At 66.0% G+C, this 56,495-nt stretch carries 57 protein-coding genes, 1 tRNA gene and 1 riboswitch (1 of these 59 cut by a window edge); of the genes, 22 read left to right on the forward strand and 36 right to left on the reverse strand.

All coding sequences use genetic code 11. From position 1 onward, the window contains the following. Positions 1-44: 44 nt before the first annotated feature. Complete coding sequence (locus ACWEO2_RS08825; RefSeq protein WP_452404785.1) at positions 45-491, reverse strand: RpiB/LacA/LacB family sugar-phosphate isomerase; 447 nt, start codon at positions 489-491, stop codon at positions 45-47. A gap of 138 nt (positions 492-629) precedes the next feature. On the opposite strand from ACWEO2_RS08825, the gene ACWEO2_RS08830 reads away from it, so the two are divergent. Next, positions 630-758 carry a hypothetical protein gene (locus tag ACWEO2_RS08830; RefSeq protein WP_354957429.1) on the forward strand — a complete coding sequence of 43 codons (129 nt, stop codon included), beginning with the start codon at positions 630-632 and terminating at the stop codon, positions 756-758. Between the two features lie 102 nt (positions 759-860). Here ACWEO2_RS08830 and ACWEO2_RS08835 read toward each other — a convergent pair whose 3' ends face one another. Both ACWEO2_RS08835 and ACWEO2_RS08840 read right to left on the reverse strand, forming a co-directional pair. After that, a complete protein-coding gene (locus ACWEO2_RS08835; protein WP_452404786.1) occupies positions 861-1,973 on the reverse strand; it encodes a sensor histidine kinase in 1,113 nt (370 codons plus the stop codon). After that, positions 1,966-2,664, reverse strand: coding sequence for a response regulator transcription factor (locus tag ACWEO2_RS08840; RefSeq protein ID WP_354957431.1), 699 nt, complete (start codon positions 2,662-2,664; stop codon positions 1,966-1,968). The genes ACWEO2_RS08835 and ACWEO2_RS08840 overlap by 8 nt, the downstream gene beginning before the upstream one ends. Positions 2,665-2,958: 294 nt before the next feature. On the opposite strand from ACWEO2_RS08840, the gene ACWEO2_RS08845 reads away from it, so the two are divergent. Together ACWEO2_RS08845 and ACWEO2_RS08850 are read left to right on the forward strand one after the other, a co-directional pair. Then, positions 2,959-3,372: a D-alanyl-D-alanine carboxypeptidase family protein gene (locus ACWEO2_RS08845; RefSeq protein ID WP_452404787.1), complete on the forward strand. Its 414-nt coding sequence runs from the start codon at positions 2,959-2,961 to the stop codon at positions 3,370-3,372. Next, the gene (locus ACWEO2_RS08850) at positions 3,369-4,718 is read left to right on the forward strand and encodes a DoxX family protein (RefSeq protein WP_354957433.1); all 1,350 of its coding nucleotides are present in this window, start codon (positions 3,369-3,371) and stop codon (positions 4,716-4,718) included. The genes ACWEO2_RS08845 and ACWEO2_RS08850 overlap by 4 nt, the downstream gene beginning before the upstream one ends. Before the next feature lie 517 nt (positions 4,719-5,235). Here the strand turns inward: ACWEO2_RS08850 and ACWEO2_RS08855 are convergent. From ACWEO2_RS08855 to ACWEO2_RS08865, 3 genes are all read right to left on the reverse strand, one after another. Beyond that, entirely contained in the window at positions 5,236-6,450 is a 1,215-nt protein-coding gene (locus tag ACWEO2_RS08855; protein ID WP_354957434.1) for an O-succinylhomoserine sulfhydrylase, read from the reverse strand. After that, positions 6,447-6,863, reverse strand: a complete 417-nt coding sequence (locus ACWEO2_RS08860) for a rhodanese-like domain-containing protein (RefSeq protein ID WP_355189726.1) — start codon at positions 6,861-6,863, stop codon at positions 6,447-6,449. Before ACWEO2_RS08860 ends, ACWEO2_RS08855 begins: the two co-directional genes overlap by 4 nt. A gap of 14 nt (positions 6,864-6,877) precedes the next feature. Then, positions 6,878-6,994: riboswitch (SAM riboswitch) on the reverse strand. 64 nt (positions 6,995-7,058) lie between these two features. Further along, positions 7,059-7,514 carry an Rv0361 family membrane protein gene (locus tag ACWEO2_RS08865; protein ID WP_355189727.1) on the reverse strand — a complete coding sequence of 152 codons (456 nt, stop codon included), beginning with the start codon at positions 7,512-7,514 and terminating at the stop codon, positions 7,059-7,061. A 469-nt stretch (positions 7,515-7,983) separates the two neighbouring features. Between ACWEO2_RS08865 and ACWEO2_RS08870 the strand changes: the two genes are divergently transcribed. The 3 genes from ACWEO2_RS08870 (at position 7,984) to ACWEO2_RS08880 (ending at position 10,729) form a co-directional block, all read left to right on the forward strand. Next, complete coding sequence (locus ACWEO2_RS08870) at positions 7,984-9,336, forward strand: FAD-dependent oxidoreductase (RefSeq protein WP_452404848.1); 1,353 nt, start codon at positions 7,984-7,986, stop codon at positions 9,334-9,336. A 124-nt stretch (positions 9,337-9,460) separates the two neighbouring features. After that, positions 9,461-10,333: an amidohydrolase family protein gene (locus ACWEO2_RS08875; protein ID WP_452404788.1), complete on the forward strand. Its 873-nt coding sequence runs from the start codon at positions 9,461-9,463 to the stop codon at positions 10,331-10,333. Between the two features lie 84 nt (positions 10,334-10,417). Then, the gene (locus ACWEO2_RS08880; protein WP_355189730.1) at positions 10,418-10,729 is read left to right on the forward strand and encodes a DUF4190 domain-containing protein; all 312 of its coding nucleotides are present in this window, start codon (positions 10,418-10,420) and stop codon (positions 10,727-10,729) included. 85 nt (positions 10,730-10,814) lie between these two features. Here the strand turns inward: ACWEO2_RS08880 and ACWEO2_RS08885 are convergent, their stop codons facing one another. Continuing rightward, positions 10,815-11,312 (reverse strand): DUF456 domain-containing protein, encoded by a 498-nt coding sequence (locus ACWEO2_RS08885; protein ID WP_452404789.1) that lies wholly within the window; start codon positions 11,310-11,312, stop codon positions 10,815-10,817. A 123-nt stretch (positions 11,313-11,435) separates the two neighbouring features. Between ACWEO2_RS08885 and ACWEO2_RS08890 the strand changes: the two genes are divergently transcribed. After that, positions 11,436-12,239, forward strand: a complete 804-nt coding sequence (locus tag ACWEO2_RS08890; protein ID WP_452404790.1) for an SAM-dependent methyltransferase — start codon at positions 11,436-11,438, stop codon at positions 12,237-12,239. A 352-nt stretch (positions 12,240-12,591) separates the two neighbouring features. Here ACWEO2_RS08890 and ACWEO2_RS08895 read toward each other — a convergent pair whose 3' ends face one another. Further along, positions 12,592-13,179, reverse strand: a complete 588-nt coding sequence (locus tag ACWEO2_RS08895) for a TetR/AcrR family transcriptional regulator (protein WP_452404791.1) — start codon at positions 13,177-13,179, stop codon at positions 12,592-12,594. Positions 13,180-13,311: 132 nt separating this feature from the next. On the opposite strand from ACWEO2_RS08895, the gene ACWEO2_RS08900 reads away from it, so the two are divergent. Together ACWEO2_RS08900 and ACWEO2_RS08905 are read left to right on the forward strand one after the other, a co-directional pair. Then, positions 13,312-14,133 carry an SDR family NAD(P)-dependent oxidoreductase gene (locus tag ACWEO2_RS08900; RefSeq protein ID WP_452404792.1) on the forward strand — a complete coding sequence of 274 codons (822 nt, stop codon included), beginning with the start codon at positions 13,312-13,314 and terminating at the stop codon, positions 14,131-14,133. Between the two features lie 78 nt (positions 14,134-14,211). Next, positions 14,212-14,904: an NUDIX hydrolase gene (locus ACWEO2_RS08905; RefSeq protein ID WP_452404793.1), complete on the forward strand. Its 693-nt coding sequence runs from the start codon at positions 14,212-14,214 to the stop codon at positions 14,902-14,904. Between the two features lie 545 nt (positions 14,905-15,449). Here the strand turns inward: ACWEO2_RS08905 and ACWEO2_RS08910 are convergent. Then, positions 15,450-16,550, reverse strand: a complete 1,101-nt coding sequence (locus ACWEO2_RS08910) for a CaiB/BaiF CoA transferase family protein (protein WP_452404794.1) — start codon at positions 16,548-16,550, stop codon at positions 15,450-15,452. A gap of 458 nt (positions 16,551-17,008) precedes the next feature. Further along, positions 17,009-18,511, reverse strand: a complete 1,503-nt coding sequence (gene yczR, locus ACWEO2_RS08915) for a MocR-like transcription factor YczR (RefSeq protein ID WP_452404795.1) — start codon at positions 18,509-18,511, stop codon at positions 17,009-17,011. A gap of 30 nt (positions 18,512-18,541) precedes the next feature. On the opposite strand from yczR, the gene ACWEO2_RS08920 reads away from it, so the two are divergent. The 5 genes from ACWEO2_RS08920 (at position 18,542) to ACWEO2_RS08940 (ending at position 20,641) form a co-directional block, all read left to right on the forward strand. Beyond that, positions 18,542-18,889 (forward strand): hypothetical protein, encoded by a 348-nt coding sequence (locus tag ACWEO2_RS08920; protein WP_452404796.1) that lies wholly within the window; start codon positions 18,542-18,544, stop codon positions 18,887-18,889. Between the two features lie 53 nt (positions 18,890-18,942). Beyond that, entirely contained in the window at positions 18,943-19,509 is a 567-nt protein-coding gene (locus ACWEO2_RS08925; RefSeq protein WP_452404797.1) for a methylated-DNA--[protein]-cysteine S-methyltransferase, read from the forward strand. A gap of 70 nt (positions 19,510-19,579) precedes the next feature. Then, positions 19,580-19,795 carry a type II toxin-antitoxin system VapB family antitoxin gene (locus ACWEO2_RS08930; protein WP_354957448.1) on the forward strand — a complete coding sequence of 72 codons (216 nt, stop codon included), beginning with the start codon at positions 19,580-19,582 and terminating at the stop codon, positions 19,793-19,795. Next, positions 19,792-20,223, forward strand: a complete 432-nt coding sequence (locus tag ACWEO2_RS08935) for a PIN domain-containing protein (protein ID WP_452404798.1) — start codon at positions 19,792-19,794, stop codon at positions 20,221-20,223. The genes ACWEO2_RS08930 and ACWEO2_RS08935 overlap by 4 nt, the downstream gene beginning before the upstream one ends. A 7-nt stretch (positions 20,224-20,230) precedes the next feature. After that, on the forward strand, positions 20,231-20,641 hold the full coding sequence (locus ACWEO2_RS08940) for a cupin domain-containing protein (protein ID WP_452404799.1): 411 nt from the start codon (positions 20,231-20,233) through the stop codon (positions 20,639-20,641). A gap of 1 nt (position 20,642) precedes the next feature. Here ACWEO2_RS08940 and ACWEO2_RS08945 read toward each other — a convergent pair whose 3' ends face one another. Then, complete coding sequence (locus ACWEO2_RS08945) at positions 20,643-20,972, reverse strand: hypothetical protein (protein ID WP_452404800.1); 330 nt, start codon at positions 20,970-20,972, stop codon at positions 20,643-20,645. Next, positions 20,972-22,162 (reverse strand): Rieske 2Fe-2S domain-containing protein, encoded by a 1,191-nt coding sequence (locus ACWEO2_RS08950; protein ID WP_452404801.1) that lies wholly within the window; start codon positions 22,160-22,162, stop codon positions 20,972-20,974. The genes ACWEO2_RS08945 and ACWEO2_RS08950 overlap by 1 nt, the downstream gene beginning before the upstream one ends. Positions 22,163-22,360: 198 nt before the next feature. On the opposite strand from ACWEO2_RS08950, the gene hsaA reads away from it, so the two are divergent. The 4 genes from hsaA (at position 22,361) to hsaB (ending at position 26,069) form a co-directional block, all read left to right on the forward strand. Next, positions 22,361-23,524: a 3-hydroxy-9,10-secoandrosta-1,3,5(10)-triene-9,17-dione monooxygenase oxygenase subunit gene (gene hsaA, locus ACWEO2_RS08955; RefSeq protein ID WP_452404802.1), complete on the forward strand. Its 1,164-nt coding sequence runs from the start codon at positions 22,361-22,363 to the stop codon at positions 23,522-23,524. Between the two features lie 147 nt (positions 23,525-23,671). Continuing rightward, complete coding sequence (gene hsaD / locus ACWEO2_RS08960; RefSeq protein ID WP_452404803.1) at positions 23,672-24,550, forward strand: 4,5:9,10-diseco-3-hydroxy-5,9,17-trioxoandrosta-1(10),2-diene-4-oate hydrolase; 879 nt, start codon at positions 23,672-23,674, stop codon at positions 24,548-24,550. Further along, positions 24,550-25,455 (forward strand): iron-dependent extradiol dioxygenase HsaC, encoded by a 906-nt coding sequence (gene hsaC, locus ACWEO2_RS08965; RefSeq protein ID WP_354958570.1) that lies wholly within the window; start codon positions 24,550-24,552, stop codon positions 25,453-25,455. Before hsaD ends, hsaC begins: the two co-directional genes overlap by 1 nt. A gap of 38 nt (positions 25,456-25,493) precedes the next feature. Beyond that, entirely contained in the window at positions 25,494-26,069 is a 576-nt protein-coding gene (hsaB, locus tag ACWEO2_RS08970) for a 3-hydroxy-9,10-secoandrosta-1,3,5(10)-triene-9,17-dione monooxygenase reductase subunit (protein ID WP_452404804.1), read from the forward strand. A 127-nt stretch (positions 26,070-26,196) separates the two neighbouring features. Here hsaB and ACWEO2_RS08975 read toward each other — a convergent pair whose 3' ends face one another. After that, positions 26,197-27,627, reverse strand: a complete 1,431-nt coding sequence (locus tag ACWEO2_RS08975; RefSeq protein ID WP_452404805.1) for an MFS transporter — start codon at positions 27,625-27,627, stop codon at positions 26,197-26,199. A gap of 126 nt (positions 27,628-27,753) precedes the next feature. Here ACWEO2_RS08975 and ACWEO2_RS08980 point away from each other — a divergent pair, with 126 nt between their 5' ends. After that, positions 27,754-28,323 carry a TetR/AcrR family transcriptional regulator gene (locus ACWEO2_RS08980; protein ID WP_354958567.1) on the forward strand — a complete coding sequence of 190 codons (570 nt, stop codon included), beginning with the start codon at positions 27,754-27,756 and terminating at the stop codon, positions 28,321-28,323. Between the two features lie 99 nt (positions 28,324-28,422). Here the strand turns inward: ACWEO2_RS08980 and ACWEO2_RS08985 are convergent. From ACWEO2_RS08985 to ACWEO2_RS09030, 10 genes are all read right to left on the reverse strand, one after another. Further along, positions 28,423-28,495 (reverse strand) — tRNA-Lys (locus tag ACWEO2_RS08985). Positions 28,496-28,555: 60 nt separating this feature from the next. Then, entirely contained in the window at positions 28,556-29,311 is a 756-nt protein-coding gene (locus tag ACWEO2_RS08990; RefSeq protein WP_452404806.1) for a hypothetical protein, read from the reverse strand. A 37-nt stretch (positions 29,312-29,348) separates the two neighbouring features. After that, entirely contained in the window at positions 29,349-31,070 is a 1,722-nt protein-coding gene (locus tag ACWEO2_RS08995) for an asparagine synthetase B family protein (RefSeq protein ID WP_452404807.1), read from the reverse strand. Positions 31,071-31,078: 8 nt separating this feature from the next. After that, a complete protein-coding gene (locus tag ACWEO2_RS09000; protein WP_452404808.1) occupies positions 31,079-31,555 on the reverse strand; it encodes a hypothetical protein in 477 nt (158 codons plus the stop codon). 428 nt (positions 31,556-31,983) lie between these two features. Continuing rightward, positions 31,984-33,168, reverse strand: a complete 1,185-nt coding sequence (locus ACWEO2_RS09005; protein WP_452404809.1) for a hypothetical protein — start codon at positions 33,166-33,168, stop codon at positions 31,984-31,986. Then, positions 33,153-34,043 (reverse strand): hypothetical protein, encoded by an 891-nt coding sequence (locus ACWEO2_RS09010; protein ID WP_452404810.1) that lies wholly within the window; start codon positions 34,041-34,043, stop codon positions 33,153-33,155. The genes ACWEO2_RS09005 and ACWEO2_RS09010 overlap by 16 nt, the downstream gene beginning before the upstream one ends. 660 nt (positions 34,044-34,703) lie before the next feature. Further along, complete coding sequence (gene dmpG / locus ACWEO2_RS09015; protein ID WP_355185997.1) at positions 34,704-35,738, reverse strand: 4-hydroxy-2-oxovalerate aldolase; 1,035 nt, start codon at positions 35,736-35,738, stop codon at positions 34,704-34,706. Positions 35,739-35,751: 13 nt separating this feature from the next. Further along, positions 35,752-36,666: an acetaldehyde dehydrogenase (acetylating) gene (locus tag ACWEO2_RS09020; RefSeq protein WP_354958557.1), complete on the reverse strand. Its 915-nt coding sequence runs from the start codon at positions 36,664-36,666 to the stop codon at positions 35,752-35,754. A 10-nt stretch (positions 36,667-36,676) separates the two neighbouring features. Beyond that, complete coding sequence (locus ACWEO2_RS09025) at positions 36,677-37,462, reverse strand: 2-keto-4-pentenoate hydratase (RefSeq protein ID WP_452404811.1); 786 nt, start codon at positions 37,460-37,462, stop codon at positions 36,677-36,679. Between the two features lies 1 nt (position 37,463). Further along, positions 37,464-39,104: an FAD-binding protein gene (locus ACWEO2_RS09030; RefSeq protein WP_452404812.1), complete on the reverse strand. Its 1,641-nt coding sequence runs from the start codon at positions 39,102-39,104 to the stop codon at positions 37,464-37,466. Positions 39,105-39,209: 105 nt separating this feature from the next. Between ACWEO2_RS09030 and kstD the strand changes: the two genes are divergently transcribed. Together kstD and ACWEO2_RS09040 are read left to right on the forward strand one after the other, a co-directional pair. Next, the gene (kstD, locus tag ACWEO2_RS09035; RefSeq protein ID WP_452404813.1) at positions 39,210-40,934 is read left to right on the forward strand and encodes a 3-oxosteroid 1-dehydrogenase; all 1,725 of its coding nucleotides are present in this window, start codon (positions 39,210-39,212) and stop codon (positions 40,932-40,934) included. Positions 40,935-41,122: 188 nt separating this feature from the next. Continuing rightward, positions 41,123-41,983, forward strand: a complete 861-nt coding sequence (locus ACWEO2_RS09040) for a MaoC/PaaZ C-terminal domain-containing protein (protein WP_452404814.1) — start codon at positions 41,123-41,125, stop codon at positions 41,981-41,983. A 903-nt stretch (positions 41,984-42,886) separates the two neighbouring features. Here ACWEO2_RS09040 and ACWEO2_RS09045 read toward each other — a convergent pair. The 6 genes from ACWEO2_RS09045 to zapE form a co-directional block, all read right to left on the reverse strand. Then, positions 42,887-43,333 (reverse strand): hypothetical protein, encoded by a 447-nt coding sequence (locus ACWEO2_RS09045; RefSeq protein WP_452404815.1) that lies wholly within the window; start codon positions 43,331-43,333, stop codon positions 42,887-42,889. Further along, on the reverse strand, positions 43,330-44,616 hold the full coding sequence (locus ACWEO2_RS09050) for a DUF58 domain-containing protein (protein WP_452404849.1): 1,287 nt from the start codon (positions 44,614-44,616) through the stop codon (positions 43,330-43,332). The genes ACWEO2_RS09045 and ACWEO2_RS09050 overlap by 4 nt, the downstream gene beginning before the upstream one ends. A 169-nt stretch (positions 44,617-44,785) precedes the next feature. After that, positions 44,786-45,748 carry an AAA family ATPase gene (locus tag ACWEO2_RS09055; protein ID WP_452404816.1) on the reverse strand — a complete coding sequence of 321 codons (963 nt, stop codon included), beginning with the start codon at positions 45,746-45,748 and terminating at the stop codon, positions 44,786-44,788. A 100-nt stretch (positions 45,749-45,848) separates the two neighbouring features. Then, complete coding sequence (locus ACWEO2_RS09060) at positions 45,849-46,343, reverse strand: hypothetical protein (RefSeq protein ID WP_452404817.1); 495 nt, start codon at positions 46,341-46,343, stop codon at positions 45,849-45,851. After that, positions 46,340-47,257 carry a DUF4129 domain-containing protein gene (locus tag ACWEO2_RS09065; RefSeq protein WP_452404818.1) on the reverse strand — a complete coding sequence of 306 codons (918 nt, stop codon included), beginning with the start codon at positions 47,255-47,257 and terminating at the stop codon, positions 46,340-46,342. Before ACWEO2_RS09065 ends, ACWEO2_RS09060 begins: the two co-directional genes overlap by 4 nt. 165 nt (positions 47,258-47,422) lie before the next feature. Further along, entirely contained in the window at positions 47,423-48,460 is a 1,038-nt protein-coding gene (zapE, locus tag ACWEO2_RS09070; RefSeq protein WP_452404850.1) for a cell division protein ZapE, read from the reverse strand. A gap of 1 nt (position 48,461) precedes the next feature. Between zapE and ACWEO2_RS09075 the strand changes: the two genes are divergently transcribed. Continuing rightward, a complete protein-coding gene (locus ACWEO2_RS09075) occupies positions 48,462-49,040 on the forward strand; it encodes a TetR/AcrR family transcriptional regulator (protein WP_452404819.1) in 579 nt (192 codons plus the stop codon). Here the strand turns inward: ACWEO2_RS09075 and ACWEO2_RS09080 are convergent. The 7 genes from ACWEO2_RS09080 to ACWEO2_RS09110 all read right to left on the reverse strand — a co-directional run. Further along, positions 49,037-49,480 carry an NUDIX hydrolase gene (locus ACWEO2_RS09080; protein WP_355185974.1) on the reverse strand — a complete coding sequence of 148 codons (444 nt, stop codon included), beginning with the start codon at positions 49,478-49,480 and terminating at the stop codon, positions 49,037-49,039. The genes ACWEO2_RS09075 and ACWEO2_RS09080 overlap by 4 nt on opposite strands. A 77-nt stretch (positions 49,481-49,557) precedes the next feature. Next, a complete protein-coding gene (locus tag ACWEO2_RS09085; RefSeq protein WP_452404820.1) occupies positions 49,558-50,745 on the reverse strand; it encodes a lipid-transfer protein in 1,188 nt (395 codons plus the stop codon). Further along, positions 50,745-51,155, reverse strand: a complete 411-nt coding sequence (locus ACWEO2_RS09090; protein WP_354958539.1) for a MaoC family dehydratase — start codon at positions 51,153-51,155, stop codon at positions 50,745-50,747. The genes ACWEO2_RS09085 and ACWEO2_RS09090 overlap by 1 nt, the downstream gene beginning before the upstream one ends. Continuing rightward, positions 51,152-52,114 carry a bifunctional MaoC family dehydratase N-terminal/OB-fold nucleic acid binding domain-containing protein gene (locus ACWEO2_RS09095; protein ID WP_452404821.1) on the reverse strand — a complete coding sequence of 321 codons (963 nt, stop codon included), beginning with the start codon at positions 52,112-52,114 and terminating at the stop codon, positions 51,152-51,154. The genes ACWEO2_RS09090 and ACWEO2_RS09095 overlap by 4 nt, the downstream gene beginning before the upstream one ends. 10 nt (positions 52,115-52,124) lie before the next feature. After that, complete coding sequence (locus ACWEO2_RS09100; RefSeq protein ID WP_355185968.1) at positions 52,125-53,285, reverse strand: acyl-CoA dehydrogenase family protein; 1,161 nt, start codon at positions 53,283-53,285, stop codon at positions 52,125-52,127. Next, positions 53,270-54,334 carry an acyl-CoA dehydrogenase family protein gene (locus ACWEO2_RS09105; RefSeq protein ID WP_452404822.1) on the reverse strand — a complete coding sequence of 355 codons (1,065 nt, stop codon included), beginning with the start codon at positions 54,332-54,334 and terminating at the stop codon, positions 53,270-53,272. Before ACWEO2_RS09105 ends, ACWEO2_RS09100 begins: the two co-directional genes overlap by 16 nt. 73 nt (positions 54,335-54,407) lie before the next feature. Further along, positions 54,408-56,495, reverse strand: partial view of an acyl-CoA dehydrogenase family protein gene (locus tag ACWEO2_RS09110; protein ID WP_452404823.1) — the 3' portion only. It continues 84 nt past the right edge of the window; only the last 2,088 of its 2,172 coding nucleotides appear in the window; its start codon lies off the right edge, out of view; the stop codon is at positions 54,408-54,410.

Below are 56,495 nucleotides of genomic sequence, written 5' to 3' on the forward strand. Positions count from 1 at the left end.
CTCTGGACGGATCGTTACAAGCGGTGTAGGCGGACCAGGACCGATCAGTGACCGCGTTCGATCTTCGAGAGATGGGCGATATTGGCGCGGTCATCCGGATCCGTACTCGCCTCGCCGCTGAACCAGGCGTCCAGAATCTCCGTAAGCTCCGCGCTGGAAGTCGAACGCAGGCTCAACGCAAGCACATTCGCGTCATTCCATTTCCGCGCACCGGCCGCCGTCACGGCATCACCGCACAGCGCGGCCCTGATCCCCGCGACCTTATTGGCGGCGATCGACGCACCCGTTCCGGTCCAACAGCACACGATCGCCTGGTCGGCCCGCCCCTCGATCACATCCCGCGCCGCCGCCGCACTGGCCCAGGCCCAGTCGTTCCGCTCGATATCCGATAACGCCCCGTGCACCAGGGTCTCGAGCCCCCGCCTGTCCAGTTCCACAACGAGCTGCTCGGCCACACCCACCCGCTCGTCCGCCGCAACTGAAATTCGCATACCCCCAGCGTAGTGAGGCAGACCTCCGCATAACGACGTAAATCCTGACGGGTTGCCGGTAAGGATCGTGTCACCTGGTACATGAAGCCGTAGTAAAAGCGGCTCGGTGCTGGTCGGCGCGGGTGTAGCTTGCCGCGGGTGATAAGGGAGCTGGACCAGGACGAGCTGATCGACCGATGGACGCTGCTGGGCAAGGAACCGGAGCTGGTCGCTACCAAGCGGGGTGCGGCGAAGCTCGGGTTCGGGCATGGCGTAATCCACTGGTAGAGAACGGTTTTCGATCTTGCCTGTCGGTGGCGCGTGCTGGTCGGCTCAGAGGCACTGGGCGATCTCGGCCGGGTCGGAGCCGTGCGGCGTTCCCGCTGGTCGTCAGCTCCGGGTGTGCGGTGGCGCGGCGGGTAGTTGCACCGTGACACACAGCCCCCCAGCGGCCCGGGGGGTGAGGGTGAGGGTTCCGTCGTGTGCTCGGGTGATGCTTTTGACGATGGCCAGGCCGAGGCCGACACCTGCGTGGTCACTGCGGATGCGTTCGGTGCCACGCTGGAACGGTTCGGTGAGTGTCGAGACGAGATGTGGGGTGAGTTTGTCGCCGGTGTTTTCGACAGTGAGCATGACGGATTCGGGGCCGGTGGCGGTGTCGACCTGCACGGTGCCGTGTTCGGGGACGTTGTGGACGATGGCGTTGTGCAGGAGGTTCGTGGCCAGCTGAAGCAAGAGCGCGGGTGAGCCGACGGTGGGGCTGATGTCCCCGGAGGTTTCGATGGTGAGGCCGTGCTTCTCTGCGAGGGGAAGCAGTGTTTCGGTGGCTTCTTCGGCGATGAGGGACAGGTCGACGTGTTCGCGGGTGAAGGATCGCTGGTCGGCACGGCTGAACAGGAGCAATGCCTCGGTGAGTTCGATCGCTCGGGCGTTGACAGCGCGGAGACGTTCGGTGAGCTCGCCACTATCGCGGTTCGGATCGTTGCGGGCCACATCGAGGAGGGTCTGGGTGATCGCCAGCGGGGTCCGCAGTTCGTGGGAGGCGTTGGCGGCGAACCTCTGCTGTTCGGCGACATGTGCTTCGAGCTGTGCGAGCATGGCGTCGAAGCTGTCAGCAAGTTCGCGGAACTCATCTCTGCGGCCCGGTAGCCGGATTCGGTGGGAGAGCGATCCGTTCGCGGCCATGCGTGTGGCCTCTGTGAGGCGATTCAGCGGGGCGAGCATGCGGCCGGCGAGAATCCACCCGCCCAGCAGACCGAACACCAGCAGGAACGCCAGCACAACGGCTGCCGCTGGAACGAAGACGACTGGGCCGAAGTTGCTGCTTGGGTCGAAGACGCGCAGGAGATTGGAGAAGCTGGGAACGAGACTGCCGGCTGAGGTACGCCCCCGCAGCAGGAACACCCACACAGCAGCGAGCAGCAAGACGCCTGCGAGCATGAGGAACCCGGCGTAGCTGAGGGTGAGTTTGAGGCGAACGCTCAACCCGGGCGCCCTATCCACGAGCCACTCCCGCACGCCCGGTGCTGGGTGCTGTGTTGTCGATGCGGTAGCCGACGCCGGCGACGGTAGCGATGATCCAGGGTTCGCCGAGGCGTTTGCGCAGTGCCGAGACGGTGATGCGCACGGCGTTGGTGAACGGGTCGGCATTCTCATCCCACGCCCGCTCCAGGAGCTCTTCAGCGCTGACGACACCGCCTTCGGCGGTGACGAGGACTTCGAGTACGGCGAACTGTTTGCGGGTGAGCGCGATGTAGCGGCCGTCGCGGTAGACCTCGCGGCGGAACGGGTCCAGCCGCAGGCCCGCGATCTCGCGCACGGGCGGTCTGTTGTGTGCGCGCCTGCGGTCGAGTGCTCTGAGCCTGAGCACGAGCTCTCGGAGTGCGAACGGCTTGGTGAGGTAGTCGTCGGCGCCGAGTTCGAACCCAGTGGCCTTGTCATCCAGACGGTCGGCAGCAGTGAGCATGAGGATCGGCATGCCGCTGCCGGAAGCGACAACGCGTTGGGCGATCTCGTCGCCGGAGGGGCCGGGGATGTCGCGGTCGAGGACAGCGATGGTGTAGGCATTGGTGCTCAGCAGTTCCAGAGCGGTGTTGCCGTCACCGGCGATGTCGGCGGCGATCGCTTCCAGGCGCAGCCCATCGCGGATGGCTTCTGCCATATAGGGCTCGTCCTCGACGACCAGCACACGCATACTCCCGATGCTACGAACCCGCGCATATCGTCGGCATACCGAAAACCACATATGGGCTGGCAACATCACGCTGCCTTGACTGGCAGCATGAGTCGAACAACCGCCACGCGAACAAGGTCCCCCAGGACTCGCAGGCCCACCGGCGTCGGCCTGGGCGCCGTCACCGCCGCGATCGTCAAAACCCGCGTCCATCGATCAGCATGGTCATGGGTGCCCTCGTTCCGCGAAGTCCTTCGCGGCGGCCCCAGCGGCAGGGCTACCGAGGAGGACGGTGCCCTGCCCGGCGGCATAACAGTGTTCGATGACGAGTATCCCGGCATAGCCAACCTCGACTCCGCTCTGCTTCACGCCTTGCGCGAAGCGGCGGCGGCTGCCGCTGGCGAGGGCATCGAGTTCTATGTCAACAGCGGATGGCGTTCGCCGGCCTACCAGAATCAGCTTCGTCGTGAAGCGGTCTCGACGTACGGCTCGGAAGCCGAAGCGGTCCGATGGGTCGCCTCCGCGGACACCTCTGCGCACGTGTCCGGCAACGCGATCGACCTCGGCTTCGACGCCAGTATGTGGCTGTCCGGGCACGGCGCCGAATACGGACTGTGCCAGATCTACCGCAACGAGCCCTGGCATTACGAACTACGCTCCGAGGCGAACGAGCGTGGTTGCCCTCCCATGTATCCCGACCCCGCACACGATCCGAGAATGCAGCAGTGACCGGCGTCCTCGGGCGAACCGGTCCCGAGCCGGCGGGGTGGAAACCGCTCACCCGCATCGCGTTCCGGTTCTGCTTCCTGTACTTCGGCTTGTTCTGCTTACTGACTCCGCCGATCGTCTTCGTGCTGACCGGATGGTTCGGCCGCTGGCTGGGCTACGACGCGCAGTACTGGCATATCCAGAAAATGCAGCCCGCCCTGAACTGGGTGAGCCAGCACCTGTTCGGTACCACCGCACAGCTGTATCCGAACGGCGTCGGTGACCAGACCATTTTCTGGGTGCTGTTGTTCTGCATCCTGGCCGTCGCTGTGGCCGGGACGGCGGTGTGGTCGGTGCTGGACCGGCGCCGCACGCACTATCGCACGCTCGCAGGCTGGTATCTCCTCGTCATCCGGCTGTTGCTGGCCGGCCAGATGTTGAGCTTCGGCTTCGCCAAGGCGATTCCGACGCAGATGCCGCAGCCCTCGCTGACCACGCTGCTGACCAATTACGGTGACCTCACGCCGATGGCCGTGCTGTGGTCGCAGGTAGGTGTGTCGAGACCGTACGAGATGCTGCTCGGCGCCGCGGAACTCACTGCGGCGGTCTTGCTGTTCATTCCGCGGACCGCGCTGCTCGGCGCGCTGCTGACCCTGATCGACACACTGCAGATCGTCGTACTGAACATGACCTTCGATGTGCCGGAGAAGATTTCATCCACGCACTTTCTGCTGATGTCGCTGGTGCTGCTGACTCCCGAGGCGCCGCGGCTGATGCAAGCTTTGCTGCTCAACCGCACCACCGGCCCTTCCACCGTGCCGCATCCGTTCCACACCACGAGATCTCGCCGTATCGCGGCATTGGCGCAGGTCGCGCTCGGCATCTGGATTGCGGCGGCGCTGGTGCACGGTGGCTGGCACGCCTGGCGTGGTGGCGGGCCTGATCGACCCAAACCTCCGCTGTACGGCATCTGGTCGGTGTCGCAGTTCACCCGCGACGGCGAGGCGGTGCCGCCGCTGACCACCGACGAAACCCGTTGGAAAACGGTGGTGTTCGACTATCCCAATACGATTACCTACCAGCGGATGGACGACACCCTGGTGACCGTACCCGCCGACGTGGACGCCGCCGCCCATCGGATCCGGCTGACCGCCGGAACGCTGCAATCCGGATCGGCGGTGAAGCCCGGCCGCACTCGGAATCCGTTGGGCACACTCACCTTCCAGCAACCCGCCCCCGACAAAGCCGTGCTGACCGGCGAACTGGACGGCCACCAGGTAACAATCGCCCTCGACCGGATCGACCCGAACAACTTCCCGCAACGAAGCACGCCGTTTCACTGGGTGCAGAACCGTCCGAATCTGTGACAACACCGCAACGGCACTTGCTCGAGTCGGCGTTCGTAGATCTGACGCGTGATATTGGATCGAGTTGTGGCCGAGCTGAATTCGTCGATACCGGAGATCGGGAACAGGTTCGTGCGTGCCGAGCCACTAACCGATGGGCTCATGTACCAGGTGACACGATTCTTACCGGCACCCCCCGGACCGCGGCGCTCATCGTCGGCAGCGACATCTTCGGCACGACACCCGACGCAGGCCCGGCGGCGCAGCAAGCCGACAGCCGTCACCCGCACGAACGAAACCCGGAACGACTCATCGTCGACAGCCACACCTGCGACACGACACCCCACGCAGGCCCGGCCACGCAGCCAACCGTCAGCCATTCACCGGCACGAATGAGACCGGAACCGCTCATCGTCGCCAGCCACATCTAATGGCACGACACCCGACACTGCAGCGAGCCGACAGCGACTCACCGGCACGGTTGAGTCCGAACGCCAAGCGGGCGCACGATGCCACCGCGCCCCGTTTCGTCGGATTACTAGCTCAGCGCATGGTCCAAATCGGCCAGCAGATCCTCGACATCCTCGAGCCCAACCGAGATGCGCACGACACCGTCGGACAGGCCGATGGTGGCGCGGCCCTCGGGGCCCATGGCGCGGTGGGTGGTGGTGGCGGGGTGGGTGATCAGGGTCTTGGAGTCACCGAGGTTGTTGGAGATATCGATGATGCGCAACCGGTTGAGCACCTCGAAGGTGCGCTTCTTCGCCTCGTGTGCCGGCGCGTTCAGCTCGAAGGTGACCACCGTGCCGCCGCCGCTCATCTGACTGGTCGCCAGCTCGTGTTGCGGATGCGACTCCAGATACGGATAGCGCACCCAGGAGACGGACTTGTTGCCCTCGAGGAAGCGCGCGATGCGCAATGCGGATTCGGTCGAATGACGCACCCGCAGCGGCATGGTCTCCAAACCCTTGAGCAGGGTCCACGCATTGAACGGGCTCAGCGCCGGACCGGTATGGCGCATAAGATTCTTCACCGGACCGTCGATGTAGTCGTGCGGGCCGAGAATCGCGCCGCCGAGCACCCGGCCCTGACCGTCGATGTGCTTGGTACCGGAATACACCAGCACATCCGCGCCGAGTTCGAAACCGCGCTGCAGCAGCGGGGTGGCAAAGACATTGTCCAGCACCACCTTCGCGCCCGCGGCATGGGCGAGCTCGGTCACCCGGCGCACATCGACCAGCGTCTGCATCGGGTTGGCCGGCGTCTCGAAGAACACGGCCTGGGTCGGCACCGACAGCGCCTGCTCCCACTGGTCCAGATCATCGCCGTCGACGAAGACGGTCTCCACACCCCAGCGCGGCAGGATCTCATTGCACACCACGAAGCACGAGCCGAAGAGGCTGCGCGCGGCCACCAGTCGATCGCCCGCACCCAGCAGCGCGCCGAGCGCGGTGAATACCGCCGACATACCGCTCGCGGTCGCGAAACAGGCCTCGGCGCCATCGATCAGGCGCAGTCGCTCCTCGAACATGGCCACCGTCGGGTTGCCGTAGCGGGAGTAGACGAAATGCTCGATATCGCCGGTGAACGCGGCCTCGGCCGCCTCGGCGCTCTCATAGACGAAACCGGAGGACAGGTACAGCGCCTCGGCGGTCTCCTCGAATCCGGAGCGGCGCAGGCCGCCTCGGACGCCGAGCGTCGCGGGGCCGACCCCCTTGGGCAGCGGTTTGTCGAACGCACCCCCGGTGATCATGACTGCCGCCACGGCAGACCGAGTGCGCGCCAGCCGGAGCCGCCGCGGTGACCGAACTCGTCGATGGGGCCCTCGAAGCCCTCGAGCACGTTGTACGACGGTTCGATCCCGACACCGGTCGCGGCGACCGCGGCACCGATGGAACGCTGCCCGGAGCGACACAGAAAGACGACGGGCGCCGCCGGATCGCGACCCTCCAGCGCCGAGGTCAGCTGTGCGACGAACTCACCGTTGCGGGCGCCACTGGTGTCGACCCATTCGATCAGCACCGTCGGCCGATCGATCGAACTCGTATCGGGGACGCCGACGAAGCGCCATTCGGCCTCGGTGCGCACATCGACCAAGACGGCCTCGGGATTGTCGCGCAACAACTCCCACGCCTGCTGGGGGGTGATGTCACCGGCATATGTCATGCGATCCTCCTGTGAATCCACGCTTGCCGCACCTGGGTTTCGGTGCGCGGCCAGGTCGTCACCCGGAGCACCCCACCGCGGAGGAGGGTTGCCGACCAGCTAGCCGGGGCTTGACGCTGGTTCTCATGACCTGTGTCCGAGATTGCCTGGGCAGGGGCCGCCCTGTCAAACCCAGGTCAGCGCCACGCCGGGTAATCAGTTGCAGACGATCCAGCGGTCGCCGGAGCGAACCAGATTCCACGTCGCTGGCGTCTCCCGGCCGTCGACCGCGATGGTCACGTTCGCCTTCGCCCTATCGCCATCGACCATGGCGTTGTCAATGTTGGTGACCTTGATCGACTTTCCGGCCGCAGCGCCACCGAACTGGGCGGCCAGCGGCGACTTGCTCTCGTCGAATCCTTGGCAGGCCACCGCGGGTGGCGGTGTGTTGTCGGTGGTGCCCCTGGCCTCTGCATAGCGATGCACCGCGGCCGCGATCTTGTCCGATTCTGTGACATTTTTCTCAGCGGGCGAGAGCACCGCGCCCAGCACGATGGCGACCAGGACGACGGCCGCGAATACGGCTGCCGCGATGAACGGCGCCATCGTGCGCCGATCGGTCTGGTCGACCTCGATCACTGGTTCGTCATCGGTGCCCTGCTGCTCTGTCATGGGTCGATCATCCCTGGTGGGCAGCGGTATCCGACAGGCACCCCCGGACCGGGCGCGACCCCGCACGGCAGCGGCACAGCAATAATTCGATAGCCAACCGGACAGTGGGTACTCGGGTAAGTGAGCCCGGGTGGCAACCATCCGGTTCACGCACCGCCCGCAGGGTGCGCCATGCGCCACCGATAGAATCGCGAGACTGCGGCCTGCTGTCATAGCCATATGCCAGCTCACCGACGTAGCGACTGTGCAGCCGCGAGCCGCCCGTCCGCATCGTCAGGTGCAACCAAAAGGTGCGCCAAGTTAGCCTAAGCTAAGACTGACGCCATAATTGTTTCGACCATAAGGGTGCGCGTAAAAGATGACCGAAAACAGTGCAGAGTCGACTAGCGGTGCGCGCGAGCCCTCCGTGGTTACGCAAGCTGCCGCCTCCGGGCCTGACGCGCACACCGCCGGGACTCGCCCGCTTCGCATCGCGATCGTGGGCGCAGGACCGGCCGGTATCTACGCCGCCGACGCGTTGATGAAGTCCGATGCCGAGGTGAGCATCGACCTGTACGAGCGCATGCCGGCGCCGTTCGGTCTGATCCGCTACGGCGTCGCGCCGGACCACCCGCGCATCAAGGGCATCATCACCGCCCTGCACAAGGTGCTCGACAAGCCGCAGGTTCGCCTGCTCGGCAATATCGACTACGGCACCGACATCACCCTCGACGATCTGCGCACGTTCTATGACGCGGTGATCTTCTCCACCGGCGCCAACGCCGACCGCGCGCTGGACATCCCCGGCATCGGCCTGGACGGCAGCTACGGCGCCGCGGACTTCGTGTCCTGGTACGACGGACATCCGGATGTGCCGCGCACCTGGCCGCTGGAGGCCGAGAAGGTCGCCGTCCTCGGTGTCGGCAATGTCGCACTCGATGTCGCACGTGTGCTCGCCAAGACCGGTGACGAACTGCTGCCGACCGAGATACCACCAAACGTCCACGCCGGATTGAAAGCCAATAAGGCGGTCGAGGTGCACGTCTTCGGCCGCCGCGGCCCGGCGCAGGCCAAGTTCACCCCGCTCGAGCTGCGCGAACTCGACCACTCCCCGACCATCGAGGTCATCGTCGATCCCGAGGACATCGACTACGACGAGGGCTCCGAGGCCGCGCGTCGGCACTCCAAGCAGGTCGACATGATCGCGAATACGCTCGAGCAGTGGGCCATCCGCGATGTCGGCAACCGCCCGCACAAGCTGTTCCTGCACTTCTTCGAGTCCCCCGCGGAGATCATCGGCGAGGACGGCAGGGTCGTCGGCCTGCGCACCGAGCGCACCCAGCTCGACGGCACCGGCAATGTCAAGGGCACCGGTGTCTTCAAGGACTGGGACGTCCAGGCCATCTACCGCGCCGTCGGCTACCTGTCGCAGAACCTCACCAACCTGCCGTTCGACGATCAGGCCGGTGTGGTCCCGAACGAGGCCGGACGCGTCATCGCCGACGAGGACGCCGACGGTGCGCAGCGCTACCTGCCCGGCACCTACGTCACCGGCTGGATCAAGCGCGGTCCGGTCGGCCTCATCGGCCACACCAAGGGCGATGCCAACGAGACCGTGGCCTGCCTGCTCGACGACAGCGTGAACTTCACCCCGGCCGAGAAGCCGGAACTGGACGCCGTCATCGAATTCCTCGAGGGCAAGGGCATCCCGTTCACCACCTGGCAGGGCTGGTACCGCCTCGACGCGCATGAGCGCGCACTCGGTGAGCCGGAGGGCCGCGAGCGCGTCAAGGTCGTCGAGCGCGAGGACATGCTGCGCGCCAGCGAACCGCACAAGGTCTAGTGCCGGTGCCACAGGGGGTGCGCGTCACCCCCTGTGGCACTCGACAATCCGATACGGCCGCAGCAGTGCAAAATCTGTCGGGTCTACGGCAGCGGAAAATCCTTTACTGAGGCATTCTGTACAAGTGTTCGATGCCCATCTCCACATCTTCGACCCGGGGTTCCCGCTGGCCGAGAACGAGGGCTACCTGCCCGACCCGTTCACCATTGCCGATTACCGAAAGCGCATGTCTCGCTTCGATGTCGGCGGTGGGGCCGTGGTCAGCGGATCCTTCCAAGGCACCGATCAGACCTACCTGAAGGCGGCACTCGCGGAACTGGGCGAGGGCTGGGTCGGTGTCACCACATTGGACCCCGATGCCACCGATGCCGAGATCAGCGAACTCGACCGGATCGGCGTGCGGGCACTGCGGTTCAACGTAAAGCGCGCGGCCGCGGATATCACCGCGATGACCCGGCTGGCGCTGCGGGCGCACGAACTGGTCGGCTGGCATGTCGAGGTCTATATCGACGGCACCATGCTCACCTCGCTGCAACCGGTGATCTCGAAACTTCCGGTGCTCTCCATCGACCACCTCGGCATGTCCGAGGAGGGCCTGCCCTACCTGCTCGATCTGGTCGATGGCGGCGCGCGGGTGAAGGCGACCGGTTTCGGGCGGGTGCACATGAATGTGGCCGATACGCTGCGCCGCATCCACGCCGTCAATCCCGAGGCGCTCATGTTCGGCACCGATCTGCCCGGCACCAGGGCGGGACGGCCCTTCGTGGACTCCGACGTCGATCTGATCTGCGATGTGGTCGGCACCGATATGTTCAAGGTGCTCGAGGACAACGCGCGGGCGTTCTATCGACTGCCCGCCCGCGCACGCAAGATTCCGACCGATCCCGCACCCACCCTGCCGATCCCGCGCACCGAACAGCCGACCCTGCCGCTGCGACGCGATGAGATCCCGAAACTCGAAGCGGCGGATACGATTCCGTTCCCTGCCATCGAGTGAGTGCAACCCGGCCGTAGGCGGGTGGTCGCCGCGGAGCGACACAGATTCATCCCGCTTCACGGCGGTCTGTCATACGCTTCCTGCATGACCGAAACTCCAGCGGGGGCCGGTTACCCAAGTTATCCACACCCACCGGCGGATCATCCCCAGGCCGTGTTGATATTGATCCTCGGAATTCTGAGCCTGGTGCTGTGTACCCTGATCGGCCCGTTCGCCTGGTTCATGGGACGGCGCGCCCTGGCCGAGATCGATCGCTCCGACGGCACAATCGGCGGCCGAGGCTTGGTGATGGCAGGCTACATCTGCGGAATCATCTCCTCCGCATTCATCATCCTGGCGGCGGTAGGAGCCATCATCGTGCTGATCGTCGCCGTCATCGCCTACGTCACCTCCTAGCCGCGCCACCGATGCCGTCGCTGGCCCCGGTGTCGGGTTATGCAGTCGTAGGTGTAGGTCTTGCGCTGCCCCGACCGAGCCCGCCTCAGGTCACGATGGCGCCGATGACCCACACTCCGGTCGCCAGCAGTGCGCCGAAGAGTTCGATGAGCATCGACAGACCGACGCCCTTGAGCGCGTGAACCGTTGCCTGCCAGGCGGGTTGGTTCTCGCGGAGGCGGTGCAGTTCCGAAAGGTACACGCCAAGAACAAATCCCACGAACAACCCGACCACCGGGATGATGAAGAAGCCCACGATGCCCAGTACCGCCCCCACGAACAGCGCCCGGTTGGAAACCCCCGCATCCTTCATCTTCCGCCCCGGCCACGTGTACTTGATGATCCCGGAGAGCACCAGAAACGCGCTACTGACCGCGAATACGACCCAAGCCGTCGCCCCACCGGTCACAAACGCCCAGACCGCAATGGCCCCGAAGATCAGAATGACCCCGGGCAGGATCGGAATGATGATCCCCAGGAGTCCGACCAGAATTACCAGGCCGACAAGTACTAAAAACCACCCCTGGGTTGCGTGTGCTTCCACGGGTGAAGCCTAGAGGGCAAGGGGGGGCCGAAAGGCGCAAGCCCCACCAAGGTTGAAACGAAACGCCCGCATACCGCCCGCTTGCTACCTTGATGGCGCCTCGCCTCTGAAAGGACTCCGACCGTGGAACCTGCCTCTCCTGTCGACCTGCGGCAAAATCAGCCCCACACCGCCCGAATGTATGACTACTACCTCGGCGGCAAGGACCATTACAGCGCGGACGAGGAAGCGGCTGAACAGGTCGTGGCCATCTGGCCGGGAGTGCGGGAGGCCGCGCGGAAGAACAGGGCCTTCATACATCGCGTGACACGGTTCCTCGCAAACGCGGGCATTCGTCAATTCCTCGATATCGGAACCGGTATCCCGACCGAGCCGAATCTGCATCAGGTGGCCCAACAGGTTGCGCCTGACGCGCGAGTCGTCTACGTCGACAACGATCCGATCGTGCTCGTCCATGCCAAGGCATTGATGGTCAGCTCACAGCAGGGGCGTACCAACTACGTTTCCGCCGACGTCACCACACCAGAAAAGATCCTCAACGCCCCGGGATTGCGCGAGACACTGGACCTGACCCAACCGGTCGCACTCAGCCTCAACGCTCTGATGCATTTCGTCCCCGACGAGCAAGATCCCTACGGAATCGTCGATACGCTGATGGGCGAACTCGTTCCCGGCTCGTATTTAGTGATGACACACGTAACGCCGGACTTCGATCCGACGGCAATAGCCACCGTGGTCGACATCTACCGCCGAAGCGGCTTGCCATGCCAAGTCCGAAGCCGAGAGGAATTCATGCGGTTCTTCCAGGGACTAGAGCTGGTCGATCCTGGTGTAGAGGTGCCGCACCGCTGGCGTCCAGACGATATCGAGCCCTCGACGAAAATGGACGCGCAAGTGTCCGTCTACGCGGGCGTTGCACGTAAGTAATGACCCCCGGCGATCCTGGTCTGTGCTGGCGTGGAGAGGCTTCCGTATTACCGGGCCGACAACGACCTCACCCCAAGCTGACACTCCCGGTCCCTCCGCTCTCCGCGCCCAGTCACGCTGCCTGGATTCTCACCTACCGACCGGCTCACCGCACACGGGAGGCTCCGGCAGGGCGCACCCTACGGAAACCGCGCACAGCTCATCCAGCACAACAAGCCGCTTCGACTCCGGCCCGCTGCAACCTCCGCACTGCGCAGCACGCAAGTCAGCAACTACACCCTGGACGAGCGATCACCATGCGCTCATGCGGGTAAACGTCGAGAAGGCACCTGCACCAGCGCATTCTCGGCTGCTATTGGTGTTTGGGGGCGACGCCGGAGAGGAGGGTGGTGATGAGGCGGGTGGCTAGGGTGTCGGGGTTGGTGGTGCCGTCCAGTTCAGTACTGCCGTGGACGGTTTCGGTGATGAGGGCTAGGTAGACGCGGCGGACCCAGAGTAGGTCGGCGTCGGGGGCGATGATGCCGTTGGATTGGGCTCGGGACAGGGCGGCGTCGCATTTCTCGAAGACGCGGGTCTGAAGGTCGGCTACTTCGGGGTCGGTTTCGTCGACTCGGTCGAGTGCGTATGCGGTGCCGTATTTGATCTCGATGACGTTGGCAGTGGCCTGGTGTAGGGCGACCATCGGGGGTGCGGTCTGTGGGCGGGCGGCGTCTACGGCGGCGTCGATGCGGCGCCACGCGTTGACCGCCATGGTGCGCAGCAGCTCTTCGCGGCTGGCGAAGCGGCGGTGCACGGTGGTTCGGGCGACTCCCGCGGCTTCGGCGATCTGTTCCAGTGTCGCGTTGGGGTTTTCGCTCAGCACCCGTTCCGCGGCGTCGAGGATGGCGCGCATGGTGCGTTCGGCGTCGGCGCGCAGCGGGCGGGCGGATGTGGGCGGCATGAGCTCCTCTTCGCTGAGATCTTCTAGACATAGTACAGGCGAAGAGCAGTTTCTCTATTAATTGCAACATAGGTGTTGCAGTTCTAGAAAATATGGCTACTCTTGTGTTGCATCCGATCGAAGGAGTTAGATATGACCCACTCGGGAAGAACCGCCCTCGTCACCGGTGCCTCATCCGGTATCGGGGCCGAGTTCGCCGCCCAGCTCGCGGCGCGCGGTGACAGTCTGGTGCTGGTCGCCCGCTCGCTGGATCGCCTGGAATCCCTTGCCGCCGAACTGCGTAACCGGCACGGCGTCCGGGTAGATGTCATCGGGCAGGACCTGACCGATGTGGACGCGGCCAGCCGGATCGCGAACGAGCTCGCGGCCCGCGAACTTTCGATAGACGTACTGATCAACAATGCCGGATTCGGCAGCGCGGGCCGGTTCGAGGAACTCGCCGCCGATCGTGAGCAGGACCAGCTGATGGTCAATGTCGTTGCGCTGGCTGGTCTTACGCGCCGGTTGATCCCGGGCATGCTCGAGCGCGGCAGCGGCGAGATCGTCAATGTCGCCTCGATCGCTGCCTTCCAGCCCTCGCCGTACTTCGCCACCTATGCCGCGGGCAAGGCCTTCGTCCTCAACTTCAGCCTTTCCCTGTGGAGCGAATACCGCGATCGCGGCGTCAAGGTTCTGGCCTTGTGCCCGGGGCCGACGGAGACCCAGTTCTTCGATGTGGTCGGCACCCGCAAGGCCGCGATCGGCCCATCCATGGACAGCGCGGCGCACGTCGTCCGGTCGGCCCTGCGCGCCCTCGAACGCAACAGGGGCTATGTGGTCCCCGGTGCTGGAAACTTCGCTTCCGCGCACCTGATGCCCCGTCGCCCACGCACCCTCGTCGCCCGAATCGCCAAGCTGGTGACCCGCGGCGTGGCCGATGCGGCAAACCAGGGTGCGGCGCGCACCGCGGCGTGAGGTCGGCCGGAGCCGAGAGCGTGCCGATGTGTGAGAACCGACGTCCCCAAAGCCCGGCTGCTGGGGCAAGATCGAAGGATGGGCCCCACCACGGGACCTCGCGTCCCCACCAGCATCGCCGACTTCCGCGCAACGGCCAGCACCCGGCTCGGCGGGTTTCCACACACCGAGGTCCCGGACGCGCCGGACCTTCGTCGCGCCGCGGTCCTGCTCTGCGTGGTCGATGAACCGGACGGCCCGTTATCCGTGATCGTCATCAAACGGGCATATCGCGGGCGCAATGCCGGGCAGTGGGGGTTGCCTGGTGGGCGGGTCGATGCGGGCGAAACCACCGAACAGGCCGCGATTCGCGAGCTGCACGAAGAGCTCGGTCTGACCGCGACCCCGGCCGACATCCTCGGCAGACTCGACGACTTTCCCGCCACGTCCGGTTTCGTGATCACCCCGATTGTCGCGGCCCTCGACGATGCGGGCGAGCTGCGGCCCAATCCGGCGGAGGTCCACTCGGTCCATCTCGTGGATCTGGACAGGCTGGCCGCCGATGATGTCGCGCACTGGGTGTCCCCGAAGGACGTTGCTCTGCGCGCCGACGCGCCATCGACCACCCTCGAAGGCGCCGGCGTGCTGCAAATGCGCCTCGGCGAGAATATGACCATCCACGCCCCGACCGGTGCGATGCTCTGGCAGTTCCGCGAGGTCGTCCTACTCGGCCGGGACGCTACCGAAGCCCGCATTGCCCATTTCGCCCAACCGGAGTGGACCCGCCACTAGGGCACGTTTGCAGACCGGCGGCTCTCGGCATGCCGGTGGGCGCGATGCTGCTCGCCAGTTCGACACACTCGCAGGGACGCAGGATATGCGGCTGCGCAGGCGAATTCGGCCAGTACTGCTGGGTCCTGCTCCCGTGCGGTATGAAGAGCAGTTCCGGACCGAATCCGGGCTCGGATTCGGCCATACTGCGCCGCAGCCAGCGGCGGCCGCCTCGAAGTCGGAGCGCGCTCCAACGCGATCGTCGCGTCCTCGGCTACGCGGCCGAACTGCGACTGCCGCCGGACAGTTCGCTCGAGCGACTGTCGGCTGAATCAGCTCGCAGGCCAATGGCTCCGGAGCTGATCAGAACATCTGAAGCGATACAGGCCCCGGTAGAAACCGGGGCCTGTCGGCATCGCGACGCTTTGGGTCACAGGTGAATCATCAATCCGTCCAGACGGATTCGATCGGCGTCGCCTCGCTGGGCAGCGGGTCTGAAGCGACACAGGCCCCGGTAGAAACCAGGGCCTGTCGGCATCGCGACGCTTTGCGTCAGAGGTGAATCATCAATCCGCCCAGACGGATTCGATCGGCGTCGCCTCGCTGGGCGGCGGGGTGGGCGTGGCGGTTGAGGTGCGCGAGAAGCGCGGGGCCGGGGCGTGCTGGACGACGCCGTCGATCTCGATGAGTCCGGTACGGGCGACGATGTGCGGATTCTGTTCGGCCTCGGTGAAGGTCAGCACCGGTGTTGTGCAGGCGTCGGTGCCGTCGAAGATCGCGGCCCACTCGTCGCGGGTCTTGGTCTTGAACTTCTCCGAGAACAGTTTCTTGAGCTGATCCTGACCATTCGGGTCGAGCTGCATCGGCAGGCCCTCGGGGTCGATCTCCAAGCCCTGCAAGAGTTCCGCGTAGAACTGCGGTTCGATCGCGCCGACCGCCATGTACTTGCCGTCCGAGGTTTCGTAGGTGTCGTAGAAGGCCATACCGGTGTCGAGCAGGTTGGTGCCGCGCTCATCGGACCACAGGCCCATACCGCGCATGCCCCAGATCATGTGCGAAAGGGCAAGCGCCCCATCGATCATCGCCGAGTCGATGACCTGTCCCTTGCCGGAGCTCTGCCGTTCGACCAGCGCCGCGAGAATGCCGAAGACCAGGAACATCGAGCCGCCACCGAAGTCGCCGACCATATTCAGCGGCGGCACCGGCCGCTCCCCCTTGCGCCCGATCGCGTGCAGCACACCGGTCAGCGAGATGTAATTGATGTCGTGTCCGGCGCGATCGGCCAGCGGTCCGTCCTGCCCCCAGCCGGTCATCCGGCCGTAGACCAGACGCGGGTTGCGCGCGAGCACGACGTCCGGGCCCAGGCCCATGCGCTCGGTGACGCCCGGGCGAAACCCCTCGATCAGCACATCGGCCTTTTCGGCGAGTGCGAGCACCTTCTCGATATCCGCCGAATCCTTCAGATTCGCCTCGACAATGGTGCGCCCGCGCCACTGCGGCCGCTCCATGAAACCGGGCAGCATCCCCGGCCGCTGTACCCGAACCACATCGGCGCCGAGGTCGGCGAGCAGCAGTGCCGCATGCGGACCCGGCCCGATCCCGGCCAACTCGATGACCTTGATGCCCGCAAGCGGACCCTGCTTGGTGGCGGTGGATGGTGTACTCACGCCTTACCTCGGTTCGTCGTTGATCCAGCGCACCGCCGACGCGGCGCTCCCGGGAGCCACCCCCGGACTGTATTGACAGTACGACAACAAGTTGCGGATCGACCATACGGCCACCGAGGGCTCGCGCATATCCAGTTGTCATACCGCATACCCCACGGTGCCTGTTACCGAAGACGCCGAACGTGCAATCGTGCCACCACACCGCCGTCACGGCGACCGACCAAATCACCTAGCGGCGGGCATGATTGCACCTCAGCCGTCCACATAGGCACGTCACCTGTGCCACGGCCAAAAACCGCGCCAATTCGGCAACAAGACTCCACAACGTGTGCGAGGTAGACACTCGCTCTGCGGGAGCCCATCGGGGCCGATGAACTCGGCGGCGCCAGTGGACTGGGCACTGGACTGCTCAGGACCGGCGGACCTTGATGGGAGGCGGGGCGCGACCCGGACGGGCCTCAGTAGCAGGTGAGGGGTTGGAGGGGGTCGGCGGCACGGGGGGTGAGGGCTTCGTAGGCGGCGGCTATGGATTTGACTGCTAGGCGCAGTTCGGGTTCGGGGTGGGTGAAGGGGAGGCGGATGAAGCGTTCGAAGGCGCCCTGGACGCCGAATCTCGGTCCGGCGGCGAGTAATACGCCGTGGTTGGGGGCGGTGGCGGCGAGGGCGGTCGAGACGGGGGCCGGCAGTTGCGCCCATACGGACATGCCGCCGTCGCCGACGATGGCGCGCCAGTCCGGGAGTTCCTCGGCGAGGGTGGTGAGCAGGGCCGCGCGCTGGGAGTGGAGTTGGTCGCGGCGGCGGGTGAGGATGGTGTCGGCGTGCTCGAGCAGATGGATGGTGGCGAGCTGGTCCATGACGGGAGTGCCGAGGTCGACGGTGGAGCGGATGCCGAGCAGTTTCGCGATCAACGATTGGCCGGTGCGGATCCAGCCGACGCGCAGACCGCCCCAGAAAGATTTCGAGGCCGAACCGATGGTGACGATCTCGGTGCCCTTGGCGAAGGCCGCGACCGGAGGTGGGGCGGTCCGGTCGGTCAGACTCAGGTCCACCATCGACTCGTCGATCACCACGGTCATCCGGGTTTCGCGGGCAATGGCGGCCAGTTCGGCACGGCTTCCGGCGTCGAGCAGCAGGCCGGTCGGATTGTTGAAGTCCGGCACCAGGTAGGCCAGGGTGGCCGCGGTTTGCCTTGCGGCGCTGCGGATTCCATCGAGATCCCAGCCGGACTCCGGGGTTTCCGGACGCAGCGGCACCGGCACCGGCCGGGCGCCGACGTCCCGAATCGCCTCGATGGCATTGGGATAGGTCGGATGGTCGATGAGCACCCGGGCCGCTGGCGCGGTGAGCACATTGAGCAGCAGGCGCAGGCCGTGCTGGGCGCCGAGGGTGACCAGGATCTGGTCCGGTTCGGTGGGCAGGCCACGCTCGGTGTAGCGGCGGGCCAGCGCCTCGCGCAGTGCGAGCACCCCGACGGGGTCCATACCGTGCGTGCCGAGATAGGCCGGAATGCCTTGCAGCGCAACGGAGTACGCATCCTGCATCTCCATGGGCGCGGCCATCGCGGCGTAGGTCATATCGATGGTCGGCAGTTCCGGCTGCGCCATCATCGCCAGGATGCTGCGGGCGGGTTTGGTGCCGTCGTGCTGCACGTCGCGTGGGAGGGCGACGGTGCTGCGTGAGCCCTGGCGGCTGATCAGATAGCCGTGTTCGCGCAACAGGCTGTAGGTCGAGGTGATGGTGGTGCGACTGACGCCGAGGGTGGCGGCGAGGTCGCGCTCACTGGGCAGGGCGACGCCGAGCGGTGCGCGACCGTCGTGGATGAGCAGTCGGATGCCTTCGGCGAGGGCCAGATAGGCCGGGCGCGTGGACCGGCGCTCGCCCGGTTCGCCGTTCTCATCCGCATGGCGCCAGCGCCCTAGATCGCGGGCCAGGCTGGCGGCACCGATCACTCTCGTCGACATAAAGTCCAGTATTAGCGAATTGGATATTTAATGGCAAGGCCAGTTCGGCGCACGCTGTCCATTATGAGCGCCCTCGCCACCGTCCTCGTCATCGCCTTCTTCGGCTATCTCGTGCATCGGTACGCGCCGAGGCGGCCCGATGCGGTCTTTCGCCTCGAGCGGTTCCACGCACCGGGACCGCTGGCCGACCGGTCGCCTTCGTACTACGAAAACCAGCGCCAATACGTCGATCTCGCCGCGATCTACGGCCGCGGCGATGTGCCGGATCCCGATGCGGCGGCACTGCCGCGCCCCGAGCGGACCGCGCGGCAGCGGATCTCGAACCCGAGCTGCGGAGCGGTAAAGCCGACCGCAAGTGGATTCCAGGCCAGTTTCTGAGAACTGGACTGGACTGCTCGAAGATGTCGGACCCCGCGTGCACACTGAGCGGTATGAGTGCTTCCGCGGTCACCGGGTCGGCGCTGTTCGATACCGCGATCGGCCCCTGCGCGATCGCCTGGACCGATGACGCGGTATTCCGGTTCCGGCTGCCGGAGGCGAGCCCCGCCGCGACGCGGGCCGGGATCGTGCAGCCGAGCAGCCGGATTCCGGGCGCTGATGCCATCCCCGAGGCCGCACCAACCGGCCCGATCGCCGACGCCATCGCACGCATCCAGGCACACCTCGCCGGAGAACTCGACGATCTGCGCTGGATTCCGGTGACCACCAAGGGAATTCCGGAATTCCACCGCGCCGTCTACCAGGTGACCCGCGCCATCGATCCAGGCCACACCCTCAGCTACGGCCAGGTCGCCGAGCGCATCGGAGCCCCCGGCGCGGCCCAGGCCGTCGGACAAGCCTTGGGCCGCAATCCGATCCCCCTGATCATCCCCTGTCACCGAGTCCTCGCCGCCGACCACACCCTCAACGGCTTCTCCGCCCCCGGCGGCATCACCACCAAACAGCGCCTGCTGGAAATCGAACGCACCCCGGGCTTCGGCGAACCCACCCTGTTCTGACCACAGCTCGACCGTTGTATATCTCTGCTGATACCATTGATATACGGCTAGATATCAAGGGGGTTTGACCGTGGCTCGGACCGTGATAGATCTCGATGATCAACTGCTTGCCGACGTATCGAAGACACTGGGTACCAGCACGAAGAAGGACACGGTGCACGCGGCGCTGCGCGAGGTGCTGGAGAACCAGCGCCGAGTTCTTGCGCTGATCCGTCTGCAAGATGCCGCCTCCGATGGCGCCTTCGATCTGGACCTGCTCGAGGACAAGCGGAAATATCGTCGATGAGCGCGGCCCAATTCCTCATCGACACCAGCGCCCTGGTGCCGATCATGCAGCAGGACCCGGATGCCTTTGCCTGGCAGCGCGCGGCCGCGGCTGGGCTGATCGCCATCTGCCCGATTGTCGAATTGGAGTTCTTCTACTCGGTGCGTTCTGCCGCCGATCGGGCGCAGACCATCGAGGACATGCGCGTGGTGTTCGGTTGGGAACCCATCGCTGATCGGGCCTTCGACCGCGCCTGGGAGGTTCAAGGGGAGCTCACCGAGCGAGCGCAACATCGCAGTGCAGGCCCGGTTGATCTCGTTCTCGCAGCCACCGCGGAGCTACGCGGGTTGACCCTGCTGCACAGAGATCACGACTTCGAATGCATCGCAGCGGTCACCGGGCAGCCGCATCAGTGGCTCGGACCCCGGGGGCGGGTGGATCGGGCATAGTCGGGACATGACCGATAACAGACCGCCGCTTGCCGTCGCACTCGATCTGGAACCGCATCCAGAGGGTGGGTGGTATCGGCAAACCTGGCGTAGTGCTGTGGAATTCACGCCGGAGGGCTATCCGGGGCCGCGGGCCAGTGCGACGGCGATCTACTTCTTACTGATGCCGGGCGAAAAGTCGGCGTTGCATACCGTGCGCTCGGACGAGCTGTGGCTGTGGCATCGAGGTGGGCCGCTGGTGCTCGACGTCGGGGGCGAGGAGATCGTCCTCGGGCCCGATGTCGAGCGCGGGCAGGTATTACAGGCGGTGGTGCCGGGCGGGGTCGGTCAGGCCGCGCGGCCGGCTGGCGCCGAGTACGTGCTGGTGAGCTGCATTGTTTCGCCGGGATTCGACTTCGCCGACTTCACCCTCGACTGAATCAGTCGATTTCCAGCACACCCTCGTCGACGGCCCATTTGATCGTCTTCTCCAGTTGCGCACAGGATTCCGGCCGTCCCGGGCCGTAGCCCTGCGCACTGAGCTTGGCGAAGACCGGGCAGCGCGCGGCCGGATTCTCCGTCCACTGCACCGAGGTCTGGTGCGAAGAACTTTTCCGCACCAGCACCTCGATCTGGCACGACTGACACCGCAGCGGCGTCAGCCCCTCCTCCAGATAGCGCTGCTTATCGACCACGGTCTGGGCCTGCACCGCGGCCCGCCGCGCCGGTTGGTCGGCGAAGTCGGGTGCCTTCGCCCAGGTCGGCGCCATCAGACTCCCGCTTCCGCTTCCCGCTTGCGCCGCAGGTTTTCGGCAACCTCGGCCTCCCATGCCTCATTCGCCTTGGTGGTATCCACCTCGAACTCGAAGCGCTGGGTCATCTTCTCGGTCACATCGGCCAGGTCGACATAGAACTGGTCGTACCAGCGACGCAGCTGGTAGACCGGCCCGTCCTCCTCGCAGAGCAGCGGATTTTCGACCTTGGACTTGTGCTTCCAGATCTCCACATCCTGCAGGAAGCCCACGCTGATGCCCTCGGTCATCTTCGCGGCCAGCTTGTCGGCCATATCGCCGTCGACGCCCTTCGGCTTCTCCAGCGAAACACCCCACTGCAGGACGAAGGAATCCTGAGTGACCGGGTAGTGGCAGTTGATCAGGACGCTCTTGACCTCGTATCCGCTGTAGATATTGACCAGCGGATTGATCATGTACGACGGCCCGAAGTACGACGCCTCCGACTTCAGCAGCGTATCGCCGCCATACTTGGAGGCCATGCCGATATCGGGACGGCCCTTGGTCTCCAGGAACTGGGTGGCGATATGCCCCTCGAAAACGTTCTTGAAGTACGTCGGGAAGGCGAAGTGGATGTAGAAGAAGTGGGCCATGTCCACCACGTTGTCGATGATCTCGCGGCAGTTCGCGCCCTCGATCAGCAGCGAGTTCCAGGTCCACTCGGTCCACCCGCTGTCGAGCTGTTCGCTCGGATTGCCGTCCGCGTCGGTGTACGGGCCCACAATGTGCGGAATGGTGACCTCGGGCGGGGGCTGGCTGCCCTCGACATCGTGCCAGACGAACAGCTGTCCGTTGCGTTCGAGCGTGGTCCATTTGCGGGTGCGCGCCAGCGGTGGCACGCGCCGCGCATAAGGTATCGCCGTGCACTTACCGTTGGTCCCCGACCAGCGCCAGTCATGGAACGGGCAGGCGATATCGCCGTTCTTGACCTCGCCCATGCTCAGGTCGCCGCCCATATGCCTGCAGTAGGCGTCCAGCACCCGGAGTTGGTCGTTGCTGTCGACCCAGACGACGAGCTTGGTGCCGAACACCTCGACCGCGTGTGGCTTGCCGTCGCGGAACGTCTTTGCCAAACCGAGGCAATGCCATCCCCGCGCATAGCGGGTGGGTGCGGAGCCCACATCGAGCTCACGGATCTTCGCACCGCTCCCCTGTGGGGTAACTGCCATCGCGATTCCTCCTCCTTCTGTACTAGAACACGTTACAAAAATGTCGCGTTCCACGCCAGCGATTCGGTCGACCACCTGCGAATCGGTGACGAATGCCCCCAATGGTCACCCGTTCTCGACAGAAATAAGAACCTGTTCTAGTCTCAGAGGCAAATGAGTACCGGTTACCAATCCGACCAGGCAGGAGCGGGTCCCGCGATGACGCAAGAAGTGACCGAACGGGTCGAAGCACTGTTGCCGACCCTGCGCGAGCGCGCGCAGGAGGCCGAGGACCTGCGGCAGATCCCCGACGAATCGATCAAGGCGCTGCAGGAGACCGGATTCTTCCGCCTGTTGCAGCCCAAGCAGTGGGGCGGGTTCGCGGCGGACCCTGTCGTCTTCTACGACACCGTCCGCAAGATCGCGAGCGCGTGCGGCTCAACGGGCTGGGTTTCGGGCATCATCGGCGTGCACAACTGGCACCTCGCGCTGTTCTCACAACAGGCGCAGGAGGAGGTGTGGGGCGAGGACACCGAGGTCCGTATCTCCTCGTCGTACGCTCCGATGGGCGCCGGCACGGTCGTTGATGGCGGCTACATCGTCAAGGGCGCATGGAACTGGTCCTCGGGCTCCGAACACGCCAACTGGGTGATGGTAGGCGGCCCGGTGATCAAGAATGGCAAGCCGGTCGACTTCGGCAGCTTCCTCATCCCGCGCACCGAATACCGCATCGATGACGTGTGGAATGTGGTCGGCCTGCGCGGTACCGGCTCCAATACCGTTGTGGTGGAAGATGTCTTCGTGCCGACGCACCGATTCCTGAGCATGCGGTCGATGAGCGACCTGACCGCCCCCGGCCTCGAGCACAACACCGATCCGGTCTACCGGATGCCATGGGGCACAATCCATCCCACTACGATCTCTACCCCGATCGTAGGTATGGCCTACGGGGCATACGAGGCGCATGTCGAGCACCAGGGCAAGCGGATCCGCGCGGCCTACGCCGGCGAGAAGGCGAAGGACGATCCGTTCGCCAAGGTGCGAATCGCCGAGGCCGCCAGCGATATCGATGCCGCATGGCGTCAACTGTCTGGCAATGTCGCCGATGAATACGCGCTGCTGGTGGCGGGCAAGGAGGTTCCGTTCGACCTGCGGGTGCGGGCGCGCCGCGATCAGGTACGCGCCACCGGTCGGGCGGTCGCCGCCATCGACCGCCTGTTCGAGAGCTCGGGTGCCACCGCGCTCGCGAACGGCACTCCGCTGCAGCGCTTCTGGCGTGACGCGCACGCCGGTCGGGTACACGCGGCCAACGATCCCGAGCGCGCCTACGTCATGTACGGCACGCACGAGTTCGGGCTGCCCGTCGCCGACACAATGGTGTAGTCGTGACCGAGCGCAGCGAGGGCACCATGGACACAGCACCATCGGTCGCAGCGGAACCGAGCGCCAGCGAGGTGCAGCTGTGACCGAGCGCACCATGGACACAGCACCACCGGTCGCAGCGGAACCGAGCGCCAGCGAGGTGCAGCTGTGACCACCACAGTCGAGCTCACCTACGAATCGACCTCGCGGTACGCGCAGGTGCGGCCCGATCTGCGCCTGCACTACCACGAGGCCGGGGTCGGCAATGGCCCGACGATCGTGCTGCTGCACGGCGGCGGGCCCGGTGCCTCCTCGTGGTCGAACTTCGCCCGCAATATCCCGGAGCTGGCGCGCAACTTTCACGTACTCGCCGTGGACCAGCCGGGCTTCGGACGCTCGGACAAGCCGACCGATCATCCGCAGTACTTCGTGCACAGCGCCTCGGCACTGCGGGATCTGCTCGATGCCCTGGATATCACCGGACGTGTGCACCTGCTCGGCAATTCGCTCGGCGGCGGTACCGCGGTGCGGTTCGCGCTGGACTACCCGGATCGGGCGGGCAAACTGGTGCTGATGGGTCCGGGTGGGTTGAGCCTCAACCTGTTCGCGCCGGACCCGACCGAGGGCGTCAAGCAGCTCGCGAAGTTCAATTACGAGCCGACCAGGCAGAACCTGGAGGCGTTCCTGCGGATCATGGTCTTCGATCAGTCGCTGATCACCGATGAGCTGATCGATGAGCGTTTCGCTTCGGCGAGCACACCCGAGGCACTGGCCGCGACCAGGGCGATGGGAAAGTCGTTCGCCGGATCCGATTTCGAGCAGGGCATGATCTGGCGCGACGCCTATAAGCTGCGTCAGCCGGTGCTGCTGATCTGGGGCCGGGAGGATCGGGTGAATCCGCTCGATGGCGCACTGGTCGCGACGAAGATGATTCCACGGGTGCAGCTGCACGTATTCGGTGCTTGCGGACACTGGGCCCAGCTGGAAAAGTTCGATGAATTCAACCGGCTGGCAACGGACTTCCTTGCCGGTGTGAAGGAGAAGTGATGAGCATTCGATCACTGGCGTATCTGCGCATCGAGGCCACCGACATGGCGGCCTGGCGCGAATACGGACTCAAGGTGCTCGGCATGGTCGAGGGCAAGGGCGGCGATCCAGAGGCGCTGTACCTGCGCATGGACGACTTCCCGGCACGCCTGGTCATCGTGCCCGGCGATAAGGACCGGCTGCAGGTCTCCGGCTGGGAAACCGCCAATGCCGCTGATCTGCAAGACATTCGGGACCGGCTGGATGCGGCCGGGGTGCCGTTCAAGGAGGGCACCGCGCAGGAAAAGGCCGATCGCCGGGTCTACGACCTGATTTCGTTCGAGGATCCCTCCGGCAACACCCTGGAGGCCTTTCACGGTGCGGCACTGGAGCATCGGCGCGTGGTCAGCCCGTACGGGCACCGGTTCGTCACGGGCGAACAGGGACTCGGCCATGTGGTGCTCAGCACCAAGGACGATGCGGCCGCGCTGACCTTCTACCGCGATGTGCTCGGCTTCCGTTTGCGCGACTCGATGCGGCTGCCACCGCAGATGGTCGGACGTCCGGCCGACGGCGAACCGGCCTGGCTGCGCTTCTTCGGCTGCAATCCGCGGCACCACTCGCTGGCCTTCCTGCCCATGCCGACCCCGAGCGGCATCGTGCACCTCATGCTCGAGGTGGAGGGGTCCGACGATGTCGGGCTCTGCCTGGACCGCGCGCTGCGCAAGAAGGTGAAGATGTCGGCGACGCTCGGCAGGCACGTCAACGACAAGATGCTGTCGTTCTATATGAAGACACCTGGCGGATTCGATGTCGAATTCGGCTGTGAGGGTTTGGAAGTCGATGACGACGACTGGATCGCCAGGGAATCCACCGCGGTCAGCCTGTGGGGTCACGACTTCACGGTCGGACAGCGGCAGCAGTAATGAGTGACAGGGCGAGCGACGATACGGGCGGGAAGACCATGACAATCGACGACTACCCCGCGATCGACGGACGGCAGTTCCGAAATGTCCTTGGACAGTTCTGCACCGGTATCACGGTGATCACCACCTTCGATACCGACAGCGCCCCGATCGGCTTCGCCTGCCAATCCTTCGCCGCCCTGTCCCTCGACCCACCCCTGGTCCTGTTCTGCCCGACCAAGACGTCCCGGTCCTGGGCGGCCATCGAAGAGTCCGGACGCTTCTGCGTGAACGTCCTGGCCGAAGAGCAGCAGCAGCTGTGCGCCCGCTTCGGTTCCCGCGAACCCGATAAATTCGCCGAAACCAGCTGGCACACCTCGGAACTGGAGCTCCCGCTCCTGGACGACGCCCTGGCCACCATCCAGTGCAAGGTGGACAGCGTCGTCGACGGCGGCGATCACTACATAGTGATCGGCCGAGTCCTGGCCCTGTCGGAGTCGACCAGCTCCGGCAGGCCGCTGTTGTTCTACCGTGGGCAGTACACGGCCATCGAACCGGAAAAGACCGTCCCTGCCCCCTGGCGCCACGACCTGGAGCATTTCCTCACCACCACAACGCTGGACACCTGGCTCTAGCGTTGCGGCGTATGTATGAGTCGAATCACCTTCGCGCGCTCCATCATTCGTCGGCGTAGGCAACCTGCGGATCTACCTGTGGCCCAACCCGAAGTAACTCGGGTCGGGCCACAGCGGCGTTAGATGGTCAGGTTGTGGGGCGGGTGCTGCGGAAGGTCAGGGCGACTGCGAAGGTCAAGGCGGCAATGCCCACTGCTGCGGCGAAGGCGGTGGTAATGCCACTGACCAGGGCGTGCTGTGCCGAACCTCCGGCATCGCGGGAGGCGGTGCCGAAGATGGTGACCAGGATGGCGAGGCCGAGGGAGGCGCCGGTCTGCTGGAGGGTTTGCAGTGCGCCGCCCGCGGCACCGGCTTCGGCCGGGGGCACGCTCGACATGATGATCACATTGAGCGGTGAGAAGGCAAGGCCGATACCGCATCCCATCAGGATCATGGCGACGAACAGCAGTGGGAAGTAGCCGCTGTCGACCGTCAGTCGGGTCAGCAGGGCCAGACCGGCCGCCATCGATATCGTGCCGACCACGGTCACCGGTTTCGGACCGAAGCGCGGCAGCAACCGCGGAATCAGCCGGATCATGGTGAACATCAGCAGTGCGGTCGGCATGAAGGCGAAACCCGTTGCCAGCGCGGACAATCCGCGCACTTCCTGCAGGTATTGGGTGAGGAAGAAGAACATCGACATACCGGCCATCGGGCCGAGGAACATATTGGCGTAGGCCGCGGCGCGATTGCGGTCGAGGAACAGCCGCAATGGCAGCAGGGGCTGGGCCGTGCGCGCCTCGATGGTCAGGAAGGCGGCGACCGATGCCGCGCCGACCGCCAGCCAAATAACCGTTCCCGCATCGCCCCAGCCGTGTGACGCGGCGCTGATGAAGCCGTAGACCAGCGCGGCGACGCCGCCGGTGGCGGTCACGGCACCGGGCAGGTCGAGGCGCGCGGGCTGACGCTCGACGATCGGCAGATAGCGCAGCGCCAGCACGACCACGGCCAGACCGAAGGGCACATTGATGAACAGTGCGGAGCGCCAGCTCAGCCATTCGGTCAGCAGTCCGCCGACTATGAGGCCGATCGCGAAGCCCGCACTGGACATGCCGGAGAACAATGCGAGCACCCGCATCCTGGCCTTGGGTTCGCTGAATGTGGTGGTCAGCAGCGCGAGGGTGCTCGGCCCGGCCATGGCACCGCCGATGCCCTGTACGACACGAGCGATGAGCAGCCAGGTCGCCGATGGCGCCAGTCCGCCCGCCAGCGAGGCGAGTGTGAACAGTGCCGTACCGGCGATGAACAGGTTGCGGCGGCCGAACAGATCACCGGCGCGGCCGCCGAGCAGCAGCAGCCCGCCGAAGACCAGGGTGTAGGCATTCATCACCCAGGACAGGTTCGTCGCGGTGAAGTGCAGGTCGGTGCGGATGCGCGGCAGCGCCACATTCATCACCGTGATGTCGAGGATGATCATCAATTGGCAGGTCAGCAGGGTGACCAGCACGATGCCGGAGCGGAGCCGACCGGCTGTCGGGGTGGCGGACACACGAGTATCCGCGGAGAGAGTGGTGGACAAAGAACGCTCCATCGCATGAGATTCAAGCGGAGGTAGCCTCCGTTTTGGATGGAGCTATCATATGGAGGGTTCCTCCAGTTACGCAACTCTATCTGGAGGGTCCTTCCGTTTTCCACTGGAGGGAATATGGCAGCACCGTCGACCGGACGGCCGATGCGCGCGGACGCCCGGCGCAACTACGAGCGGATCGTGACGACCGCTCAGGAGGCGTTCGCCGAACAAGGCCCCGAGGCGCCACTGGAAGAGATCGCGCGCCGCGCCGGTGTCGGCATCGGCACGCTCTACCGGCACTTTCCGAGCCGCGAGGTGCTGGTCGAGGCCGTATACCGTTCCAGCATCGAACAATTGAGTGCCCGCGCCCACGACCTGCTCGAAACCCGTCCGGCTGCTGAGGCTTTCGAGCAGTGGCTGCGCGAACAGGTGCAGTGGGTGATGGACAACCGCAGCCTCGCGACCACCCTGAAGGCCGGAATGGACAAGGGCTCGCCGACCTTCCAGCTGTGCCGGACCCTGATCACCGATGCGGCGGGCGCACTCCTGCAGGCGGCACAGGACGCCGGCGAGATCCGTCGCGATATCGAGCCGCGCGATCTGCTCAGATTCGGCCATGGCATCGGGGTCGCGTGCGAAACGGTGCCCGAAGCCGCCGATCGGATGCTCACCGTGACGCTGGACGGTATGCGCGCGTCGGACTGAGCGCGCTGTGGCGGGAAGCCGAGGTGTCGATCCCCAAGGCTTACACCTCGATTCGCTCAGCAGGCGATCCCAGACGCCCGTCTGGTTGTCTTTCCTCAGTGCGCCCGGTAGGGATCGAACCCACGACAACCGACTTAAAAGGACGGAGCTCTACCAACTGAGCTACAGGCGCATGGCGACCTCGAACTCGTTGTATCCACCGTAAGAACGCCCGCGCGCGATCGCAATCGAATTATCCGATGGCATCCGCGGCGGGCCAGGTGTGCGACGTGCACGTGGCGGCATCCGGCAATTCTTCTGCCAGGAAAACGGTTTGGGCCATCATCTTGAAGCCGGACATCTGTTCGCGGAAAACCTCGATGGACTCTTCCGGATGCACCGAATCGATGACCGCATGTGGGCCGATGGCATTGAACTGGTGGCTGACACCACGCGGAATCTGCATATCGACGAAGGAGCATGGCGGGACGATCAGGTTGTATCTGGTGCGGTGCAGGCCGGGCGGCGTATCCGGTAGTTCGTCCTCGAATTCGCTCGGCACGAAAGGCGTAACGCCGACGACATCGGTCACCCGGAACGGCGAGAGGCTGCTCACCCGGATGTGGGTGTCGGGACCGGTCATCATCCGGACGAAGCGCAGGCCGGTGTGCAAATGCATGCGCGAGCAGATCCCGCGTTCCTCGGCATTGTAGAAATCCATGATGTAGCGGTCGGCGAAGAAGCCGTCGAAGGGGGTTTCGATCATATAGACGTCGCCCTCTTCGAAGGTCTGGGATCGGACGATGCCATCCGCGTCGGGGGTGGTGGCGGCACGACTTGCCTTGGCATTGCGGACTATCTGGGCGAACGCTTGAACGACCACCGCGGCGACCTCGGCCGGAAATTGCGCGACGGGCGTGACGACATTGCGTCCCGCATCCTGGAAGTCGGCGAGGTCGTGGATTTCGTTCTCATCGTCTGCGCGGTACTTGATTCGCGGATCGGACATGCGGCTCCTCGGTGCTACTCCAGCGGACGAATGCGGGTCACGGCCCAACGTCGAAGGAACGCAACCACAGCTCCAACGACAGCACCAGCCACAACTTGCCGCCCTGTCGCGGCAGCAGCGCGCCGTCACCGCGCAACCACGAGCGGATGGTGTCCTCGCGGAACAGGCCACGCGCCCGGGCCGACGAGCCGAGCAGCAGGTCGTGACCGAGTTCGCGCAGCGGTCCGGAGAGCCACTGCTGCACCGGCACTCGCATACCGCTCTTCGGACGGTCCACGATGGTGGCCGGAAGTAGGTCTCGCACAGCCTGCTTGAGAATCCACTTCTCGCTGGTACCGGCGAGCTTGTACCGACCGGGCACGCGGAAGGCGTGGTCGATCACGGCGCGGTCGAACAGCGGCGCACGTCCCTCCAAACCGCTTGCGGCGGTCAGTCGTTCGACCTTGGTCAGGATGTGATGTGCGCCCTTGGTGCGCAGATTCGTATGCAGCAACTGGTTGAGCAGGCCGGTCATTCGACCCTGGCGCAGGTACGGGGCGATCAGCTCGGTCAGCGGTGGCGCATCGGTGAGTGCGGTCAGCACGTCGGGGCTCAGTAGCACCGGCAGGTCGCTGTAGCACTTGCGGTAGCTGTCCAGATAGGCCGCAGCCCTGGCGTCGGGAGCCGGATCGTCGCGGGACAATTCGAAGATCAGCATCGGCAAGTTCTTGGGACCGCCGAAGACCGGGTCGCCGCCCTCGCCATTGAGCACCACCCGAATACCGTCCGCGGCAACGGCTTCGGCGAGCATCAGATTCGGTACGGTGAGCGGATCGCCGACCGGGCAGTCCAGCAGCGATACCGTCTCCGCCAGTCGCGACGCGACCGTCGCACCGGGCACGGTGAGTATTCGATGTTCGGTATTGCAGTGCGTGGCAACGAGACCGGAGTAGGCGAGCTCGTTCGGTGTGGTGCCGCCGAAGCTGATGGAATACGACCGCACGCGCTGATCGTGCAGCTTGGCGGCGAGCGCGGTGACCAGACTGCTGTCGATACCGCCGGAGAGCAGCACCCCGACCGGTTCGCCCGTGGGCAGGCGCCGGGCGACCGCGTCCTCGAGCAGTTCGCGCAGCGCCAGCGCGTGGTCGGCGGCCGAGCGCGCATCCTCGATTTCGATCGGCTCCCAGTAGGTTTCCTCGGTCATCGAGCCGTCGTCGCGCAGGCGAACGCAGCGGCCGGGCAGGACCTCGCTGATATCGCGCAGCAGCGTCTCGCGGCCCGGCAGGTAGGCGAAGGTGAGGAATGACCGAACCGCGGGTAGATGCAGTCCGGTGCGCAGCGCGGGCCAGCGGTGCAGTGCGCGCAGCGAGGTGGATGCGGCCCAGCCATGGCCTGCGCGCGCGTGGAAGAGCGTGCGGGTGCCGACGTGGTCGCGGATCAACACCAGATCGGTACCGTCGGCGATGGCCAGTGCGAACATGCCGTCCGCTGTGGCGATTCCGTCGAGTCCGAAACGGGCGTAGCAGTGCAATAGCAGTTCGCCGTCGGCGCAGTCCGGTGATACGTCCGCGCCGAGTCGGGCACGCAGCCGGGCGGCGTTGAACAGCGTGACCTCACCGACCGCGGTCAACGCACCAACGGTGAAAGGCCCCGCCGCGACGCCGGGACCCTCGAGCAACCCCAGCGCATGACGACCGATGACCGACACCGGATCACCGCCGACCGCCCGCACCTGACCGGCCGGGTCATCCGGCGTCTGGAAAGCACACCAACGAGACATGGTTCCCCTCAGCCGAAATCGCCGCCGTCATCCCCGCCGTCATCGTCCCAGCCGCCGTAATCGCCGCCCCCGTCACTGGAACCGGACGACTGCGCAACCGCCTGTCGGCGCAGTTCCTCCTCTTCCTCGGCGGTCATTGAAATCGGCGGCATAACCAGCGCGCCCAGCAGTGCGCCCGCGGCCACAGTCGCACCGAGCCGACCACCGAATGAGGACCGATTCACCGTCAGCACACCGTCACCCCACAGCGTGCGCCCGAAACCCGCCTCCCGCCCGTACACAACGGATCCACTGCGGTACACGCGTTTCACGATCTTCGGACCGAGCGCCTCATCGGTCCCAGAGCCACCTCGATCATCACGCCAGGACACGACCCCCTGCGCATCACGAGTCCGCCACTCCTGACGCCCATCGGCATAGCGCCGATGCACGGACCCATCAGCAAGCAGTTCATCGGTATAAGTGATCTGCCGATGCTCCGACACGGCGTTCCCCTTTCTGCGTCGGGCCAGACCAACAAGCCCGTAGTTCTGCGTAGTTCGGTCACATGCGTTATCGGCACGCGCACCCCGCAAACCAGCCGGTCCGCAGCGCAGCCGGACGGACGGCAGCCCGTTCGACGAAGCATCCATGCCACATCTACACGACCCCGCCGATCCACCAGCCTGCAAACCCGCGTGCCCCGTGATGCCCTGGAACCTCCTGCGGCAAGCCACATCAGCAAGCCCGCGTGCCGTGCACGGCGCACACCAGTAGCACGCGTAATCGGCACGCGCACCCCGCGAACCAAGCGATGCACAGCGCCACCACACCGGCGACGCCGCGCTCGATCCAGCGCCCGTGCCACAGCCATATCCGCCCCTTGATCGACCGGTCGCCAGCACGCCCTGCTGCCCAACGGCGGCATGGAAACTCATGCGGCGGGCCAGGTCAGGAAGCCTGCTTTTCGGGCGCGGCGTAACTCAGTAAAGGTGGATCGGGGTGGGCGGACCTCACGGACGAGGCGGTGGACGGTGCGCAGCAGCGAGGCCGGGCGCACTGCCTCGACCTCGATGTAGCGGCCGCGGCGCAGCCATGCGCGTTCCCACGAATCCAGCTGCGCCACCATCGCGCTCAGTGCAGGGTCGCCGTAGGGCTCTTCGCGTTCCCACGAAGCCGCCTCAGCGCTGGATGCCCGGCCGCGGCGCAATTGTGTACTTTGCGTCGGACCCACGTGCTCGAGAAACGTGCTCGGCGCTGGGTCGTTCAACTCTTCGCGCTCGCGCGAATCGACCTGCGCCCCCTCGGCGCCCGGCGCTGGGTCACGGCGCAACCGTGCGCGTCCGGACAAATCCACCTGCGCCGCTATCGTGTTCGCCCCAGGATCGCAGTCCAGCTCTGCGCGCTGGCACTGATCCATCTGTGCCGCCTCGACGCTCAGCGCTGGGCTGCGGCGGAACTGTGCACGTTTCATCGAATCTGTCTGTGCCGCAAGCTTGTTCGGCATCGGCCCACTGACATGGGACAGGTGCAGTGTGCCTGCTTGGCGCGGGCGTAGGCCCAAGGGGACGACTCGTACGCCATCGGGGATTTCGGTCAGTTCCCTCAGCCGAGCTGGGAAGGTGAGTCCGGCAGCGCTCGCATCGTGCAGCAGATAGATGGTGCCCGGCACACTTGCGAGCATGCCTGCGATGCCGGGATCGAGCGGGAGTTCGGCCGCACTGAGTACCGGACATGCGGATTCCATCGGTAATCCGTTGGCGCGCAGCATTTGTGCGATTGCGTCCGATTCGCAGACGAGCAGCCGTGGTAGGCCGTAGTCGAACAGGTCCGGTTCGGGTGTGTGCCGTCCGGCTCGGGTGGCCTCCGGTGGCGCGAGCGTCAAAAGGCCCGGCAGCTCGCCGTGGCGGTCGAGCGCGCTGCGAAAGGACGCGTAGCTCAGCGGTGCGGGGACCGTGAATGCGAAGCGCCGTGGGATCCGATGCACCGGTGTGAGGATTCGGCACACCTCGTAATAGAGCTGGCGCTCGGTGAATCGGATACCGCTCGGCGCGGCGGCTCGTTCGGCGGCGATGCGCAGCAGCCGATCGAGCATATGCGGTTTCACCCGGCCGGCCACGTGAGGAAACCTACCTCGCGGGCGCGCCGTCGCTCCGGATCGGCCGCATCCTCGACCCGCTCGACCGCCCGTTCCAGCACCGCGAGCAGTTTCGCCGGCGCAATCGCGGCGATCGGCGACCACCACCCTTCGGTGAGCCATTCGATCTCCGCCGCCGAGAGCGCTTCCCCGCGCAGAAATGCGGTATCGGACTCCGGCGGTCGAGGCTCACGCAGCCGCAGCGCCGAAGCATTGGCCAGTACCGCGCGCGGCCACAGACCGACCGGCACGACCCGGGTACCGAGCGCCACCCGAGCCTGCCCGGCCAGGGCGACACCGGCCAGGCTGGCATCGTGCAGCACGATCACCGGCACATCCGGTGGCAGCCGATCGATGCGATCCGATAGGGCCATATCCCAGGTCCGCGATATCTCGTTCGCGGCAAGGCAGGCCAGCACGCTCACATCCGGGCACAGCACGGCGAATCGGGGCCGCTGCACGGCGGGCGGTTTCACCAGCGATTCGTCCACCGAGCCGGGCGGCGGACCGTTGTAGATCGGGGCCCACCGACCGATCACATCCCGACGGAAGACGGTGTACGACACCGGCATTCGGACCGAGGCCCGGCTCAGGAACCAGGGCCGCGCGGACCGCAGACCGACAATGGCCAGCGCCAGCACCAGCGCACCGAGCGGAATCACCACCCCCGCCGGTGCCGCGCCACTGACCATCAGGAAGAAGGCCACCACCACAATGGCCACCGAAGCCCCGATGCGCACCCGCTTGAATACCTGCAGCACATCCGGAACCTTCTTGCGCCCCGCCGCATACCAGAGCTGCGTCAAGGTATACCGCAGGCCCCGCCCGTCCCCGAGCCGCTCGGCCAGCTTGCGCATCCGAATATCGTGCAGTCCGAACGGACTTTCCCTCGGCTCCAGCGCAAACTCCCGCTTACAAGTCGAACAGCGCCGCCCCCCGCGCTCCTTGCGCAACAGATTCGCATTGCAATGCGGACAGATCACGCCTCATAGTCTCCGATTCCCCCACCACCCGCGACCCCAAAATTCCAATGTTCACCCACCGGCCAGCGACCGACGCACCATCCGGCCGGTACCGCGCACAAGTACACCCTGTACAGGCACTGCCCCGCCCCATGCAAAGGCGGCCAGGACCCGGTCCCGGCCTTGCCGTCCTCGGATCAGCTGGAGACAGAGACCTCACGCTGAAGCTCCCAGCGATTTCGATCAACTGGCCCTCTTCGCCGCCAACCAAATTGCACCTGCCCGCACGCACACCAGTTCACCCGCTGCTAGAGCCCTGCACCGCATCCAGTGGGCTCCGCCCACGAGTACATGCCTCGGTAAGGCACTCGGACGCCCCGCGCAAACACCGCGCCCCCGGAAAACCCTCGCGCAGTAACATTTCGGGCACAGACCGAGGCTCGCGCATATCTACTGGGTACCGCGCGTAAGTTGCGCGCGGTACCCACTGGATATGCGGCACCCCATGCAAAGGCCGCGACCAGTTGGGGACCGGTCGCGGCCTTGCGGTCTGGGTCAGGCGGAGACGGTGGCCTCGCGCTGGAGTTCGAGGGCGATATCGATCAGCTGGTCCTCCTGGCCGCCGACGAGTTTGCGCTTGCCTGCGCGGACCAGCATCTCGGCGGCGGAGACGCCGTAGCGTTCGGCCTGGCGTTCGGCGTGCTTGAGGAAGCTGGAGTACACGCCCGCGTAGCCCATCATCAGTGCCTGGCGGTCCAGCAGGCATTCCTGCGGCATGACCGGGCGGACCACGTCTTCGGCCGCATCGGCGATCGCGAAGAAGTCGATACCGGTCTTGATGCCGAGCTTGTCGCAGACGCCGACGAATGCCTCAACCGGGGTATTGCCCGCGCCCGCGCCGAATCGCCGTGCGCTGCCGTCGATTTGCTTCGCACCCGCGCGAACGGCGTAGACGGAGTTGGCAACAGCCAGGTCCAGGTTCTCGTGCCCGTGGAAACCGACCTGGGCATCATCGCCGAGTTCGGCGACCAGCGCGGCGACCCGGTCCGAAACCTGTTCGAGCACAAGCGCACCCGCCGAGTCCACCACGTAGACGCACTGGCAACCCGCGTCGGCCATGATGCGGGCCTGCTTGGCCAGCGCCTCCGGCGGCTGGGTATGCGACATCATCAGGAAGCCGACGGTTTCCAGTCCCAGCTCGCGCGCGAGACCGAAATGCTGGATCGACACATCCGCCTCGGTGCAGTGCGTGGCGATGCGGCAGATCGAGGCACCGTTGTCCTGGGAGATCTTGATGTCCTCCTTGACGCCGACGCCGGGCAGCATGAGCACCGCGATCTTGGCCTGCTTGGCCGTCTCCGCCGCGATCTTGACCAGTTCCTGCTCGGGAGTGTGCGAGAAGCCGTAGTTGAACGATGAGCCGCCGAGGCCGTCGCCGTGGGTCACCTCGATGACCGGCACACCGGCGCCGTCCAGCGCGGTGACGATATTGCGCACATCGTCGGCGGTGAACTGGTGGCGCTTGTGGTGCGAGCCGTCACGCAGCGAGGTATCGGTGACGCGGATGTCGAGTTCTGCTGAATAGACCATATCGAAGGCTCCTTTACACCCGGGCCGACAGAATCTGCTGTGCCATGACCTCGCCGACCTGGGTGGCGGCGGCGGTCATGATGTCGAGGTTGCCCGCGTACGGCGGCAGGAAGTCACCGGCGCCCTCGACCTCGACGAAGACCGAAACCTTCGCCATACCACCGGAAACCACCGACGGCGGGTCGAACTGCGGCTCGTTCAGCAGCCGGTAGCCGGGCACGTACTTCTGGATGTCCTCGACCATCCGATGGATGGAATCGGCGATCGCATCGGTATCGGCATCTTCCGGGATCGCGCAGAAGATGGTGTCGCGCATGATCATCGGCGGTTCGGCCGGGTTCAGAATGATGATCGCCTTGCCACGCTGCGCGCCGCCGATCGTCTCCACACCACGCGAGGTGGTCTTGGTGAACTCATCGATATTGGCGCGGGTGCCCGGTCCGGCGGAGACCGACGATACCGAGGCCACGATCTCGGCGTAGGGCACCGGCACCACGCGCGATACCGCCGCGACGATCGGAATGGTGGCCTGACCACCGCAGGTGATCATATTGACGTTCGGCGCATCGAGATTCGCACCGACCAGGTTCACCGGTGGCACGACCGCGGGCCCGACGGCGGCGGGGGTGAGGTCGACCGCGCGGATCCCGGCCTCGGCATATTTGGGTGCCGCGGCGCGATGCACATACGCCGAGGTCGCCTCGAAGACGAGATCGGGCAGCTCCGACTGCGCGAGCAACCAGTCAACGCCCTCGTGCGAGGTCTCCAGCCCGAGCCCGCGGGCGCGCTTCAAACCCTCGCTCTCCGGGTCGATTCCGATCATCCACTTCGGTTCCACCGTGGTGGAGCGCAGCAGTTTGTACAGCAGATCGGTGCTGATATTGCCGGATCCGACGATCGCGGCGGTGACGGTCCCCGTTTCGGACACGGCCAGCCTCCTATTTGAATTGCAAACGGACAGAACCGAGTCCGGCGAACTCGGCATGGAACGAATCACCCGCACGGGCGTCGATGGCGCGGGTGCAGGAGCCGGGCAGCACGATGTCGCCCGCCTTGAGCCGCACCCCGAAGCTGGCCACCTTGCGGGCCAGCCAGGCCACCGCGATGACCGGATCGCCGAGCACGGCATCGCTGCGGCCCTCGGCGATCACCTCGCCATTGCGGGTGAGCACGGCGTCGATGGCCTTGATATCAATGTCTTTCGGCGCGACTCGTGCCGCACCGAGCACGAAACCGGCCGAGGACGCGTTATCGGAAATGGTGTCGGCCAGCCCGATCTGCCAATCCTTGATCCGCGAATCGATCAGCTCGATGGACGGCGCATACGCGACCGTCGCGGCGAGCACATCGGCCTCGGTGCAATCGGCACCGGGCAGATCCGCGCCGAGGATGAAGCCGACCTCGACCTCCACCCGGGGGATCAGATAGCGCGAGGTCTCGACCGGAACATCCTCGAATACCTGCATATCCGCGAGCAGATGACCGTAGTCGGGTTCGTCGACACCCATCATCTGCTGCATGGCGAGCGAGGACAGCCCGACCTTGTGCCCGACCACCTTCGCGCCATTGTCGAGTTTGCGCCGGATATTGATCAGCTGGATCTCATAGGCGTCCACGACATCGATATCGGGATGCCTGGCGATGAGGGGTTCGATGCCGACCCGGTCGCGCTCGGCGACGTCGAGTTCATCGGCCAATTCGATTCGTACCGCGTCGGACAGCACGCTAATTTCCTTCCACTGTTGTCGCTTCGGGCACGGCTGCCCGCGAAAGCGCGTCGGCACCTGCCGCGAACCTGCCCGCACGCCGACCGGAGAAAATGCAGTCGGCCAGGGACAATCCGCTGACGTAGGAGTCCGAGCAGATACCGACCGCGGTCCGCCCGGCCGCGAACAGGCCGGGAATATCGGTTCCGGCATTCGATTGCACGGCTCCGGTGCTCTCGTCGACGACCACGCCGCCGAGGGTGAGCATCGGGCACGGGTTGATGACGCTCGGCTTGATACCCACGTCCAACAACCAGAACGGCCCGGCCCCCACAGTTTTGGTGAACTCCGCGGGCTTGCCGACCGGATCGGGCGCGCCGTTCTCGATGGCGGCATTGTGCTCGGCGACGGTGGCACGCAGCCCGCCGGCATTGATACCGGCCTTCGCCGCGACGGCGTCCAGGGTCGCGCCGCGCACCGCGGTCCGCCGCATCGCCTCGAACTGCCCGCGCTGGAACCAGGCCGACTGCGTCCGGATCTGCCCGATCGCGGTCCGCATGAGCTTGTCGTCGGCGAGCAGCCAGCCCTTGCCGTCGTGTTCGGTGATCAACGCGTGGCCGACCGCGGCACCGTAGCGGGTCTCATCGATGACCCGGCGGCCGCCCGCGTCGACCAGTACCGAACCGGTAAAAGCGCTGGGCGGCAGGATGAACCGCCACGCCGAGATATTCCCCATCCGATCCGTCGCGGCACCGATCTGTCGGGCCATCCGGATCCCGCTGCCGTCATCACCGGTCGTGCCGAGTGCGAGTCCCCCGCGGTAGCGCGGCCCGTATTCCCGCAGCATGTCCCGATTCGCGATGAACCCGCCCGCGCTGAGCACCACACCGCGGCGGGCCTGGATCCGAATCGTGGTGCGGTAGCGGCGATCCAGCTTCGCCAGCCGCCGCTCCAGCGCCTTGCGCAGCGGCGGGTAGTAGATGCCGGGCTTGGCCGCGATTTTCGCCATCCGGGCGTAGCGGTCCCGGACCGCTCCCGGGGCATCGCGCAGGGTCTCGCATTCGACGCCGATCACCGTGCCGTTGTCATCGACGATCAATCGGGTTGCCTGCGTGAGGGTTTCCACCCGAACCCCGCGCCGCGCGGCCGAGGCGGCCAGTGGACCGGTGAGCTTCTTACCCGAGGTGCCCTTGCCCTTGACGCGGTGTCCACGCTGGGCGGGCACCGCGACCTCGCGCCCGTAACCGGAGACCTCACTGCCCGAGTAGTAGAGGTAGTAGCTGTCATTGGGGTACGACGTCTTGTACGGACACAGCGATGCCTCGAACGGCACCCCGTGCCCCTTCAGCCATTCGATCATCGCGGGGCTCTCGGCGACGAATCGCCGCAGCGTCTCGGGCCGGACGGCGGTGCCGACTTCACGCTCGAGATAGGCCAGCATCTGCTCCGGTGTATCGCGCACACCCGCCTCGTGCTGCACCGATGTGCCGCCGCCCGCATAGATGATGCCGCCGGACAGTGCCGATGCGCCGCCGCCGGTGAAGCGCTCCAGCACCAGCACCTGTGCACCCGCATCCGTCGCTTCCAGCGCGGCCGCCGCACCCGCGGCGCCGAATCCGACGACGACCACGTCGGTGGCCAGGTCCCATTCGAGGCCCATGTACATCACTCCGGTCAGAAACTGAAACAAGTTTTCTCGACGAATGGAACGCCGAGCAAGTCTTCTGCCACTCAACATAGACCAAATGCGCCCCCATTCTATAACGTGTTCTACATGACTGATCCGGTTAATGATCCACAGAGCTACGACGTGGTGGTGGTCGGCAGTGGTGCTGCAGGTATGACCGCCGCCCTCGCCGCAGCCCACCATGGACTGAGTGCGGTGATCATTGAGAAGGCCGCGCACTACGGCGGGTCGACCGCGCGCTCGGGTGGTGGTGTGTGGATCCCCGGTAACAAGGCGCTCGCGGCGTCCGGCCGTCCCGATGACCGTGAGGATGCGCGCACCTACCTGCACAGCATCATCGGTGACGTGGTGCCGAAGGACCGGATCGACACCTACATCGACCGCGGTGCGGAGGCCTTCGACTTCGTCCTCGACCACACGCCGCTGAAGATGAAGTGGGTGCCCGGCTACTCCGACTACTACCCGGAGGCTCCGGGCGGCCTCGGCGCTGGACGCTCGTGCGAACCCGCACCGTTCGACGCCAAGGTCCTCGGCGAGGAGCGGTTCAATCTGGAGCCACCGTACGCCAAGGCTCCGCTGAATGTGGTCGTCATGCAGGCCGATTTCGTGCGGCTCAATCTGATCCGCCGCCACCCGAAGGGCATCATGCGGGCGATGCGAGTCGGCGCCCGCACCTATTTCGCCAAGTGGACCGGTAAGCACATCCTCGGCATGGGGCAGGCCATCATCGCCGCCATGCGCAAGGGGCTCCTGGATGCGAATGTGCCACTGCTGCTGAACACTCCGCTGACCAAGCTCATTGTGGAAGACGGCGTGGTCACCGGCGTCGAGGCCGAGCACAACGGCGAGCCGGTGCGGTTCACCGCCAAGTACGGGGTAGTGCTGGCCAGCGGCGGCTTCGAGCACAACGCCGAAATGCGCACCAAGTACCAGCGCCAGCCCATCACCACCGAGTGGACCACCGGTGCGGCCGCCAATACCGGCGACGGCATCAATGCGGGCATGGATGTGGGCGCCGCGGTCGGCTTCATGGAGGATTCCTGGTGGGGGCCGACCATCTTCAAGGGCGGTAAGCCCTGGTTCGCACTGGCCGAACGGAATCTGCCCGGCACCATCATGGTCAACGCCGATGGCAAGCGATTCGGAAATGAGTCCGCTCCTTACGTCGAGGCTGTGCACACCATGTACGGCGGCGAATATGGGCAGGGTGAAGGTCCAGGCGCGAATATCCCCGCGTGGCTGGTTTTCGACCAGCGCTACCGGAACCGCTACATCTTCGCCGGATTGCAGCCTGGTCAGCGGTTTCCGTCCCGCTGGATGGAAAACGACCTCATTGTCAAGGCCGATAGCCTCGAGGAGTTGGCCACCAAGATCGGGGTGCCCGCGGACAGTCTGGCGGCGACCGTCGAGCGGTTCAACAAGTTCGCCGACACTGGTAAGGACGAAGACTTCGGCCGCGGCAACAGCCATTACGACCGCTACTACGGCGATCCGACGGTGAAGCCCAACCCCTGCCTTGCGGGGCTGGTGCAGGGTCCGTACTACGCGGCCAAGATCGTGCCCGGTGACCTGGGTACGAAGGGCGGTCTGGTCGCCGATACCGCCGGCCGGGTGCTGCGCGAGGACGGCACCGTGATCGAGGGTCTGTATGCCTCCGGCAATAGCGCGACCCCGGTGATGGGCCACACCTACGCCGGCCCGGGCGCCACCATCGGCCCCGCGATCACCTTCGGCTACCTCGCGGTGCTGGATATCGCCGAACGCAAGAAGCGACCGTCGGCCGAGGCTGCCGCCGAGGCGTGAGCGACCGAGGGGGCGTCTCACCGAGCGGACGCCCCCTTGCCCACGCGGATGCGCTCGCCGCAGGATCGATTCGAGGCAACCGTCCCCGTGAGCGACGAACCGCAGGCCACCTCGCCGGACCACATCCGACCAGGACCGGCCGCACCGGGCAGATGAATCTGTCCACAAGCATGCACAAGGAGAACTCGATGCCCATCGATCCGAAAATCGCCCTCGGCGCGGAACTGCCCAGCCGGGAGTTCGCCTGGACGCCGTCGGATGTGCAGCTGTACCAGCTGGGACTCGGGGCGGGCACGCGCTGGACCGATGCGGCCGAACTGCGCTACCTCGACGACCGCACCCCACAGGTGCTGCCGACCTTCGCCACTGTCGCGGCCACCTTCCACGACACCGAACCGCCGAAGGTCAAGTTCCCTGGCATCGATATCGATCTCGCGAAGGTGGTGCACGGCCACCAGGAGGTCGAGGTGCATCGCCCGATTCCGGCCTCCGGCAAGGCCACCAGCACCGGACGCATTACCGAACTGTGGGATAAAGGCTCCGCCGCCGTTGTCGTGCAGGAGCAGACCGTCACCGGCTCCGATGGCGAACCTCTCTGGACCGCCCGCTCATCCATCTTCGCGAAGGGCGAGGGCGGCTTCGGCGGTGAACGCGGCCCGAGCACGAAAGCCGAACTCCCCACCCGCACCCCGGATTTCGACGTCACCACCCCAACCCTGCCCCAGCAGGCCCTGCTGTACCGCATGTGCGGCGACCGCAACCCCCTGCACTCCGACCCCGAATTCGCCCGAGCCGCAGGCTTCCCCAACCCCATCCTGCACGGCCTCTGCACCTACGGCATCGTCTGCAAAACCGCCACCGACACAGTCCTCGATTCGGACGCAAGCCGCGTCACCGGCTTCCGCGCCCGCTTCGCCGGCGTCCTATACCCCGGCGAAACCATCCGCACCCAAATCTGGCGCACCGAGAGCGAATTGACCATTGCCGCAACAGTGGTCGAACGCGACGACGCTCCCGTCCTCGCCGACGTAACCCTCCGCTTCACCTGAGCCTCCCTGGACAGTTGATCACCATGCGCTGATGCAGGTAAACAGCGAGTGGGGCCTGCATCAGTGCATTCTCGGCGGATGTGGGGGTGGGCTGGGGTGGGTCCCGTTGTAATGCACGGACTTCTCGGGGCAGCCGTCCTGGAAATGGGCGCTGTACTGGGGCCGCGTGACCTGGACGTTTGATCACCATGCGCTGATGCAGGCAAACGCCGAGTGAGGCCTGCATCAGTGCATTCTCGGCGGATGTGGGGGTGGGCTGCGGTGGGTCCTGTGGTCCTGCACGGACTTCTCGGGGGACGCTGTCCCGGAATGGGTGCTGTACAGGGGTTTTGCTGGGGCCGTGCTGGGCGCGACGGGTGACGTACCCGGCTTTGTCTTCCGCAGCTTGCGTAGGCAGGCCCGCAGCTTCTGGCGTGAAGACTGGCTGTGGTTGCGTTACACGACCTTCCATATCGAAGCAGACAATCAGCGGTGACATTTCGCCCTCGCCCGCCCCTTCAGCACCTGGACGTTTGATCACCATGCGCTGGTGCAGGTAAACAGCGAGTGGGGCCTGCATCAGTGCATTCTCGGCGGATGTGGGAGTGGGCTGCGGTGGGTCCTGTGGTACTGCACCGACTTCTCGGGGGCTGCTGTCCGGGAATGGCCGCCGTACAGGGGTTTTGCTGGGGCCGTGCTGGGCGCGACGGGTGACGCACCCGGCTTTGTCTTCCGCAGCTTGCCTAGGCAGGCCCGCAGCTTCTGGCGTGAAGACTGGCTGTGGTTGCGTTGCAAGACCTTCCATGCCGAAGCAGGCCACCAGCTGTCACATTTCGTCCCGCCCCGGCTGGACGGATGATCACCATGCGCTGGTGCAGGTAAACAGCGAGTGGGGCCTGCATCAGTGCATTCTCGAGGGATGGTTTAGGTGGGGGTGTTGTTGGTGCGGCGGCGTTTGGTGGTTAGGCCTTGGACTATCAAGGCGTACAGGAGGACTACCAGGATCGGTGCGGCGATCGGGACCCAGGCCAGGCGTAGGGGGAGCAGTGCCGCACATACGGCGACGGTTGCGAAGGCTACTGCGCCGATTACCGAGGGGACGGTGGTTGGGACTACGCCCGCGGGGGCGGAGACGGTGGCGGTGTTGAGGAGGTAGGCCGTTGCCACCAATCCTGTTGCTGCGGCGGCTAGTACGCCGGTCTCGGCGGCGGCTAGTACGCCGATTGCCAGGAGGACTGCGGCGACGGCGGGGAGGCGGAACCACCAGCCTGCTGCTACGAGCAGGACTGCGGGGAGGCCTGCCCAGGGGGTCATCAGGGTTATCGAGGTGACCAGTAGGGCGCCGGAGAGGATTGCTAGGAATCGGATCATCGGCGTACCCGTACTGTTCGGCGGTGCTCGGGGATCAGTCGCATTACCTGGTCCAGGCGGGCGTCTTCGGTCCAGGCGACGATGTCCACGCCGACGGTGCCCATATCTCGATACATCGAGGCGCGCTCCAGATTCCACATTCTGGCGAGGGTTGGGTCGAGCTCTTCCTGGAAGGGGGTGCCGCGCAGTACGTCTACGACCACGACCACATGGCCGCGCTTGCGCAGGTCGATGAGGGCGAGGGCGAATTGGGTGTCGAGCAGGGTGGAGAAGGCGACGACGATGGCGCCGAGTGGGACGGCGGCGTGTGGGGCGAGGGTGCCGGTGGTCGGGATGTGCTCATCGCCGACATCGAGGACGGTGTCCACGATCCGATAGAACTGCCGCCGCCCGATATCGGGGCGCAGCCAGCGGGGGGACTGGCCGAGGCAGACCACCGCGGTGCGATCCCCCGCCTGCAGCGTCGACTGCACCACCTGCGCCGCACCGCGCACCGACAGTTCCAGGGAGTCGGTGGCCGGACCCGGCGCCTGCTGCGAAGTGTCGACGAGCACAACCACATCCGCGGATCGGTTGGTGAGCCGCTCGGTGACGTATAGCCGCCCGCGCCGGGCGCTGACCGGCCAGTTCACGATTCGCAGCTGATCACCAGGCGCGTAGGCGCGGATATCGGCGTACTCGACGCCCGGACCGTGCTTGCGGGTGAGGTGCGTGCCGAGCCGTTCGGGAAGTTCGGTGCGCGGCAACTTCATTCGCTGCGGGTCGGTGATCGGATAGACGAAGAGCTGACCTGCCGGCAGCACCGCGGTCGCGACCGACAGACCCGCCGGACTGAGCGCGGAGACCCGGACCGATAGCGGATAGCGACCCCAGCGGTCCGCCGTCAGGGCCAGCCGCAGCCCGGCGGGTGCCGTCCCGGAATCGATCGCCTCCTCGGTTTCGATTGCGAGGCCCGCGGACTTCTCCGGAGTCAGCCGCAGCAGTGCATGGCCCGATTCGACGAAGGCGACGATCGTCGTCACGATCTCCTCGGACTCGAAGCAGCGCAGCGTGCCGCCGCCGTCGACAAGGATCCGGGTCGTCGACTGCTGCCATGGCGCGGTGGCGAGCACACCGAGCAGCGGGGCCGCGAATACGACCAGCTGCCAGCGGCCGAGTACCAGCGCGAGCACCAGCGCGACGGCCGCGGCCACCGCCAGCATGAACACCAATGGGGCCGGGCGCCAGCGCAATTCGGCCTCGACCGATGTGCTGATATCCCTGTGCCGCGCACCGCCCGCCATCGGCTCGTCGCGGCCCGGCCGTCGCGCGTCATAGGCCCGGGCCGCCGCGATCCCCTGGATAACGGCGTCCGGTTCGATCCCGCCGGACTGCGGCGCTCCCGGCTGCATCCCGCCCGACTCCGTCGCATCCGGCTGGGAAACACCTGGCTGGGTCATGTCCTGCCCCGCATCAGGTCACCGATGCGCGCGGAACCGGCAGACGGCGCAGCAATTCGGTGATCACGTCCTCGCCGCGGATCCGACGCACCCACATCTCGGGACGCAGGGTGATCCGGTGCGCCATCGCCGGAACAGCCAGCGCCTTGACATCTTCCGGAATCACATAGTCGCGTCCGAGCAGCAGTGCGCGGGCCCGCGACATCTGCACCAGATCGAGTTCGGCCCGTGGGCTCGCGCCCACCTCGACCTGCGGATGCCCGCGCGTCGCACTCGCGAGCGCGACCACATAGCTGACCACATCCGGATGCACCGTGACGAACTCGACCGACTGCCGCATCTCCATCAGCCCGTTCGCATCCACCACCTGGACCACCTGCGGTGTCGCCGAACCGCGCTCGAGGCGGCGGCGGATCATCTGCCGTTCGTCGTCTTCCGACAGATATCCCAGCCGCAGCTGCATCGCGAACCGGTCCAACTGCGCTTCGGGCAGCGGATAGGTGCCCTCGTATTCGATCGGGTTATCGGTGGCGAGCACGACAAAAGGCTGCGGCAGCGGGAAAGTCTCGCCATCGATGCTGACCTGCCCCTCGGCCATTGCCTCCAGCAGCGCGGCCTGCGTCTTCGGCGGCGTGCGGTTGATCTCGTCGGCCAGCAGCATATTGGTGAACACCGGACCGCGCCGGAAATTGAAACGGCCCGATGACATGTCGTAGATGGTGGAGCCGAGCAGGTCGGCGGGCAACAGGTCGGGCGTGAACTGCACGCGGGTGAAGTCCAGGCCGAGCGCGGCGGCGAAGGACCTGGCGATGAGCGTCTTGCCGAGGCCGGGCAGGTCCTCGATCAAGATGTGACCGCCGGAGAGCACGGCGATCATGATCAGCTGCAACTCATCCCGCTTGCCGACGATCACTCGGGACAGTTCCCGCAGTACCGCCTCGCTGCGCTGGATGGTCGCGTCCATCGGCATCGTCATTTGTCTACTCGCACTTGCCTCAACCCATTCTCTGTCGGCCGTATTCAATTGCGCATGATCGGGACCCCGCCTCCTCCGGGCCCGACCGCTCCCGGGGCACTTACATTCTCTGCAGACGGCGCAGGATTTCGTCCAGTGCCGCCCGCCCGGGTGCGGGCGTCGTCTGATCCCGCAGCGCCGAATTGGCCGGATCCACCCAGAGCCATAATTCCGGGCCGAACTGCAGTATCCCGGCGGCCTCGGTCGCCTTGCGGTTCTTGGCGACCCGCAGTCCGGTGGACAACTCGAACTCCTTGGCCAGCAGCGGACGCAGGTGCCGATCCCAGTCGGCTCTGGTGCCGTCCGCGCGGTCGGCGAGCATTTCCGCCCTGGCATGCCAGTGCCGCAGCATCTCCGCTGGGCCGTTCTCGATGTAGTCCTGCTCCGCATCGGCCCTCGGGCCGGACCTGCTCCACAGCGACCAGATCAGCGCAATCATGACCAGCGCCACCGGGATTCCGGCGGCGATCAGCAATGCGCCCCGCGCCCGGCCGAGCGTGATCAACTCGATCAGCACGATGATGATCAGCGCACCGAATACGATCGCGCGATTCATACCATCTCCCCCTGCAGATCCGCCAAAACGATGCGCAGCAGCTGTTCGGCCCGCATCCGCTGCCACTCCAGCATCGAATGCGGACTGAATCTGGCCTCCTCGAACAGCGCGACCAGTTCCCTGGCGGATGCGTCGTGTAGTGCGCCGCGTTCGAAGGCGCGGGCCAGCACTTCCATGGGGGTATCGGAGGCCAGTGGCGCGGCCGCGCGATCGAAGGACAGGCCGCGTTCCATCGCGACATAGCAGGCGATAATGGCCTCACGCGGATCCTGGCCGGGCGCGTTCATCGCGGCCAGGCCCATCTCGGCCGCTCGGGCCAGCGAACCCGCAACCGTAGGCGCGGTAGGGGGCAGCGGTGGCGCAGCGGGACGCGCCTTGCGCTGACCCGCCATCGCGACCGCGATCACCCCGGCCAGTGCGGCACCGACCAGCGCGATCGCGGCAATGGTGGCCACCAGCATCGCCGTGCCGCCGAGATGGGGGGTCGGCGCGGCATCTGGGGTCGGCGCGGTGGTGATGACCTCCTCGGTGGTGCGGCCCGACCCGTCTCGCGGCACCGAGGACGGCACCGGCTCGCCCTCGCGCCCGAAACCGACGAAGAAGACTGCCGATGCGGCCGCGACGATCAGGGAAACCACCGCCAGGGCGGCCAGGATCAGCAGGCCGACCCGACCCAGACGTCCGTGTCCGCGCTCGGAATCGCGATCCACCTCCGGTATGGCCAGCGGCAGCCGGTGCTGACTGGCGATCACTCCGGCGATCAGGATCACCACCGATACGGTGAGCAGCACCGGCATCAGCACCACCGAGATGGCCGATGGCACCGTGCGGTGGTCACCGGAGGCATGCGCCCCGGGAATGTGGCCGCGCAGCGCGATCGCGGCACACGCCAGCAGCGTGATCAGCACGATCACGCGCGTTATCGGCGCTCCCGCCCTAACCACCTGCTACCACCACATCTGAGTACAGCTCTGAACAGGCACATAGTTACATGCCGAGTGGTCGGCTCGAGATGGAATCGAATACTTCCGATCGCCTCCTCTTAATCGACGATAGCGCCACTTCGATCGTGTACGGTGCTAGCCGATCGCGACGGATTCGGGCTGATGGAGTTCGCCGAGACGGCTTTCGATCCGCGCGATATCGGGAACGCCAGAGACGTCGGCCACCAGGTCCGATAGCGGCGCCCGGGCCGCGAGGGTGAGTTCGCGATCCGCGTCGTAGAGCACGTCGATCAGGTTGACGAAACGCATCGCCCAGTCCGGTGGGACCTCGCGCAGGGGTGGCACGTCGCGCAGGGTCCACCGTTGGAAGCGGCGCGCCAACTCGACGTAGTCCGCGGCGGCGGTCGCGGTGCCGCACAGGGCCGTGAAGTCGATGACGAGCGCGGCATCATCGACGGCGCGGGCGCGGACCATGCGGGTGCCGACCGGAATATCGACGCCGGAGGCCGCCTCCCGGACAACAGGAGCTGCCGGGCTATCCGCGTCGCACACGAGGTAGCGCCCGCCCGCGAAGGCGGTATCCGCACCGCCGCGCCTGCGGTAGTCGAGTGGACCATCGACCGAGACGACGTCCAGGTGCGCGACGATGCGCGCGATGGTCGGCAGGAAGCGATCGTGGAACAGCGGATTGGGCAGCAGCTGCTCCGGCGGATAGTTCGAGGTCACCACCAGCACGATGTGGCGGGCGAAGAGTGCGTCGAGCATGCGGGCGATGAGCATCGCATCGCCGATATCGTGCACATGGAATTCGTCGAAGCAGACCAGTTCGGCATTGCCCAGCAGGGTGTCGATGGCCTTGTCGATGGCGCCCGACTCATGTGCCGCGGTGTGCAATTCGGCGAAGAAGTTGTGGAAGTGGAAGCGGCGCTTGCGATTCGATGACACGCTCGCGAAGAAATCGTCCATCAGCATGGTTTTGCCGCGGCCTGGTCGGCCGTGCAGGTAGGCGCCGCGATGCCGCTCCAGCGGATGGCCGCGCCGGTCGAGCAGTTCCAGCAGCCGCGCCCGCGCTCGGAGCTGATCGGCATCCAATGTGATGTTGTGCTGCACGGCATCCTCCTGATCCTCTACAGTTGTAGAGGACAGACGCAGAAGGACGCCACAGAAGGTGATGATGTCCACAACCGACCGGCACACACTGATCGTCGATGCCGCCATCGACCTCATTGCCACCCAGGGCATTCGAGCGCTCACCCACCGCGCCCTCGATACCGCGCTGGAATTGCCCGCCGGATCGACCTCCTATTACTTCCGCACCAAGCGGGCACTCATCGAGGCGATTGCGGACCGGATCACCACCCGCTCCCGCGACGAGTTCACCGCCGCCGAGCTCGAATCATCCGAAGCCGCCAACGCGACCGACGTCGCCCGCGCCATCGCGATGTGGCTCGATCGACTGCTCGTCGAACGACGCAATCACCTGATCGTCCGGCACGCGCTCATCATCGACCTACTCGCCGATCCGGAACTGCACGATCGACTCGCGCACAGCCTGTTCTCGACCGTTCGAGCCCGAGACCTGTTCCGCGCCTTGCACTTCCCCGATCCCAGCAGTGCCGCCGCCGACTTCATCGCGGTCATCGAGGGCGCCGTCTTCGATCGCTTCGCGGGCGCTCGCGCCCACCTCCCCGCAGGCACCGCCGACAGTGTCGATCAACTCACCGGGCTGCTGGCCCGTCACCTCGACGGCTAGCGTCGCGACCAGCCGCGCTCACTGTAGGTAACCCCGCTGAGGTAGCCACGCAGCCCCGCGGCGGGATACCCGATGATCGAGTCATCGGGCAGCGCGTCCAACGGAAACCATTGCAGCCCATAGCTTTTATCCGGCTCCCGGTTGACCGGCTCGCCGCGCCAGCGCAGCGCCTCGAAGAACACCCCGAGCCGCGCCTCGCGGCCGGAGCCGACCACATGAGCGGTATGCACATGCCGCAGATCCGCCGGGTCGATAACGACCCCGACCTCCTCATATGCCTCCCGCACCGCACCGGCGGTGGCCGACTCCCCCGCTTCCAGCTTTCCGGCGGGCAGATGCCACAGCCCATCGAACTCGTCGGCACTGCGCCGCCTGCTGAGCAGCACCTCCCGGCCACGAACGAGCAGAATATGCACGTCGACAAGGTGTCGATCGGTCATGAGACTCCTCCCGGTGACGCTGCAACCTACCGATCCACCGGTATACCCGATTAAACCCGGTCGGCGCCCGATCGGACTCAGTTGGCGCTGAGCACCAACCCCGAGGTCGGCACGCCGGTACCGGCAGTGACCAGGATGTTCTCCAGGCCCGCAACGGGATTGACCGAAGTACCGCGAATCTGGCGAACGGCCTCGGCGATCCCGTTCATCCCGTGGATATACGCCTCGCCGAGCTGTCCGCCATGGGTGTTCAACGGCAGCCGCCCGCCGATTTCGATGGCACCGTCGGCAATGAAATCCTTTGCCTCACCACGTCCGCAGAAGCCGAGCTCCTCCAATTGCATGAGCACGAACGGGGTGAAGTGGTCGTAGAGGATGGCGGCCTGCATATCCTCCGGTCGCAAACCGCTCTGGGCCCAGAGCTGGTCGCCGACCAGACCCATTTCCGGCAGGCCGGTGAGGGCGTCGCGGTAGTAGCTCGTCATCACGTACTGGTCGGCACCGGAACCCTGTGCGGCGGCGGTGATCACGGCCGGGCGCTGCGGGAGATCACGGGCGCGCTCGACGCTGGTGACCACGATCGCGACGCCGCCGTCGGACTCCTGACAGCAGTCGAGCAAATGCAGCGGTTCGGCAATCCAGCGGGAATTCTGGTGCTCGTCGAGGGTGATCGGCTTGCCGTAGAAGAAGGCGGCCGGATTGACCGCGGCGTGTCTGCGATCGGCGACGGCGACCCGGCCGAAGTCCGCGCTGGTCGCACCGTAGACGTGCATATAGCGCCTGGCGACCATCGCCACCTGGGCCGCCGGAGTTCCGAGGCCCTGTGGATAGGACCAGCCCGCATCGATACCCGAGGAGGTCGGCGCGGTGGCCAGCGCGGTGGAGAACTGGCCGAAGCGCGATACCGACCGCTCATTGAAGGCACGGTAGGCGACGACCACATCGGCGACACCGGTGGCGACCGCCATGGCGGCCTGCTGGATGGTGGCACAGGCCGCGCCGCCGCCATAGCCGATGTGGCTGAAGAACTTCAGCTGTGGGATGCCAACGGCACGCGCGACCGCTGCCTGGGTGTTGGTATCCATGGTGAAGGTGGTCAGGCCGTCGACATCGGCGGGTGTCAGACCCGCATCGGCCAGCGCCGCGGTGACCGCCTCGGCGGCCAAGCGCAATTCGCTGCGGCCGGAGTCCTTGGAGAAGTCGGTGGCGCCGATGCCGACGATGGCGGCACGGCCGGAGATCCCGGTGGTGTTGTCAGCGGTCATCATGGCCTCCGCAGGGCGATAACGGCTTTCGCCGTGATGTGGTCACCGAGGCTGTCGCGTCCGACGACATCGATGTGGATGTCATCGCCCTCGATGGCGGCGACGGTGCCCGAGAGCGTCAGGGTGTCACCGGCATACAGCGGCACCCCCAAGCGCAGCGCGACCGATTTGACGATGGCGCGCGGTCCGGCCCAGTCGGTCACGAAGCGCTGCACCAGCCCGGTATCGGTGAGGATATTGACGAAGATGTCCTTGGAACCGCGGGCGACGGCCTTGTCCCTGTCGTGGTGTACATCTTGAAAGTCCCTGGTGGCCAATGCCGTACTGATCACGAAGGTGGGATCGGCGTGAATCACCAGCTCGGGCAGTGCGGTCCCGACCTGCACGGCGGCGGGTTCGACGTAGGTCATGCGATCACCCGCCAGACCGGCAGCACGGCCTCGTCGTCGAGCTTTTCGAACTCCACCTGCACCGGCAGGCCGATCTTCACATCCGCCGGGTCGATGCCCCGCAGTTCACCGAGCATGCGCACGCCCTCCTCCAATTCGACAAGCGCGACGACGAACGGTAGTTGCCGCCCTGGCACTTTCGGCGCGTGATGCACGACGTAGCTGAAGACTTCTCCGCGCCCCGAGGCGACGACGTAGTCGGTCTGCTCGGATTTGTCCTGCCACAGCGCCGGGATCGGCGGATGCCGCAGCGTCCCGTCCGGCAGCCGCTGGATCCGCAGCTCACCGGCTTTCGTACCCTCCCAGAAGAATTCGGTATCCCAGGAGACCAGCGGCTTGACCCGGTCGCCCACGGGCGCCTTCGCGGCGGTACCGGTCCCCGGCGCGAATTTCAGCAGCCGCCACAGCATTTCGGCGACGACCTCGTCGCCGACCCGCCAACTGATCTCGAAGGTGACGAACCACCCTTCGCCGAGCGCGGTCCGCTTCGGGCCGCGGATATCGCACAGCCTGCTGGTAACCGATACTTGCTCACCGACATTCAGGTACCGGTGGTAGGTCTGCTGGCAGTCGGTCGCGACCACCGAGGTGAAGCCCGCGCTATCCAGCAGCTCGATGACCTGGTTCGTGGGATCGTCCGCGGCACGGGAACCGTTGAGCCCGAGCATGGTCCAGACCTGGATCATGGCGGGCGGCGCCACGGTGCCGGGAAATCCGGCGGCGCGGGCGGCCGCTTCGTCGACGTAGATCGGGTTGTTGTCCCCGAGCGCCTCCACCCAGTTGTTGATCATCGGCTGGTTCACCCGGTCACGCCCGAGGCGTGGCGCGCAATCCCCCGCCGCGATGATCTTCTCTGCGGCGGCGGTAATCGCTTCCGGAGTCAGAGTTTCCGGCACGCGCGGCTCCTTGCTGTAGTCCATCTCGCGGGATTCATCGTGGTACCCGAGGCAGTTTCAGACCGGACGAGGCGACCAGTTCGCGCATCACCTCATTGACGCCGCCGCCGAAGGTAACCACCAGGTTCTGCTTGGTCCTGCGGTCCAGCCAGGTCAGCAATTCGGCGGTGGCCGGATCGGCCGGATCCCCGTAGTGCCCGACGATCTCCTCGGCGAGCCGACCCGCCTCCTGCAGCGATTCGGTCGAGTACACCTTGGTGGCCGAGGCATCGGCGATCACGGAGGCCTGATCGCCGTCGACGGTCGCCGCCACCTGCCAATTCAGCAATTCGTTCAGCCGGACCATGGCGTGGATGCGCCCGAGTGAACGGCGTACGTCATTTTGGGCCAGCACGCCGCGCGGCTGCGCCCACTCGCGCACGCGGTCGTAGAGCTGTTCGATCTTGCCGGACGGCCCCAGGCTCACCCGCTCGTGGTTGAGCTGGGTGGTGATCAGCCGCCAGCCGCGGTTCTCCTCGCCGACGAGCATATCGGCGGGAACCCGCACATTGTCGAAGTAGGTCGCGTTGGTGTGGTGCGCCCCATCGCAGGTAATGATCGGCGTCCACGAGTAGCCGGGATCGGTGGTGTCCACGATCAGGATCGTGATGCCGCGGTGCCGCGATTCGACCGACCCGGTGCGGCAGGCCAGCCAGATGTAGTCGGCCTCGTGCGCGCCGGTCGTGAAGATCTTCTGCCCGTTGACGATCCAGTCGCCGGATTCGTCACGCACCGCACTCGTGCGCAGCGAGGCCAGATCGGTGCCGGCCTCCGGTTCGGAGTAGCCGATCGCGAAATGGATATCGCCGGAAAGGATTCCGGGCAGGAACTTCGCCTTCTGCGCATCGGTGCCGAAGCTCTGCAGCGTCGGTCCGACCGTCAGCAGGGTGACCAGCGGTAGCGGCACATCCGCGCGCACCGCCTCATTGAAGAAGATCTGCTGTTCCATCGGGCCGAAGCCCTGGCCGCCGTATTCCTTCGGCCAGCCGACGCCGAGCCAACCATCCGCGCCCATCCGGCGCACCACCGCCCGGTAGGCGTCACCGTGGCGGTTGACCGCCATCTCGGCCTCCTCCTCGGGAGTCACGAGATCGGCGAAATAGGAACGCAGTTCGTCGCGTAGCCGGCGCTGCTCCGCGGTCAGATCGATGAGCATCTGGCCCCCAATCGGTCGAGGCGCAGGGATTCGCCGCCGAGCCAGCGGGCGAGGTCCTTGGCCTGTGAGTAGTAGCGATGCATCGGATGGGTCACGTCGACCCCGAGACCACCGTGCAGGTGATGGCATTTCTGCATGGCGGCGGGCAGTTCCGAGGCCACGGTGTAGGCGAGCACATCGAGGTCGTCATCGATGCGCTCCTGGTGCGCTGGCGTCGAATCGCCCTGTGCCAGTGCCCAGTTCGCCGATACGGCGACGGCATGCAGGGTTCGCGAGACGACGTAGACATCGGCGATCTGCTGGGCGACGGCCTGGAATTCGGCGAGCGGCCGGTTGAACTGGTGGCGGGTCCGCAGATGTTCGGCGGTGAGTACGAGCGCACCTTTGAGCAGCCCGTCCGCGGTCGCGCCGATCGAAGCGACGGCCGAGCGGTGCAGTTCGGCGATGCCGCCCGGCAGCAGTTGCTCGGCCGGAATCTCGACCTGGTCGAGTCGCACGGTGCATTCGGGGATGCCACCGGATACCGGCGTCGGCGTCAGGTTCAACCCGGCCGCATCCGAATCCACCAGTGCGATACCAGAATTCGTCGGGATCAGCAGCCAGCGCGCCTGCTCCGCATACGGCACCGCCACCTTGTGGCCGGTAATGCGCACGGTGTCGCCATTGGAGACGGCCGTGGTCTCGGGTTTGACGACGAAGGGATTCGCGGGCTCGCTCAGGGCTGCGGTGAGCACCGCACCCTTGGCGACCTCCGGATAGACCCGCTCGGCGACACTGTCCGGCAGAACCGGCAGCAGCGGCAGCAGCCCGAAGCCGAGGGTCGGCAGGGCGGGCACCGCCACCGCATCGGTGGCCAGTTCGGTCAGCAGCACCGAGACCTCCGGCAGGCCCATGCCGTCACCGCCGAACCGCTCCGGCAGCGCCAGCGAGAGCAGGCCGGTCTCGATCAGACTCGGCCAGAGCTCGATATCGCGTGCCGGTTCACGCTCCAGCAAACTCACTACAACTTCGGCCACGGCGTCCTGGCCCTCGTCCCGGGTGAAGTCCACGCTTACTCCAATTAAGTTCAGTATCGCTCCGCGCTTCGACGTGGGGCGATCTTCTGGCAATCGACCTCGTCGACTAGCCGTCCCCGTCGCGGGGCAGTCCGAGAATTCGCTCACCGGCAACGGTCAGCAAAATCTGCTCGGTACCACCCGCAATCGACAGACAGCGCGTGAGCAGGAACTCCTTGAGTACCTCGGAGTCCTGCGCACCGATGGCCCCCGCCGTCTCCACCGCGAATTCGGCAACCGCCTGGCGATGCCGGACGCCGACGAGCTTGCGCACACTGCTCTGCGCTCCCGGATCACCGCCCGCCAGTATCCGCACCGCGGCGCGCTGTTCCAGCAGCAGTCCAGCGATGGCATCGGCGACGAAACCGCCGAGCCGATCGTTCAAAAGCTCGGCGCCTGCCCCGGTGGCGGGCAGTTTGGCGATGAGTTCCTCGAGCACCGGCCCGATCCCATTGCCACCCATGGCGACGCGTTCGGTCGACAGGGTGGAGCGGGCGATCTTCCAGCCGTTGTTCAGCGCGCCGACCACACAGTCCTCCGGCACGAAGACGTCATCGAGGAAGACCTCGCTGAACCGTGCCTCACCGGTGATCTGCACCAGCGGGCGCACCTCGAGCCCCGCGCTGCGCATATCGACCAGGAAATAGCTGATACCGCGATGCTTGGGTGCGTCGGGATCGGTGCGAGCCAGGCAGATCGCCCAGTTCGCCCGGTCGCCCAGCGACGTCCACACCTTCTGTCCGCGCAGCACCCAGCCGCCGTCGACCTTCTTGGCGGTGGTCCGCAGCGCTGCCAGATCCGAACCGGCCTCCGGCTCGCTGAACAGCTGACACCAGATCACCTCACCGCGCAGCGTCGGGAAGGCAAACTGATCGATCTGCTGCTGAGTGCCGTGCTGCAGTAGCGTCGGAATCGCCCAGCCGCCGATCGCCAGATCCGGTGACTCCACGCCCGCGCGGCGCAGTTCCTCCGAAATCACCAGGCCCGTCATGGGATTCGCGCCACGGCCGTACGGTGCCGGCCAGTGCGGCATGACGAGTCCGGCCGCGACCAGCGCATTGCGCTGCTGGTCGACGGGCAGCGCTGCGATTGCGGCGACCTCGGCGGCCAGTTCGGGCACGCCGCCGTCAGGCCCTGCGACCGCCCCAGGGGCCGTCGCCTGCCTGGCGGAGGCGAAGATCCGGTCCGCACCGGTGGTCCGGCGCTGACCGCCGCGGGTCAGCTCGGTGACCCTGGCCCGCCACCGCGCCGACCCGCCGAGCAGCTGCCGCAATGCGGTGGCCCGGCGCAGGTAGAAGTGCGCGTCGTGCTCCCAGGTGAAGCCGATGCCGCCGAGCACCTGAATGCAGTCCTTGGCGGTCTCCACCGCGGCGTCCAGGGAAATCGCGGCGGCGATCGCGGCCGCGATCGGCAGTTCCGCACCGCCCTCGTCGACCGCGGCCGCGGCATCTGCCGCGACGGAGCGGATCAGCTCGGTGCGGCACAGCATCCAGGCGCAAATGTGTTTGAGCGCTTGGAAAGACCCGATCTTGCGCCCGAATTGCTCACGCACCTTGGCATATTCGACCGCGGTCTCCAGGCACCAACCCGCCACACCGGCGAGTTCGGCCGAAACCAGCACCGCGAGTAGATCTTCCACGGCGTGCGGCGACTCGAACACCCGCTCCGCCGGCACCCGCACCTCGGTGCAGTGCGCACGCGCCAGTGGCGTACTCGAGTCAGCCGGTGCGAGCGACTCGATGCGCAGACCATCGGCATCGGGTCCGATCACACACCAGCGCAACCCTTCCGGCGTGCGCACCGGCAACAGCACCGAGGTACCCGGCGCGGCACCGAGCACCGAATCCCAGACACCCGTGAGCAATAGGTCACCGGATGCGGCCGGTACACTCGCGACGGGTCCGACGACGAAGTCGAGCGCGACACCGCACGGCATATCCTCGGCGAGGGCGCCGGCGGTGACCAGATTCGCCAATGCGGTGGCCAGCACCGGCCCGCCGACCAGGTCGTGCGCCGCCTGCTCGACCAATACCGCGAGGTCGGCGACCGATCCGCCGTGGCCGCCGTCCGCTTCGGCAACCGCGACCCGAAATATCCCGAAGTCGGCCAGTCCGGGCCAATAGGCGCGCCAGAAGTCCGCCGGGTCGTCCCGCAT

Source organism: Nocardia sp. NPDC004278, assembly GCF_053602975.1.

What these genes read in the sequence shown, in the direction of transcription:
- ACWEO2_RS08825 (WP_452404785.1), bottom strand. Translation starts at nt 491, where the DNA reads ATGCGAATTTCAGTTGCGGCGGACGAGCGGGTGGGTGTGGCCGAGCAG.
- ACWEO2_RS08840 (WP_354957431.1), bottom strand. Translation starts at nt 2,664, where the DNA reads ATGCGTGTGCTGGTCGTCGAGGACGAGCCCTATATGGCAGAAGCCATC.
- ACWEO2_RS08855 (WP_354957434.1), bottom strand. Translation starts at nt 6,450, where the DNA reads ATGATCACCGGGGGTGCGTTCGACAAACCGCTGCCCAAGGGGGTCGGC.
- ACWEO2_RS08860 (WP_355189726.1), bottom strand. Translation starts at nt 6,863, where the DNA reads ATGACATATGCCGGTGACATCACCCCCCAGCAGGCGTGGGAGTTGTTG.
- ACWEO2_RS08865 (WP_355189727.1), bottom strand. Translation starts at nt 7,514, where the DNA reads ATGACAGAGCAGCAGGGCACCGATGACGAACCAGTGATCGAGGTCGAC.
- ACWEO2_RS08880 (WP_355189730.1), top strand. Translation starts at nt 10,418, where the DNA reads ATGACCGAAACTCCAGCGGGGGCCGGTTACCCAAGTTATCCACACCCA.
- ACWEO2_RS08895 (WP_452404791.1), bottom strand. Translation starts at nt 13,179, where the DNA reads ATGCCGCCCACATCCGCCCGCCCGCTGCGCGCCGACGCCGAACGCACC.
- ACWEO2_RS08900 (WP_452404792.1), top strand. Translation starts at nt 13,312, where the DNA reads ATGACCCACTCGGGAAGAACCGCCCTCGTCACCGGTGCCTCATCCGGT.
- ACWEO2_RS08905 (WP_452404793.1), top strand. Translation starts at nt 14,212, where the DNA reads ATGGGCCCCACCACGGGACCTCGCGTCCCCACCAGCATCGCCGACTTC.
- yczR (WP_452404795.1), bottom strand. Translation starts at nt 18,511, where the DNA reads ATGTCGACGAGAGTGATCGGTGCCGCCAGCCTGGCCCGCGATCTAGGG.
- ACWEO2_RS08920 (WP_452404796.1), top strand. Translation starts at nt 18,542, where the DNA reads ATGGCAAGGCCAGTTCGGCGCACGCTGTCCATTATGAGCGCCCTCGCC.
- ACWEO2_RS08925 (WP_452404797.1), top strand. Translation starts at nt 18,943, where the DNA reads ATGAGTGCTTCCGCGGTCACCGGGTCGGCGCTGTTCGATACCGCGATC.
- ACWEO2_RS08935 (WP_452404798.1), top strand. Translation starts at nt 19,792, where the DNA reads ATGAGCGCGGCCCAATTCCTCATCGACACCAGCGCCCTGGTGCCGATC.
- ACWEO2_RS08940 (WP_452404799.1), top strand. Translation starts at nt 20,231, where the DNA reads ATGACCGATAACAGACCGCCGCTTGCCGTCGCACTCGATCTGGAACCG.
- ACWEO2_RS08945 (WP_452404800.1), bottom strand. Translation starts at nt 20,972, where the DNA reads ATGGCGCCGACCTGGGCGAAGGCACCCGACTTCGCCGACCAACCGGCG.
- ACWEO2_RS08950 (WP_452404801.1), bottom strand. Translation starts at nt 22,162, where the DNA reads ATGGCAGTTACCCCACAGGGGAGCGGTGCGAAGATCCGTGAGCTCGAT.
- hsaA (WP_452404802.1), top strand. Translation starts at nt 22,361, where the DNA reads ATGACGCAAGAAGTGACCGAACGGGTCGAAGCACTGTTGCCGACCCTG.
- hsaC (WP_354958570.1), top strand. Translation starts at nt 24,550, where the DNA reads ATGAGCATTCGATCACTGGCGTATCTGCGCATCGAGGCCACCGACATG.
- hsaB (WP_452404804.1), top strand. Translation starts at nt 25,494, where the DNA reads ATGACAATCGACGACTACCCCGCGATCGACGGACGGCAGTTCCGAAAT.
- ACWEO2_RS08980 (WP_354958567.1), top strand. Translation starts at nt 27,754, where the DNA reads ATGGCAGCACCGTCGACCGGACGGCCGATGCGCGCGGACGCCCGGCGC.
- ACWEO2_RS08990 (WP_452404806.1), bottom strand. Translation starts at nt 29,311, where the DNA reads ATGTCCGATCCGCGAATCAAGTACCGCGCAGACGATGAGAACGAAATC.
- ACWEO2_RS08995 (WP_452404807.1), bottom strand. Translation starts at nt 31,070, where the DNA reads ATGTCTCGTTGGTGTGCTTTCCAGACGCCGGATGACCCGGCCGGTCAG.
- ACWEO2_RS09010 (WP_452404810.1), bottom strand. Translation starts at nt 34,043, where the DNA reads ATGCGCAAGCTGGCCGAGCGGCTCGGGGACGGGCGGGGCCTGCGGTAT.
- dmpG (WP_355185997.1), bottom strand. Translation starts at nt 35,738, where the DNA reads ATGGTCTATTCAGCAGAACTCGACATCCGCGTCACCGATACCTCGCTG.
- ACWEO2_RS09030 (WP_452404812.1), bottom strand. Translation starts at nt 39,104, where the DNA reads ATGGGCCTCGAATGGGACCTGGCCACCGACGTGGTCGTCGTCGGATTC.
- ACWEO2_RS09040 (WP_452404814.1), top strand. Translation starts at nt 41,123, where the DNA reads ATGCCCATCGATCCGAAAATCGCCCTCGGCGCGGAACTGCCCAGCCGG.
- ACWEO2_RS09045 (WP_452404815.1), bottom strand. Translation starts at nt 43,333, where the DNA reads ATGATCCGATTCCTAGCAATCCTCTCCGGCGCCCTACTGGTCACCTCG.
- ACWEO2_RS09050 (WP_452404849.1), bottom strand. Translation starts at nt 44,616, where the DNA reads ATGGCGGGCGGTGCGCGGCACAGGGATATCAGCACATCGGTCGAGGCC.
- ACWEO2_RS09055 (WP_452404816.1), bottom strand. Translation starts at nt 45,748, where the DNA reads ATGACGATGCCGATGGACGCGACCATCCAGCGCAGCGAGGCGGTACTG.
- ACWEO2_RS09060 (WP_452404817.1), bottom strand. Translation starts at nt 46,343, where the DNA reads ATGAATCGCGCGATCGTATTCGGTGCGCTGATCATCATCGTGCTGATC.
- ACWEO2_RS09075 (WP_452404819.1), top strand. Translation starts at nt 48,462, where the DNA reads ATGTCCACAACCGACCGGCACACACTGATCGTCGATGCCGCCATCGAC.
- ACWEO2_RS09080 (WP_355185974.1), bottom strand. Translation starts at nt 49,480, where the DNA reads ATGACCGATCGACACCTTGTCGACGTGCATATTCTGCTCGTTCGTGGC.
- ACWEO2_RS09085 (WP_452404820.1), bottom strand. Translation starts at nt 50,745, where the DNA reads ATGACCGCTGACAACACCACCGGGATCTCCGGCCGTGCCGCCATCGTC.
- ACWEO2_RS09090 (WP_354958539.1), bottom strand. Translation starts at nt 51,155, where the DNA reads ATGACCTACGTCGAACCCGCCGCCGTGCAGGTCGGGACCGCACTGCCC.
- ACWEO2_RS09095 (WP_452404821.1), bottom strand. Translation starts at nt 52,114, where the DNA reads ATGGACTACAGCAAGGAGCCGCGCGTGCCGGAAACTCTGACTCCGGAA.
- ACWEO2_RS09100 (WP_355185968.1), bottom strand. Translation starts at nt 53,285, where the DNA reads ATGCTCATCGATCTGACCGCGGAGCAGCGCCGGCTACGCGACGAACTG.